We start from the raw sequence: 55853 nt of genomic DNA on the forward strand, positions 1-55853 counted from the left end.
CGCCGAACGCGGTGGCCAGGGTGTCGAAGGCGCTCTTCGCGGTGGAGATGCCGATGATGTCGGCGTCGTGCAGGGTCTTGATGTCCATCGGCTACCCGGCCCCCTGCCCGCGCCGTTCGGCTGTCCGCGGTATCGCCTCGGGATCCGCCATGTCCGTCCCCCCGTTGTTCGGCCCCGGGGCACTACCCGGTTCCGTGATCGTTTGACGTCACATCGTAATGGATCACGAATGAGCAGAACGGGGCCGAGGGCGGAAGCAGGACCCGGAGCCGAAAGGCCTTCGGGCGCCGACCGGGTGGCCGGCGCCCGGAGGTGCGCTCAGTGGGCAGGGGACGGCACGGGCGCCGTCAGGTCCGGAGCGGTGTCACCGGCGGGGTGCCGGTCAGAGGAGCTGGAAGGTCCACTGCTGCTTCCAGTCGTCCTTGCAGGTCCAGACGCCGAGCTGCTTGAAGTCGGAGTCGTGGGCGAGGCAGTTGTCGTCGTCGATCTGCACCCGGTACTTGCCGCCGCCGAGGCTGACGAACTGCCACTTCTGGTTGGGGGTGCCGCCCCACGCCTGCTGCTCGGCGACGTAGGTGTCGGGGTTCTCGGTGAGGTTGTACCCGAGGTCATTGACGATCCGGTAGCGGTCCCCGCCCAGCGGCTTGATCGTCCAGGTGGAGCCCTTGTAGCCCAGGATCCCCCCGACGATCGGCGAACCCCAACTGGCGGTCTCGTTGGGCGCGGTCGCCCCCAGTCCGTTGGCGAGCTTCAGGAACAGCGGCCGCTCGGTCGGGACGTCGGCGCCGCCGCCGGTCGGCGGGGTGGTCGGCTTGGGCTTCGGGTCCGGCTTCGGCTTCGGGTCGGGCTTCGAGGGGTTGGTCGGGTCGCCCGGCGTGATCACGCCGCCGGAGGCGGACTCCAGCACCCACTCCTGCTGCCAGCCCGACTTGCACGTCCACACACCGAGCTGCTTGAAGTCGGAGTCGTAGGCGAGGCAGTCGTCCGCGGAGATCCGGATCTGGTACTTGCCGTTGCCGACCGGGACGAGCTGCCACTTCTGCTGGTCGGAGTTGCTCCACTGCTGGAGTTCGGCCATGTAGTTGCCGCTCTCGGTGAGGTCCAGCCCGTAGGAGCTGGTGATCCGGTAGCGGCCGCCGCCCAGCGGGTTGAGCTTCCACTTGGACTCGTTGCCGCCGCGGACCCCGGCGACCACCGAGGCGCCGGCGGAGCCGTTGACCGGGACGGCGCCCAGTCCGTCGTCGAGCTTGAGGGTGACGTCGGCACCGTTCCCGCCGCCACCGGGCGTGGGCGGGTTGGTGGTCGGCGGGGTGCCGCCCCAGGCCCAGTTCTGGTTCGGCGCGTCGCGCTTGTCCTCGGAGCCGCAGGACCAGCCCACCACCGGGCTGCCGTTGCCGGTCTGGCCGCTGAAGTCGTCGATGCAGACGTCCTTGGACCGGTCGTCCTGGTCCACCAGGTGCCGGAAGCCGCCGCTCGCCGACATGTTCCAGCGCTGCCCGGGGTTGTCCAGGCAGTCCCAGACCTGGAGCTTGGTCCCGTTCGCGGTGTTGTTGCCCGGCAGGTCGAGGCACTTGCCGTTGGCCGCCTGGAGCCGGTACCCGTTGTACGTCCACTTCTGCGCGTCGCCGCCGTTGCACTCCCACATCTGCACGGGGGTGCCGTTCGCGGTGCCGTTGCCGCTGACGTCCAGACAGGCGTGGTAGCCGGGGCGGCTGGAGTCGGGGGTCAGGCTGCCGGTCCTGGTGCCGTAGCCGGACCGGCCGGGGAAGTGGATGGTGCGCACGTCACCGTCGCACTTGTAGGGCCGCGCGGTACCGGACCGGCAGGTCCACGACTCCTTCTTGACGCTGTCGCCGTCGTTGCCGACGAACGCCCAGTTCATGTATCCGCCGTCGGTCCGGTTGCGGAACGTCGAATCGCCCTGGAAGACCCAGATCCGGAACACGTCGTACCCGGACGGATCCTTCTTGTCCTTGTCCAGGAAATGCTTGAGCTTGTAGGTGGTGTCGAGCAGCATCCCCTTCATGTCGGCCTTGTACTCGCCCTTGAACCACTCGGTGTCGTACAGGTCGGTGCCCACCGTCTTGTACACCATGACGTTGAACCCGGGGAACTTCTGGCTCAACCTCGTCGCGGTGTCCTGGGTGAACTGCGCATTGTCCAGCTTGTTGTTGTTCGCGGCGTCGCGGAAGCCCCTGATCATGTCGAAGGCCGAATTGATCAACGAGGTCATGCAGTTGCCACCGCCCACGGAGGCCGGGGTACCGCAGGTGGTGTCCACGGGCGGGGCCGCCGACGCCGTCGGGGCCTGCACGGTCAGGCCGGAGACCATGGCGGCTGCGGCAACTCCGCATGCCAGGGCGCTTTTCAGGCGGAACCAGGGTTTCATGTCAGATCCATCTCTCTACTCGGCAAAGATGGATCGTAGGGTCCAGAATCCTCCGTCCCGCCTCCCCTGACGGAATCCATATGACCGGGCCGGGATTTCTGTCGGCCTTTTACGTCCTCCCGGCCCGGACCCATTTCGATTGAACCGGAAAGCCGGGATATCCGTTTCCCCGTCCGAACGACCCGCCCCGACGGCCCACCTCAACCCCGACGGCCCCCCTCAACCCCGACGACCCGCCCCCTCGGCACCGCCTCACACGTCGGTGCCGCCTCCCGCCCGGCGGGCGCGCTCACGCCGGCGGGCGGCGGCCCGGGCGAGGTAGTCGTGGTGCTCCTGGGCGTGGTCGGGCGGCAGGTGCGGGGCGTCGGGGCTCGTGGTGGCGAAGAACTGCGCGAGTGCCTCGTTCGAGCCGGTGGCCGGCCCGGCGGAGCGGGCGAACATCTCCGCCTCGTGGGCGGCGACCGCCTCGTCAAGTGCACTGCTCTGCCCGGGTGTTGAACTCCCACCACGGGCCAGTGCCACACCCACCGCGAGGGCGAGCTCCGCCCCGTCGAGCATCGCGAGGTTGGCGCCGTGCCCACCGAACGGCGCCATCAGGTGGGCCGCGTCGCCGATCAGCGTCACCCCCGGGACGTGCCCCCAGGCGAGCGGCGCGGGCAGGGCCCAGAACGAACGCGGCACGTAGTCGGCGTCGCTGTCGGCGATCACCGCGCGCAGGGACGGGGACCAGTGGGCGAACGTCCCGGCCAGGTGCGCGCGGACGCTCTCCCGGTCGGTGAGGTCGACGCCCGCCGCGACGTGCCAGTCCCGCACGGCGCGGAACGCGAGGTAGCCGCGGACCACCCGGTCGGCGTTGCGCTGGAGGATCACCGCCCGGCCGTCGTTGTCGTTGGCGAACAGGTGGCCGTCGCCGATGGTCCCGGCCAGTTCGGGGTGGCGGGTGTCGACGTCGTCGAACCGGACGTCGAGGAAGCTCACCCCCAGGTACTCCGGGGCCGCGTCGGTGACCAGGGGGCGGATCGTCGACCACGCCCCGTCGGCACCGATGAGCAGGTCCGCCCGTACGACGGCGCCGTTCGCGAACTCCAGGCGGTGCGCGCCGCGCTCCAGCGGGGTCGCCCGGACGAGCCGGTGCCCCCAGCGGACGGTGCCGGGGCGCACGTGGTCGTGGAGCAGGCGACGCAGTCGGCCGCGGTCGATCTCGGGGGCGGCCGTGTCGCCGGGTGCGGGAGCGAACCGGGCGAGGACGGTGCCCTGGTGGTCGGTGCGGGTCATGGCCCGGCCTTCGGGCCGGGCCTGCGCCAGGAAGGCCTCCGTCAACCCGGCGTCGGCCAGGGCGATCTGGCCCGTGTCGGCGTGCAGGTCGAGCGTTCCGCCCGGGTCGCGGGAGTCCACGGCGGTGTCGCCGTCGTACACGGCGACCTCGATGCCCTGGAGCTGCAGGACACGGGCGCAGGTCAGTCCGGCGGGCCCGCCGCCGACTATGCAGATCCGGGGTGTGCTGGTGGTCATCAGGACCCTCTCCTCCGGTGTTCGGACACGACGAGGCGGGTACGGCACCCGCACTCTCGAAAGGTGTAACTGCTCAAAAAGCGTAACAGATCAACTTTCTAATTCGCTTCATCAAAGCGGTACAGTGTCCGGGTGACCGAAACCGGGCGCCGCGAGCGCAAGAAGGCAGCCACCCGCCAGGCCCTGGCGGACGCCGCGCTGCGCCTGTTCCTGGAGCGCGGCTACGACGACGTCGGGGTGCGCGAGATCGCCGATACGGCCGACGTCTCGGTGACCACGCTGTTCAAGCACTTCCCCGACGGCAAGGAGGAGCTGGTCTTCGACCAGGACCTCGACCGCGAGGCGTCGCTGGTCGCCGCGGTCCGCGAGCGCCCCGCCGGACTCTCCGTCCCGCAGGCCCTGCACCGGCTGTTCCTGGAGGACGGCTCCCGCCGGGTTCGCACCGACCCCCGGTTCCCCGACTTCCTCCGCCTGGTGGACAGCACCCCGGCGCTACGCGAGTACGCCCGCCGCATGTGGCTGCGCCACGAGGAGGCCCTCACCCGGGTGATCGCCGAGGACGCCGGCCTGCCCTCCGGCGACCCCGGCTGCCGCGCGCTGGCCCACTTCGCCCTCGAAGCCACCACCCTGGCCCTCGGGGCCCCGGACCCGGAGGCCGCCCTCGCCCGGATCTTCGCCCTGCTCGACAGCGGCTGGACCGGTACGGCCGCGCCCACGGACTGACCCGCCCCTACCCCACCCGGCCCGGCCCCGGCCTGGCGCCCGCCCCAAGCCCGCGGACGACGCGCCCACCCGTACCGGGCTACCCGTCCGTGCGCAGGCCCAGCCGACCGGCCAGCGCCCGCTCCCCCACCGGGGTCAACCGCAGCGCACGGCCACGCGGCGCGCGAGTGACCCACCCGGCAGCGGTGAAGGCGTCGAACAGCTCCGCCCCGAGCCGCCCCGCCAGATGGTGCCGCTGCTCGGTCCAGTCCAGGCAGAAGCGCAGCAGCGGGCGCCGCTGGTCGTCCACCAGGCGATCCTCGGGCACTCCGAGTGCGGTCAGCACCGGTACGGCTGCCGGGCCGAGCCGGTACGGATGCTCGGCACCGGCCACCGACCGGGTCGTCCCGCCGGACTCCGGAGCAGCCACGAGCGCCGTCCCATCCGCCGGGGCCAGCGCACCGCTGCTCAGCAGGGCCTCCGTGAGCGCCACCCCGAGCCGACCGGCGGTGTGGTCGAAACAGAGCCGCCCCCGGCGCAGCGCCTCGTTGCGGTGTCCGGCCCGGAGCGTCCGCGGCGCCGCCAGCGGCGGGGCGAACGCGGCCAGGCCCTCCATCAGTTCGGCGATCCGACGGTCGGCGAGCTCGTAGTAGCGGTTGCGCCCCTCCGGTCGGACGGTGATCAGCCCGGCCCGGGCGAGCCGGCTCAGCTGGGCGCTGGCGGCCTGGGGCGTGACGCCCGCGTGCTCGGCCAACTCGCCCGCGCGCAGGCCGCGTCCGCCGGCGAGCGCCATCAGGATGCGCGCACGGGTGCCGTTGGCGAACAGGGCGGCCACGCGGGCGATGTCCGGCTCACCGGCGCGCTCGGGCGGAGTGGTCATCCGGCCATTGTGGACCGGGAACGCTTCCACCTGCGTGGAAGCGGATCGCCACCACCATCGGGGCATGAACGAGACGGGTCGGAACACCCAGCCCCGGAGCACGCAGGCCCGGGACGCCCAACCCCGGACCGCGCAGGCCCGGGGCACCCAGCCCCGCAACAGGGCCGCCCGCGCCGGGGAGGTCCGGGACGGTGGGGTGCCCGCGGCGCCCGCGCCGTCCCGTGCCCGGCTGCACCGGAGGGTGCTGGCGGCGACCGGGGTCAGCTACGTGATCGTCCTGCTGGACGCGTCGATCGTGAACGTCGCCCTGAACGGCATCTCCGGCAGCCTCGGTACCGGAGTCGACGGGCTGCAGTGGGTGGTGAACGCCTACACGCTCGCGTTCGCCGCGCTGCTGCTGAGCGGCGGCACCCTCGCTGACCGCTGGGGCGCCCAACGGGCCTACCTGGCGGGACTGTCGTTGTTCACCGCGGCCTCGGCCGGCTGCGGGCTGGCGACCGGGCTCCCGCTGCTGGCGGCAGGGCGGGTGGTGCAGGGCGCCGGCGCGGCCGTCCTCGTCCCGGCCGCCCTCAAGCTGATCGACCGAGCGCATCCGGAGCCGGCGGCGCGGGCCCGGGCGATCGGGATCTGGATGTCGTCGGGTGGGGTGGCGATGGCCGCGGGGCCGGTGATCGGCGGCACGCTGATCTCCTGGCTCGGCTGGCGCGCCGTCTTCTTCGTCAACCTGCCCGTCGGGCTCGCCGGGGTGTGGCTGGCCCGGCGGCTCACCGCCCAACCGCCCCGACCCGGCCGAGCCTCCCGACCGGACCGACCCACCCGATCAACCCGACCACCCCGATCAACCCGACCCGACCGACCGGACCGATCGCCCCACCCGCTGCCGCAACGCCTGGACCTGGTCGGCCAGTTGACGGCCGTCGTGGCGCTGGGCCTGCCGATCGCGGTCCTCATCCAGGGCCGTGACTGGAGCGCGCCACTCGTGGGCGCGGCCGTCGCGGTGTCCGCCGCGGCCGTGGCGGCCTTCCTCCGCACCGAGGCGCGCGGCCCGGACCCGATGCTGCCGCTGTCGCTGTTCCGCAGCCGGGTCTTCGCGGCCTCCACCGTGGTCTCCGCGACCTCGGCCCTGGTCTTCTACGGCCTGCTGTTCGTCTGCGGCCTCTACTTCCAACAGGTGCGGGGCTATTCACCGGTCCGGGCCGGGCTGGCGATGCTGCCGCTGACCGCGACCGTCGCCGTCGGGGGCTTCGGCTCCGCCCGGGTGGCACGGCTGCTCGGCCCGCGCTGGTCGATGGGTACGGCCTTCGGCGCCTACGCAGTCGGGGCCCTGGGGCTGTTGGGCGCCTCCCGTACCTCGCCGTACTGGACGGCGCTCGCACCCATGGTGCTGATCGGGCTGGCGGGCGGATTCATCTCCCCGGCGGCCACCGCACCGGCCCTGGGCACCGTCGACACGTCCCGGGCGGGCGTCGCCGCAGCCGTTCTCAACACCGCCCGGCAGTCCGGATCGGCGGTCGGCGTCGCCGCCTTCGGCACACTGGTGACGATCGCCCAGCCCTTCACCCGGGGGCTGCACGCGGTGCTGTGCCTGATCGCTCTCGCGGCCACGGCCGCCGCGGCCCTGTGGACGTACACCTTCCGGACGGCCACGCCGTCCCCACCGGCCATGCCCACCCCACCGACCGCCACGCCCCGACCGACCGCGGCGACCCCACCCGCCCGGCGTTCGCCCGCCTGACCGCAGGCCGCGACCACCCTCGCCACACCCCCGCAGCCGCCGAAAAGAGCACGTCAAAGGCCCGGCCGGCGCCGCCGGACCGGGCTTGACGCCCATTCGCCCTTCCACCACCCTTCCACTAATCGAATAGTGAAAGGGTACTTTGCTCATGCCCGCAGCCCTCTCCCCGCGCACCCCGCCCCACCAGCCCCACCCGGCACCGGCGCGCCTCCACCGACCAGCGTTCCCGGCCCGGCTCCCCCTCGCGGTCCGCGCAGTCCGCGCAGTCCGCCCGCTGCGCGCCGCCCGCCTCCCGCACCACCCCGCCGTGCTGGCCTGGGGCCTGGCCGCCGGCTTCGCCGCGCTCTACACCTGCGTCGCCGTCAACCGGCACCGACGCGGCCTCAGCAAGGCCTACGACCTGGGCATCTTCGAGCAGGCCGTCCGGGCGTACGCCCACGGCCGGGCCCCGATCGTGCCGCTCAAGGGCCCCGGCTACGACCTGCTGGGCGACCACTTCCACCCGCTGATCGCCGTGCTCGCCCCCGCCTACCGGGCCTTCCCCAGTCCACTCACCCTGGTCGTCGCCCAGGCACTGCTGATGGCCCTGGCCGTCGCCCCGCTCACCCGCTGGGCCCACCAGGTCGCCGGCCCGCGGGTCGCGCTGCTCATCGGCTGTGCCACCGGGGCCTCCTGGGGCATCGTCCGGGCCGCGGCCGACGACTTCCACGAGATCGCGTTCGCCGTCCCGCTGCTCGCCTTCGCCGCCACCGCGCTCGGCCGACGCCGGCCGCTCGCCGCCGCCCTGTGGTCGCTGCCGCTGCTGCTGGTCAAGGAGGACCTGGGGCTGACGGTGGCAGCCGTCGGCCTGCTGATCGCCTGGCAGGCCCGCCAGGACCGGCGCGCCCCGTGGCCCGGACTCGCCCTCGCCGTCCTCGGCGTCGCCGCGACCGCGCTCACCCTGCTGGTCGTCCTGCCGGCCTTCAACCCGCACGGCGGGTTCGACTACTGGCAGCAGTTGGGCGGCGGCGGACACTCCGCGTCCTGGGCCTCGGCCTGGACCGTGCCGCTGCGGCTCGGGTGGCCGCCGGTCAAGTGGCTGCTGCTGTTCCTGCTCGCCGCCACCGCGGGCTTCCTCGGCCTGCGCTCACCGCTCGCCCTGCTCTGCGCGCCCACCCTGGCCTGGCGGCTGCTCTCGACCAACCCGCACTACTGGGGCGTCAGTTACCACTACAGCGCGGTCCTGATGCCGATCCTGGTCGCCGCCCTGATCGACGCCGTACGCCGCGCCGGTGCGGGGCGGCCCACCGCAGACACTCCGCAGCGGCCCACCGCCGAAACCCCGCGCCGGCCCGCCGCCGACACCCCGCACCGACCCACCCCCCGAGCGGCCCGACGGGCGCTCGCCGCGACGGCCCTGGTGACGGTCGTGACGCTGCCGCTCTACCCGCTGCACGAGGTGGTGATGCCCGAGGCGTGGAGCACCTCCCCTCGACTCACCGAGACCCGGACGATGCTCCGCCTGATACCCGACGACGCGACCGTGGCCGCCTCCAACCGCCTGGCCGCCCAGCTCACCAGCCGGACGGAGGTCACCCTGGTCTGCCAGGAGCCGGTCGGCCCCGGCCCGGAGTGGGTGGCGGTCGACCTCCGCGATCCCAGTGTCCAGTCCCCGTGCGCCACCGCCGCCACGGCCCGGATTCTCGCGGAGTACCGGAGTCACGGCTACCACCAGTTGGTCGACCGGGACGGCCTGCTCCTGCTCAAACGCCCCTGACCCGTCCACCAGCCCCCGGTCAGCGCCCGGTCAGCCCCGGGTCGCGCTTGACCAGCGCGCCGCCGTGGGCCACCATTCCACTATTGAACTAGTGAAAGGCCGCAAGTGGCGTGATCGAGTACCGCATCGATCGGCGCAGCGGCGTCTCCACGTACCAGCAGATCGTGCAGCAGACCAAGCAGGCACTGCGGCTCGGCCTGCTGCAACCCGGGGACAAGCTGCCGACCGCCCGTGAGGTGGTCGAACTGACCGCGATCAACCCCAACACCGTGCTCAAGGCCTATCGCGAGCTCGAACGTGAGGGGCTGGTCGAGCCGCGCCCCGGGCTGGGCACCTTCGTCCGGCGTTCGCTCGCCCGGCCTGAGGCGGCGGCCGACGGGCCGCTGCGCGCGGACCTGGTCGGCTGGGTGGACCAGGCCCGGGAGGCCGGACTGGAGCGTGAGGACATCGCCGCACTGATGGCCTCCGTACTGGAACAGCGCTTCGAGACCGGGGTCCTCCCGGGCACAGCGGACTGACCGGCGCACAGGGGCCACCCCGACTCCGGAGGCCCGGGAAACCCCGACTCCGGAGGCCCGGGAAACCCCGACTCCGGGGCCCGGGAAACCAGGCCCGGGAAACCGGGACCGGGACCGGGGAGCCCCGGAAGACCAGGACCGTCGACGCCGCATCCGGCACCACCGAAGTCAGCACCACCGAAGTCAGCAACACCGAAGTCAGCGACACCGAACCGAGCGCCACCCCGGGGTCCACCCCGGCCGCGCAAGAACAGTGGGGGGACCGGGTGAACGACCCGACAACCGTGGCTCCGGCGCTGGAGGCCGTCGGACTCGGCAGGCAGTACCGGGGCGGCTGGGCCCTGCGGGGCTGCGACTTCACCGTACCGACCGGACGGATCTGCGGAGTGGTCGGCCCCAACGGCGCCGGCAAGAGCACCCTGCTCGCCCTCGCCGCCCGGCAACTCGACGCCACCGAGGGCGAGTTGCGGGTGTTCGGCAAGGCGACCGGGACGCCGGACGAGCACTCCCGAGTCTCCTACGTGGCCCAGGAGAAGCCGCTCTACCCCGGCCTCACCGTCGCCGAGACCCTGCGGATGGGCCGCGAGCTCAATCCGGTCTGGGACCAGGAGGCGGCGCAACAAATCGTCGATCAGGGCGAGTTGCGACCCCGGCAGCGGATCGGATCGCTGTCCGGTGGCCAGCGCACCCGGGTCTCGCTGGCCCTCGCCCTCGGCAAGGTCCCCGAACTGCTGCTGCTGGACGAGCCGATGGCCGACCTCGACCCGCTCGCCCGGCACCAGCTCATGGGCACCCTGATGTCGGCCGCCGCCGAGCGGGGCACGACGATCGTGGTGTCCTCGCACATCCTCCCCGAGCTGGACGGCGTCATCGACCACCTGCTGCTCGTCCAGGGCGGGCGGATCCGGCTGTCCGGCGACCTGGAGGAGATCCTGGAGGGCCACCGACTGCTCAGCGGGCCCGCCGGCGGCGCCGACCTCCCGCCCGAGCTGGTGGTCGAGCAGCGGATCGGCGGCCGCCGGGCGACCGCCCTGGTCCGCACCGGGGAACCGCTGGACGGCCCCTGGGAGAGCGAACGCCCCAGCCTGGACGAGCTGTTGCTCGGCTACCTCCGCTCACCCGCCGACCTCCCCCGGACCGCCATCCCGGCGAACGACGAGAAGGCAGCATGAGCACGAACCTCCTGACCGAGCCCGCGAAGCCCGCCGCCGCCCCGACGCCGCAGAAGCGCTCCGCGACCCCCCGGCTGCGCGGCCTGATCTGGCTGTCGCTCCGTCAGAACCGTTTCCTGCTGTGGGTGTTGTCGGCGCTGACGGTCCTGGTCGCGGCCAACATCGCCTGGGTCCACGTCGCCTCCCAGCACATCGTGGGCGTGCTGCGCAGGACGGGCTGCTACGGCCCCGGGGCCATCGGCGGCAGCCGGTGCTGGACGTTCCTGGCGCCGATCAACGAGCCGACCTTCTGGTTCGCCTCCGTGCTGCAGCCCGTGGTCACCGCCGTGCCACTGCTGGTCGGCGTGTTCATCGGCGCACCGCTGCTGGCCCAGGAGTACGAGCGCGGCACGATCCGACTGATCCGCGCCCAGTCCGTCAGCCCGGCCCGCTGGCTGACCGCCCGCCTCGTGGTGCCCGGCCTGGCCGTCCTGGCCGTGTCCGGCGTGCTCGCCGCTCTGATGACCTGGGTGTGGTGGACGGACCTCGTGCACGGGCCGAGCTCCTTCGACCCGCCGTTCCAGTTCTTCACCTACCCGGCGCTCGGACTGGCGCCGGTCGCCTGGTCCCTGTTCGCCCTCGTCCTGGGCGTCCTGGTCGGCCGGCTGGTGCGCCGCACCCTGCCCGCGATGTTCCTCACCGGCGCGCTGGTCGCGACCACCCACGGGCTGATCCGCTGGGCCCGCCCCTTCTTCCACTCCACCGTCGACGTGGTGGTCCCCCTCAACGCCCTCCAGCCCATGAACGCCTGGCTGGTCGACACCAAGACGGTGCTCGCCGACGGCAGCCGGGTCGGCACCGATGCGTGCTTCTACGGCCCCCGGTGCGACGGCGCCACCGGCACCTGGCTCAGCTACCACCCCGCCGGGGACCTCGTGCCGATCCAACTCGTCGAGACCGGGATCCTGTTGGCCCTCACCGCGGTCACCCTCGCGGCCGTCTTCCGCCTGGTCCGCCGGTAGGACGGCGGACGGCCGCCACCTGCGCCGCACTTGACGAAAGGTTGACCTGTTCACGGCAGATAGTTGACTCCGGACGCCCCTATGGTCGGCCCATGCCCTCACAGCCCATCAGGCCCACCGCGCTACCGGTCCTGCCCTACCGCAAGCCCACCCGCGGCCGGGACTACTGGGTCCTGGACAACGTCCTGCCGGACCCGGACGCCGTCCGCGAGCGCGTCCTGGCCCGCGGCGACTGGACGGAGGGCTACCCGCACCGCCCCGAGACCTGGCCCGGCCTGCGCACCATGCCGGGCCTGGAACCCGACGAGCTGGCGAGGGTCGAGAGCCAGGTCCGCAAGGCCACCGGCGCCTCCCGGCTCTGGGTGCAGAGCACCCCGGGCGGCGGCACGCTCAACCACAACTGCGTCCAGGTCGTCGGCGCCGGGGAGTCGGAGTCCCGCCCCCACACCGACTCCCGTGCGCTCTGCCGCTACGCCGCCGTGCTCTACCTCAGCCCGGGCGCCCCCAAGGACGCCGGCACCAGCTTCTACCGCCAGCAGTTCCCCGGCGGCCGGCTCGGCGGCAACCTGGTCAACGCCCCGCACAACAACCTGGTCGAGGCGCTCGGCACCCGCCACGTCCCCGTCGACCACTTCACCGAGGACGTCCGCGTCCCCAACCGCTACAACCAGCTGCTGCTCTACCACGCCAACCTGATCCACAGCGCCACCGACTACTACGGCGCCGAGCTGGCGGACCGGCGGATGACCGCCGTGTTCTTCTGGATGGCCTGACCGGGCACCCGCCCGACGGGCACCCATCCGCCGGGCACCCATCCGCCGGGCTGACGACCCGTCCGCCGGACCGACGACCCGTCGCCCGCCCGCTCCCACCACCGGCCGGGATTCGGACCGATCACCGGTGGGGACGCTCGCCGCATGACCCCCGACGCCGTACCCCCCACCGAGACGGTCCGCCCCGACTGGGCCGGGATCGACCGCCTGCCGACCCTCGACCTGCTCCGGCTGATGAACGCCGAGGACCGCACCGTCCCCGCCGCCGTCGCCGGGGAGCTGCCCCGGATCGCCGCCGTGGTCGACGCCGTGGCCACCCGGATGGCACGCGGCGGCCGACTGGTCTACGCCGGGGCGGGCACCGCCGGACGGCTCGGAGTGCTGGACGCCGCCGAGTGCCCGCCCACCTTCGGCACCGATCCCGCACTGGTCGTCGGCCTGATCGCGGGCGGCCGGACGGCCGTGACGGAGGCCGCCGAGGGCGCCGAGGACCGCACCGACCTGGCCGAGGCCGACGTCGCGGCGCTCGGGCTCACCCCGGCCGACACCCTGGTCGGCGTCTCCGCCTCGGGCCGCACCCCGTACCCGCTGGCCGCGGTCCGCGCCGCCCGGGCGGGCGGGGCGCTGACCGTCGGGCTGGCGTGCAACCGGGGCTCGGCCCTGGTGGCGGCGGCGGACCTGGGGATCGAGGTGGAGGTCGGCCCGGAGGTCCTGGCCGGGTCCACCCGGCTCAAGGCGGGCACCGCGCAGAAGCTGGTGCTCAACATGCTCTCCACGGCCGTGATGGTCCACCTCGGCCGGACGTACGGAAATCTGATGGTCGATCTGCGGGTCACCAACGCCAAGCTCCGCGAACGGGCCCGCCGGATCGTCGCCGAGGCCACCGGCGCCGACCGGGAGGCGGTCGGCCGCGCCCTCGGCGCCACCGACGGCCGGACCAAGGACGCGATCCTGGTCCTGCTGGCCGACGTGGACGCCCCCACCGCCGCCCGCCTCCTCACCGCCTCGGCCGGACGGCTGCGCGAGGCGCTCGAACTCGCCCGGCGCTGACCGGACCCGACGTCGCACCCCGGCCGCGCCACGGCAGGCCCCGGCCCGGCCGCGCCACAGCAGACCCCGGCCGGATCCGCCCCGCCCCGCTAGCCGAGCCGCAGGTCCGCCGACGCCACGACCTCCCCCAGCCGCGGGAAGTCCAGTTCCACCGACGCCCGGTGCTCCGCCTCCGTCAGCCCGGTCATCGCGTCCTCGACGAACACCAGCCGGTAGCCGTGGTCGCCGGCCGCGCGGGCGCTGGACTCCACGCCGAGGTTGGTGGCGATCCCGGTGAACACCAGCGTCTCCACGCCGCGGGCCCGGAGCAGTCCGTCCAGCCCGGTGCCCTGGAAGGCGCCGATGGTGCGCTTCACCACGACCTCGTCGGCCGCCGCCGCGACCTCGGCCACCAGCTCGCTGCCGGGCGGCTGTTCGGCGACACCGGGTCGCTCGACCCGGACCGCGACGACCGGGGCGCCCGCGGCACGGAAGTCCCCGGCGAGGCGCAGCGAGGCCGCCACCACGTCCGGGCCGGTGTGCGGGGCAAGGTCGTAGCCGACGATCCGGTCCATCAGGTCGATCAGGACCAGGGCCGTGGTGCGGGGATCAAGGGTGGTCATGGCGCTCACGCTAGCCCATCCCCCGCCACGCCCGGCCGCTCCCCTGCCACCGCCGCCGTAGCCCTCGGCCACGCCCGACCGCTCCCCCGCCGCGCCCATCGGATCGACGACACCCTCCGCAGGGCCACACCGGAACCGGTCCGTTCCGGACGAACTCCGTGGCCGCACCGCCGGGCCGGAGCTGCCGACCGGATCCGCCGGACCGGCCCTCGGCGACCTGCGGGCCGGCGGTCTCGCCGCCGGGCGGAGCACCGGGGCGGCACCGGGCGCCGGCGGGCTGCTCTGCGGCGGCGGCAGCGCCGGCCTGGCCGCCACCCTCCCCGCCCTCCGGCACCACGACCAGCACGTACCAGCGCGTACCGGCGCCACGACCTGCGCACTCCGGCACCACGACCAGCGCGCCCCGGCGCCACGACCAGCGCGCCCCGCCCCCGGAGGCGCCCCGGCCACCACCTCCGGAGGCGCCCCGCCGCGATCTCCCCTGACGTGAATCCGCCGTTCCGCGTCCCGGGCCATTGACCGCCCACCCCACCCGACGGTTGGCTCACCCCGAGCCGGCCGCCGGGGAGTTCGACACCGCAGCAGCCCTCGACGCCACCGGGCGTCACCGTCGAGGCGGTCCGGCCGTTCCCAGGGGAGGGACCACCAGATGACCAGCCCGCACACCGCCGCGCGCCTGCTGCGCGCCGCCTGCGCCGTCGGCGCGGCCGCCGCCCTCGCGCTCACCAGCACCCAGGCGGCCCAGGCCGACAGCCGCCACCGGCCCGGCACCGAACGGGTGTCCGTCGGACTGGGCGGCGCCCAGCCCGACGGCGCCTCGCAGGCCGAAGGCCTGAGTGCCGACGGCCGCTACGCCGTGTTCACCTCGAGTGCCACCAACCTGGTGCCCGGCGACACCAACGGCAAGAGCGACGTCTTCGTCCGCGACCTGCGCACCGGCAGCACCGAGCGGGTCGACACCGGCCCGAACGGCGTGCAGGCCGACGGCGACGCCCTCTCGGCCGCCATCAGCGGCAACGGCCGCTACGTGACCTTCAGCTCCTACGCCACCAACCTGGTGCCGGGCGCCAACCTGGGCTTCGAGGACGTCTACGTGCACGACCGCTGGACCGGCCGGACCACCCTGGTCTCCGTCGGCGAGGAGCCGGGGCAGCCGCAGCAGGGCAAGTTCTCCGACCACCCCTCGATCAGCCGGGACGGCCGCTACATCGCCTTCCAGTCCAACCGCGCCGACCTCGCCCCCGGCACCGTCACCTGGCAGGGCGCCAACATCTACGTCCACGACCTGCGGACCGGCGAGAACCGCCTGGTCAGCATCGGCGCCGACGGCAAGGAGGCGAACGGCTCCTCCGCCTCCCCGGTGATCAGTGCCGACGGCGGTTCCGTCGCCTTCATCTCCAAGGCGAGCAACATCATCGGTGCCGACAAGCCCGGCGCGCTCTCTCCGGAGGCGGTCCGGCAGCTGACCGCCGGATCCGGCCGGGAGCCCGACGACCGGTTCGGCCTCGGCTCCGCCGCGGAGTCCCCGACCGCCGGCGACCAGCCCCAGTTGCTCAAGCCGCGCCTCTACCCGCTGTACGTCCGCGACCTGCGCGCCGAGGAGACCACCCTGGGCACCCCGGACGGCCAGGGCGGCTGGCGCGGCGGGGACTCCGCCTCGCTCAGCCCGGACGGCCGCTACCTGGTCTTCTCGACCTGGGTGCAGCACGGCGACGGCTGGGCCGACCGGCACTTCGAGGTGTACGTCCGGGACTTGGAGGAGGGCACCGAGACCCTGGTCAGCGTCGGCCTGCCGGGGACGAAGACCACCGGCGACTCCTTCAACGGCCGGATGACCGCCGACCACCGCTGGGTGTACTTCGACTCCACGGCCGCCAACCTGGTGCCCGGTGACACCAAGACCGCCTCCGACGTCTTCCGGCGCGACCTGTGGACCGGCCGCACCGAGCGGATCAGCCTGGCGCCGGACGGCTCGGAGTCGGCCGGCGCCGCCTACGCCCCGTACGTGGACGCCCGGGGCACCACCGTGGTGTTCACCTCGGAGGACGGCACCCTCGTCCCGGGCGACACCAACAAGGCCTCCGACGTCTTCCTCCGCCACCTGCCCGAGCACTGACCCACCGAACAGGCACCGCACCGCACCGCCCCGGGCTAGGGCAGGGCGGGCAGCGCGTACCCCAACTGGGAGACCACCGACCACAGTTGGTCCGCCAGCGTGGCCGCGGCGGCGACCGCCCCGACGAACAGCTCGGGCGTGGCCGCCGCCGCGGCCAGTCCGCCCTTGGCGACCGCGCCCAGCCCCGCCACCACCCCCGCGCCCGCCGCCGCCCAGACCCCCAGGGCCAGCAGCCCCACCACGCCCAGCCCGGCCAGGAACAGTTCCCCCTCGGGGGTGAACAGCCGCCGGTCACGCTCGATGGACACCGCCAACTCGGGTACCAGCGTGGGCCCGAGCGGCCCCGGCCGCCGGCGGGCCCGGATCAGGTTCAGCATCGCCTCCCGGATCCGGTCCGGCAGCTGCACCGCCCGCAGCGGCACCCGGTGGATGTGGTAGAGCACCAGCCCGTCGTAGCCCGGACGCCCCGGCTCCGGTCTCGGGTGGTCGCGGAACTCGGCCCGGTCGGTGGGCCAGTAGCAGATCCAGTCGACGTACGTCTCCCCGTTGAGCTCGGTCACGTTGACCGGCATCGGCAGGATCTTCAGCCCGGCCCCGAGCCGCCAGTCGGTGCCGGCCGCGACGACCGTGTACGGCAGCTGCTTGACGGCGGTGCGCTGCATGACGACCAGCCGGTTCTCGATCAGCCGGGCGCACGGGTCCCGCAACACCGCGATCTTTCCCTGGAGTTCACGGTAGGTGTCGAGGGCGCCGTCCTCGGTGCCGACCTCCAGCGCCTCCATCCGCAGTTCGGGGACGTGGTTCTGGAGGCCGAGCAGGTCGGGCTTGAGCGCGCCGCCGGGGGTGAGCTCGCGGACCGCCCTGACCAGTTTCACCGCCGGGGTGCTCCGGTCCTTGAGCATTCGCTTGATCGCGTCGACCTTGGCCGTCGGATAGGTGTTGCGCAGGTCCTCCGAGAGCACCTGGAGCACCATCCGCAGCACCGGGTCCTGCGGTTGGGCGGTGAGCCGCCCGTACGGCAGCGCCTCCTCGGGGTGGAGCCGGTCCCGGCGCGGGGTGCCCCACCACTCGGCGATCCGGTCCAGCTGGAAGGTCACCCAGGTCGCACCGGGCCGGGCGTCGAAGTCCGCCCCGAAGTGGTGGCGCACCCACAGCTCGGCGGCCAGGTACTCGAAGACCGTCGGCGGTTCCGCGCGCGCCTTGCCCAGCAGCAGGCAGGTGTCGGAGTCCCTGAGGAAACTCACGCGATGTCCTTCAACGGGCTGCTCACCGCGATGTCCGTGCCCGAGGTGGGCGTGTACTCGTTCCATTCGGCGATCAGCGTGCCCCGGTGGCCCGGGCGGCGGACCGGGAACGGGGTCAGGGTGCCGTCGTGCCGCTGGGTCAGTCCGGCCAGCAGCAGGTGGGTGTCGTCCGGCACCCGTACCACCCGGGCGGTCTCCTGGATCCGCCGGTCGTCGTACTCGTCCACCACGACCACGCTGCCCGGGTCGAAGCCCGCGCTGGAGGCGACCGGCACCAGGACGGGCCCTCCCCCGGCGGCCGGTGCGACCACGGCCGCGCAGGTGGTCACCACCTCGCCCTCCAGCAGCAGTGAGCTGCTGCCGGGGTTGGCCGGCGGGATGCCCGGGTAGTTCCGGTCGTCGTAGGCGGCGATCTCCCGGGCGATGGTCAGGTACGGGTGGTCGGTCGGCAGTTGGGCGCCCCGGTAGCCGCCCTCGGCGAACCGCACCCAGGCCTCCTCCCAGCCCTTGCGCACGGTGAGCACCACCCGGGCGCTGCCCGCCCGCAGGAAGGCCTGCCGGTTGGCGTCGGGGTGCTGGATCCGGCTGACGAAGGGCCAGGCGGCGGGTGCGTCCCAGAAGTAGGAGTAGAGGAAGGTGACCACGTTCTCCCACTCGATGGCCTGGTTGACGAAGGCCACCTCCGCCTCGTGCCCGAGCAGCGTCGACCAGGCCGCGGCGCTCACCCCGAGCGCCCCGGTGTCGTCGCCGGGGAAGCCCGCGCCGTGCCGCAGCCGGTCGGCGTCGCCGCCGACCGAGGCCTTGACGGCGTCCACCACCTCCGCCGGCATCAGGTGGTAGTCCACGCCGAGCAGGAAGCGCAGCACGCCCTTCATGATCTCGTCGCTCTCCTCCCGCCGCAGCGTGAGGGTGTCCACGCCGTTGAGGCGCTCGCGCAGTGCGGCGGCGCGGGCGGCGAGGTCCTGCTGTTCGGCGTAGTACTTGGTCTGGGCGGCGTTGAACAGGGCGGCCCAGACGTCGTTCTGCCACTGCCGGCGTGCCTCGTCGGTGGGTTCGACGACGGCGGTCAGGCTGAGCCAGGTCTGCCGGTTGTTGACCAGGTGGAAGCTGACCGTGCAGGGCCCGCCGGCGTGCGCCAGCAGGGCGCCGTTGGCCGGGTCGGCGAGGTCGACCGGGCCGTGGGTGCCGAACGGCTCGTTCCACTCGGGGATGCTGCTGCCGAGCACCTTGAGGTTGTAGTGGTAGTCGCCGGTGCGGCTCTCCGAGGTGAACTGGAAGACCAGGTTCTTGATCCAGTAGCGGTCCGGGACGTTGAGCGGCGGTGCGTCGAAGATGCCGGCGCCGTCGTTGTTCGGCGCGGTGACGTTGACGTGGATGTCCGGGTGCGCGCCGGGGGCGAGCGGCACCGCGGCGCCGTACCGCTCGGCGAGCACCAGGTAGTGCGGCTGGTTCTCCCCGGCGCGGACCTCCTCGGTGATGTCGGAGTGCGGGACCTCGAACTGGAACGGGCCCAACTTCGATTCCAGCGCCGCGAGTTCGGCGTAGGACTGGCGCAGTGCGCCGGCCGGCTCGGGGATCGCCAGGTCGTAGGTCAGCCGCAGCCCGGAGCGGTAGAGCCGCACCCGCCACTTGCGCATCATGCTGAAGTAGTCGATCCGGACCGGGTCGGTGGGACTGGCGTTCTTCAGGGTCCGGGTGGTGGTCTCGGCGGAGCCGGTCACCGTGGTGGTGGTGATGGTGGTCTTGTGCTCCTGCTTGGTGCGCGCCGAGGCCTTCTGGGTGATCGTGGTCGCGTGCTTGCGGCTGTCGGTGGCGGACTGCGAGTCCGCGCTCTGGCTGGTCATCCCGGAGGTGGCCGAGCCGGAGATCAGCGGGATGCCGCCGGAGACGGTGCCGGTGACGTTGAACTGGTTGCTGTGCTGGAGCTGGCTGCTGGTGGACTGGGCGAGCTCGGTGTTGTCGGTGACGCCGGTCTCGCTGACGTTCTCCAGCGAGTCGGTGACGATCGAGCTGAACTCCTTGGAGGTGACGGACCACTCCTTCTGGGTGACGGCCGTCTCCTCCAGCGGCGCGAGCGGGACGGTGGCGACGAGTTCGCCGCGCTCGATCCCGGCCGGGGCCATCTCCAGGCGCTCCAGGTTCATCATGCCGATCGGTTCGACGGCCGCGTTGTGGTCGTAGGCGGCGTTCGCCGCGGCGGCCCGCGCGGCCCGGGCCGGACCCTCGACGCCGGTGTCCGCCCGGCGCAACTGCTCCAGCGCACCGCCCAGTTCGCGCAGCGCGGGCCCGTCCGCGGCGGCCAGCACGGCGGCCCGCAGCAGTCGGTCGCCGGGGGCGGCGGCGGAGGCGGCGAGCAGCTCCCAGGGCAGTCCGGCCGTCAACCGGTCGCGCAGCGCGGCCACTTCGCCCGGCCGCGGGTCGAGCCCGCGCAGATAGGCGTGCCGGACGAAGCCCGCCCCGTGCGGCGGCCCGTCGACCTTCAGCGGGACGAGGGTGGCCTTGGCGATGCTGCGGGCCGCGTGCCCGAGCACGGGCGACTGCGGCGCGCCGCCCGGCCACCCCGCTGCGGCCGGCGCCCCGGACGCTCCCGGGACGTGGCCGGCCGTGTGATCGCTGCCGTGGCCCACGACGTGATCGGTCATGACGCTCCCCCCTTGATCCTTCTGCTGCCCGCCCCCTACCCGGCGCCGCACCGGGGACGCACCGCGCACGAACGGCGCGCGGAGCGCCGGAAGGGGTGCGGTGGTGCGGATCAGCGGACGATCCCGCCGCACGCCCCACCCCCGGAACACGCGCCCCCGCCCCCGATCCGCACGCCCCACCCGCCCCACAGACCCGCGTCAAGCGAACTCTTGCCCCGGGCAAGCTTCCTGACGTGTCGTCAACTATTCACCACGCCCCGTCTGCCCGGACGGATCCCACCGATGGTGGCATGGACATCACCACCCGGCCTCCCGCGCCGGGCCCGTGACAGGGAGCCCCCATGCCTCGCGCCCACCGCCTCGCCCCCGTCCTCGCCACCGCGGTGCTCGCCGCGGCCGCCCTCGCGACCACCGGCACCGCGCACGCCGCCCCCGCCCACGCCCCGGCCGCGCACCCCCGCGCCGCCCTCGACCTCAGCTGCTCGCAGTCCTACCTGCCGCTGCCCGACCCGTCCTGCACCCCCGGCGCCACCAACCCGGACGTCAGCCAGGACACCATCGACGACACCATCTGCGAGGCGGGCTACAGCAGCTCGATCCGCCCGCCCACCTCCTACACCAACCGCCTCAAAGTGCAGCAGATCGCCCAGTACGGCTACGCCGACACCGACACCGCCGACTACGAGGAGGACCACTTCATCCCGCTCTCGCTCGGCGGCCACCCGACCGACCCGAAGAACCTCTGGCCCGAGCCGCGCTACGCGGCCGACCCCAGCGGCCTGACCGCAGCCGACAAGGACAAGGTGGAGTACAAGCTCTACCGCGCCGTCTGCAACCGCCAGGTGAACCTGGTGCCCGCCCAGCAGGCCATCGCCACCAACTGGACCACCGCGCTCTCGGTCCTCGGCCTCGGCTGACAGACGGACGGGCGGACGAACGGGCGGACGAACGGGCGGACGAACGGACGTCGACGCGGGCCCTCACAGCCCGAGGGTCACAGCCCGAGGGCCTGCGCCGACGCCCGGACCGGCGCCGGGAGTTCGGTCCGCCCGCGCAGGTGGCGGTCCACCGCCGCGGCCGCCGCCCGGCCCTCGGCGATCGCCCAGACGATCAGCGACTGGCCGCGCCCGGCGTCCCCGGCCACGAACACCCCGTCGACGGCGGTGCCGAAGCCGTCGTCCCGCTCCAGGACGCCCGTCGGCCCGAGGCCCAGCCCGAGTTGGTCGAACAGCGGCTGGCCCGGCTCCGGCCCGGTGAAGCCCAGCGCGAGCAGCGCCAGCTGCGCCGGGAGCACCCGCTCGGTGCCCGCCCGGGGGCCGCGCCCGACCGGTTCGGCCGCGGCGAAGCGGACGGCCGCCAGCCGTCCGTCCGGCCCCGGCTCGAACCCGACCGTCACCGCCTCGAACACCCGCCCGCAGCCGTCCGCCACCGCCGCTCCGCCCGCCCCCATCCCGACGGACTCCCCGGCCGGGGACGCCCCCGACTCCTCGTGCGAGGTCGTCTCCCGGTACACCTTGGGGTGGACCGGCCAGGGCTGCCCGGCGCCCCGGCGCTCCGGCGGGCACGGGTTGATGTCCAGCTGGGTGACCGAGGCCGCGCCCTGCCGCAGCGCCGTCCCCAGGCAGTCGGCCGCGGTGTCGCCACCGCCGACGATCACCACCCGCAGTCCCGCGGCGGACAGCGGCGAGCTCGCACGGTCCCCCTCGTCCACCCGGTTCGCCCAGGTCAGGTACTCCATCGCCGGGTGCACCCCGGCCAGCCCGCGCCCGGGCACCCCGGGCTCCCGATGGGCCGCGGCCCCGACCGCGACCACCACCGCGTCGTACCCGGCCCGCAGCTGCTCCCCCGTGACGTCCCGCCCGACCCACACCCCGGTGCGGAACTCGGTGCCCTCGGCCCGCAGTTGGTCCAGCCGCCGGTCCAGCCGGTGCTTCTCCAGGCGGAACGGCGGGATACCGTAGCGCAGCAGCCCGCCCGGGCGGTCGGCCCGTTCGAAGACGGTGGTCGCGTGCCCGGCCCGGGTCAGCTGCTGGGCGGCGGCCAGCCCGGCCGGGCCCGAGCCGATCACCGCCACCCGCCCGCCCGGCTCCGGCCGCTCGGGCCGCTGCGGCCGGTCCCAGCCCTCCGCCCAGGCCCGGTCGGCGATCGCCAGCTCCACGTTCTTGATCGCCACCGCGGCCCCGTCGATCGCCAGCACGCAGGCGCTCTCGCACGGCGCCGGGCAGAGCCGGCCGGTGAACTCGGGGAAGTTGTTCGTCGCCAGCAGCCTGGCGGCCGCCGCCCGCCAGTCCCCGTCCGCCGTCAACCGGTTCCACTCCGGGACGAGGTTCCCCAGCGGGCAGGCCGCGTGGCAGAACGGCAGCCCGCAGTCCATGCAGCGCTCCGCCTGCCCGCTCACCAGCGGCAACGGCGGCCCCGGCCGGTACACCTCGCGCCAGTCCCCGAGCCGCTCGTGCGCGTCCCGCCGCGCCCGCTCCGCCCGCGGGGTGGTGAGGAAGGCCATCCGCCCTGCCATCGCGTCTGCCATCGCGGCCTCCGGCGGTGCGCACCGACTCGGACCGGCGACCACCGCCCCGGGCCCGCCCACCGGGCCCACCAGTCCGGGCCCACCCACCGGCAACGCCACCGTGTGGCCACCGTACGCCTGCGAAGCAGCGGGCGAAACCGGTGGGCGCCGGGACCCCGCGCCCCGCCCTCCCCTGCCGTGAGCACGCCAGGGACAATCGCCCGCATGACCCACACCGTGCTGATCGCCGAGGACGACCGCGCCATCCGCGACTCGCTCACCCGCGCCCTGACGCTGGAGGGCTACCGGGTGCGGATCGCCGCCGACGGCACCCAGACCCTCGCCGTCCTCGCCGAGCAGCGCCCGGACGTCCTGGTCCTCGACGTGATGATGCCCTCGCCGGACGGCCTGGAGGTCTGCCGACGGCTGCGCGCCGACGGCGACCGCACCCCGGTGCTGATGCTCACCGCCCGGGTCGAGGTCCCGGACCGGATCGCCGGCCTGGACGCCGGGGCGGACGACTACCTGGTCAAGCCCTTCGACGTGGACGAGCTGTTCGCCCGCCTGCGCGCGCTGCTGCGCCGCAACCCGCCGTCGGAGACCACCGGGGACGTGCTCACCGTCGCCGACCTGCGGGTCGAACCGCCGGCCCGCCGGGCCTGGCGCGGCGGGCACGAACTGGAGCTCTCCCGCACCGAGTTCGACCTGCTGGAGCTGCTCGCCCGGAACGCCGGCGCGGTCCTCGACCAGACCACCCTGTACGAGCGGATCTGGGGCTACGACTTCGGCCCCGGCTCGAAGAACCTCGCGGTGTTCATCGGCTACCTGCGCCGCAAGCTCGACCTCCCCGGCCTCACCCCGCTGATCCACACCGTCCGCGGCGTGGGCTACACGCTGCGCGAGCCGTGACCGGCCCGGCGCGCCGCCGCCTGCCGCGCCCGGGCCTGCGCACCACCCTCTCGCTCGCCTTCGCCGCGATGGCCGCCCTGGTCGCGGTGGTGATCGGCACGCTCGGCTACCACGCCGCCGCCCGACTGATCCGCGACGACGAGACGGACGACTTCAACTCGGCCGTCGGCGCGGTCAGCGGCCAGGTCCAGCGCGAGAAGCTGTTCCCGGGGGACTTCAACAGCCCGGGCGGGCTCGGCGAGCAGTTGCTGCACCCGATCCGGGTCACCGCCCAGGCGCTGGACGCCACCGGGTCCGTCCTGCCGGGCACCGCCCACCTCGACCTCCCGACCACCGCGGCGGACCGCGAACTCGCCGGCTCGGAGGCCCCCGCCCGGACGGCGACCGATCTGCGCCGGGTCGGCGGCAGCACCTGCCGGGTCGGCGTGGTCTCGCTCGGCGGCGGGCGCGGCGCCGTCCAGGTGGTGCTCCAGCTCGACGACATCGAGGAGCTGTTGGAGCGGCTGCGGCGGCAGATGGTGGCCGTGGTGGCCGGCGTCGTGCTGGTCGCGGGCGGGGCCGGCCGGCTGGTCGCCGGGCGGATCACCGGCCGGCTGGTCCGGCTCACCGACGCCGCCGAACTGGTCGCCGCCAGCGGCCGCCTGGACGTCCCGGTGCCCGCCGCGGGCACCGACGAGGTGGGCCGGCTCGGCCGCGCCTTCGACCGGATGCTGGTCCGGCTGGCCACCGCCAAGGAGAACCAGCGCCGGCTCGTCCAGGACGCCGGGCACGAACTGCGCACCCCGCTGACCAGCCTGCGCACCAACCTCGCGGTGCTGCCCGGCATCGACCGGCTGCCGCCCGCCGAGCGGGCCGCGCTGCTCGCCGACCTGAGCGAGGAGGCCCGGGGGCTGAGCCGGCTGGTGGAGGAGCTGGTGGCGCTCGCGGCGGACCGCAAGGCGGACGAGGAGCCGGTCCCGGTGGCGCTCACGGAGGTGGTCGAGGAGGCCGCCGCGCAGGCCCGCCGGCGCAGCGGTCGGGAGGTCACCGTGGACGCGGACGGCACGGTGGTGGTCGCCCGTCCGGACGCGCTGGCCCGCGCGGTGGCCAACCTGCTGGACAACGCGGCCAAGTTCGACCCGGCCGGCACCGCCCCGATCGAGGTGGTGGTCCGCGGTCCCCGGGTCGAGGTCCGCGACCGCGGGCCGGGCATCGACCCGGCCGACCTCCACCGGGTCTTCGACCGCTTCTACCGGGCCACCGCCGCCCGCAGCCTGCCCGGTTCGGGCCTGGGGCTGGCCATCGTCGCCGAGGTGGCCCGCTCGCACGGCGGCACCGCCTTCGCCGCCGACCGGGAGGGCGGCGGCGCGGTGATCGGCTTCACCCTCGGGCGCTGACAGCACCCGGAACCGCCCCGGCCCTCCCCGGACGACGCACGACGAACGACGAACGACGCACGACGAACGGGCCCGGTGCGCCGAAGCACCGGGCCCGCAGCGGGATCGGGATCAGACCGCGGCCAGCAGCCCCCGCCCGAACCAGTCGGCGTCGTCCTTCACGCCCGGCAGGACGAAGAAGTACCCGCCGCCGGTCGGCGAGATGTAGTCCACCAGCGGCTCGTCGATCAGCCGGGTCTGGGTGGCCTCGAACTGCCGCGCCACGTCCTGCTGGTAGCAGCAGAAGACCAGGCCCATGTCCAGGTTGCCCGCCTTGTCGACGCCCCGGTCGTAGTTGTAGCCGCGGCGCAGGATGCGCGAGGTGTCGGTGTCGGCGGTGCGCGGGTTGGCCAGCCGGATGTGCGCGGTGAGCGGGATCGCCTCGCCCTTCGGGTCCTTGCCGTAGTCCGGGGCGTCGTTCTCCTGGCGGCCGTCCAGCGGCGCACCGGTGTCCCGGCGGCGGCCGAACATCTTCTCCTGCTCGGCCAGCGAGACGCGGTCCCAGAACTCGATCAGCATCCGGATGATCCGGATCACCTGGTAGCTGCCGCCGGTGGCCCAGGCGGGCTCGCCCATGCCGTCGGTGACCCAGATCAGCCGGTCCATCTCCCGGGAGGAGGTGGTGTCCGGGTTGACGATGCCGTCCTTGAAGCCGAGCAGGTTGCGCTGGGCGCCGTCCGGGCGGGACGGGTTCTGGAAGCCGTCGATCCGCCAGAGGATCTGCATCGCGCCGCGGGTGTGCCGGGTGATGTCGCGCAGCGCGTGCAGCACGGTGTCCTGCTGCTCGGCGCAGATCTGCAGCGAGAGGTCGCCGTGCAGTTCGGCGGCCTGGAGGTTGTCGTTGGGGAAGGTCTTCATCGGCGTCAGCTTGACCGGCTTGGCCTTGGCCAGGCCGAAGCGGTCGTCGAACAGCGAGGCGCCGACGCCGACGGTGACGGTCAGGTCGTCGGTGGCCACCGTCGGGCCGAGCATCCCGCTGTCCGAGGGCGGCGCGCCGACGCCGAGGTCGGCCGGGGCCCCGCCGGCGGTGAGGAAGCGGACCCGCTCGGTGAGGGTCCTGAACAGGTCCTCCAGGCCCTTGCGGTCCTGGGCGATCACCTGGCAGGAGACGAAGGCCGCGTAGCCCTGCTGGGGGGTGGCGATGCCGGCCTGGTGGCTGCCGTGGAACGGGACGGCCCCGGTCTTCGACCGGGTGTCCCCGGCCTCGGCCCGGCCGGCCCCGAGGGTGAAGCCCCCGCCGGCGAGCACGGCGGCCCCGGCACCGGCGCCGAGCGCGGCCCGCACGAAGCTGCGCCGGGCCGGTCCGGCCGGGCAGCCGCCCTCCGCCGGGGCCGGAACGGCCGCCGCGGCGTGCGGGAACGGGCAGGTGCCTCCGGTGGCTGCGGTGTCGTCGGTCATCAGGAGGCCTTCCGGATCTCGAGCAGGGTGGGGATGAGCGAGAGGTTCTCGAGCAGTTGGCCGGTGGAGCCGTTCAGCCGGCGACGGGCGTCGGCGGACAGCTTGTCCACCGGGGTCCAGCCCCCGGACTGGTGGGCGGCCGCGACCAGGTCGCCGACCTGCTTCATCCCGGCGTCGACCCGGACCAGCACCTGCGGGTCGCGCTCGTCGAGCAGCGGCTGCAGGACGGTCAGCAGCTCCTGGGTGCCCGCCAGGTTGGCCTGGGCGGTGGCCAGGTTGGTGCCGCTGCCCATGTCGGTGTCGCCGGTCAGCTCGAACTGGAGGGTGTTCTCGAGGATCTCGTGGGCGCGCAGCGGGAGGTCGCCCGGGTCGAAGTCCTGGGTGGGGAAGTCGTGCGCGAGCTTGGCCGCGTTCTGGGCGAGCTCGTCGGCGACCGGCGTCAGGTCGGCGGCGGACTGGCCGTGCCAGAGGCCGTACTCCAGGCGCAGGAAGCCGGTGAAGCCCGGGTCCGCGGTCCCGTCGGGAAGACCGTCGGCGCGGCCGTCGATCTTCTTGTCGAGGTCGGCGAAGGTGCCGTAGGCGGCGCCGAGCGAGGCGTACTGCAGGTGCGCGGTGAGCCAGTCGGCCTTGGCGGTCTCCAGGTCACCGGAGTGGACGTCGGTCTGGATCTTCTGGGTCTGGGTCATCAGGGTCGCCAGGCCCTTGTTGACGTAGTCCTTGTAGCTGTCCAGCGGGGCCTTGAGGTCGTCCTCGTTGACCGGCTTGACGGCCTTGACCGCGGTGCCGCCGGTGATGTGCACGGTGGCGGAGGTGACGGTGGTGCCGCCGGTGGGCACGCAGCGCCAGGCGTAGTCGCCGGAGCCGATGGTGGCGGTCAGCGCGCGGGTGGTGCCGGGGGCCAGGCCCTCGATCTCGCCGTAGACCGAGCCGGTGCCCGGGTTGACCAGGTAGACCTCGGAGACCTTGTCGCCGGTGTTGTGCATCTGGAACACCTGCTGGCCCGGCTGCGGGTCGCCGAAGCCCTTGCCGCACTCCTTCTCGGAGACCGCGACGGTGGCGGAGCTGTCCTGCTTGCCGTCGCTGACCGCGATCACGGCCCCGGCCACCACGACCGGGACGGCGATCGCCGCGGTCGGCAGCACCCAGCGCGGGCGGCCGGTGCGCACCGGCTCGGCCTTCTCCGCGGCCTGCTCCTGCGCGCCGGTCCCCTCCGCGGCCGGCTTCGCGGCGGCCGGGGCCGCCGTGCCGCCGCGCACGCCCTCGATGAAGAGGGTCATCACGATGCCCAGGTACGCGACGTAGCCGACGACCTGGAGGACCGTCATGGTGACGGTCAGGTTGAGGGTGCCCTGGAGCAGCGTGGCGTACCAGGAGGAGGCGTCCAGGTGCCCGCTCAGGTCGAAGGCGTAGCTGGTGCCGCCGCCGACCAGCCCGGACTCCTGGAGGTCGCGCAGGCCGTAGCCGAGCACGCCCGCGGCGACCACGATCAGGCCGGCGCCGGTGATGGTGAAGAACTTGGTGAGGTTCATCTTCAGGGCCCGGCGGTACAGGCCCCAGCACAGGAGGACGGAGAGCAGCAGGCCGACGGCGGCGCCGATGATCGGCCCGGTGGACTCCCCGGCGGTGCGGGCGTTGGTCCACAGGAAGAGCGAGGTCTCCAGGCCCTCCCGGCCGACGGCGAGGAAGCTGGTGAGCACCAGCGCGCCCGCGCCCATCGCCAGCGAGGCCTGGACCTTCTGCTTGATGTCGGCGGAGAGGGTGCGCGCGGAGCGGCGCATCCAGAACACCATCACGGTGACGAAGCCGACCGCGATCAGGCTCAGCACCCCGCCGAACGCCTCCTGGGCGTGGCCGGAGAGGTTGGCGGCGGTGAAGGTGAGCACCGCGCCGAAGCTGAGGCTCAGGGCGACGGCCGCCGCGACACCGGTCCAGACCTGGGGCAGTCGGCCCTTCTGGTCCGCCCGGACCAGGGTGGCGACCAGGATCGACACGATCAGGCCGGCTTCCAACCCTTCACGCAGCCCGATCAGAAAACTGGGAAACGCCTCATCCCACATGCAGCGGGCTCCTCCCCCGGGCCGCCCCGGGTTGTACCTGTCCTCGACGCCCCGCCGGGGTGACGGCGGGACGGCACGGCGAACGCCCCGGACCCGAGGGTCCAGGGCGCTCCGCTTAGCTTAGGCAAACCTTAGAGCCGCGCTGGTCAACCGCACCCCCGGTTCGGGTAAGAGTTCGGTATGGGAACACCCATGCGATGACCAACTCGGTGCCCGCCGCCCCCGGGAAGAGACCTGCGTCACCCCCACCACTGCTCGGGCGCGGCCCCGGACCCCGGGTCCGGCGGGACGGTCACCGGTTCGGCGCAGCGCACCAGCAGCGCCCCCTCCTCCGTCTCGGTGACCAGGAAGCCCCGCTCCCGCAACACGAGCGCGGCCGCCCCGCTCAGCGCCGCCCGGGCCGGGCCGGACGGCGGTCCGTCCGCCTCCGCACCCGGGGGCCAGCCGACCGCCACGCCCTCGGGGTGACGGTCGATCGACAGCGGTGAGGCGCCCGGCGCGGTGTCGAACCCGGCCCGGGCCAGGGCCTCGGTGACGTCCTCGAAGAGTTCACGGTGATCCACCATTGGCGCAGCGTAGGCCCGGGTCCGCACGGGCCCCGGACGCGGCGCGCGCCGGAGTGCTCCAGCTGCACCCGAGCGCAGCATCGCCCCCGGCCACCCCGACCGGCGGCCAGCCGATCGGGCGTCAGCGACCCCCGTCCGGCCCGACACGCACGGCCGGACGGCCCGATGGACGTGCACAGTCGGTCCCCTGCCGACAGCATGACAGAGTAAGCGCTCCATCACCCTGAGCAACGGGTCCAGTGAACCGCCCAGGTCCGCGCGCCGGTCCGCCCGGCGGACCCGTATCGAGAGGTCCCATGATCACAACACTTCGCCGGCCGGCGTTCCCGCCGGCGGGCCTCCGCCCCGGCACGCCTGGAAAGCCGGGGAGCCCGTCGTGAGAACCGACCAGCAGTCGCAGCCGGGACCGGTGACCAGCACCCGCGCCAAGCCGGCCAACCAGGCCGAAGCCCTCGCCGACTGGACCGACGGCCGGCTCGGCATCTACTCCCTCGCCAAGGCCAACCTGCGCAAGATCTTCCCGGACCACTGGTCCTTCATGCTGGGCGAGATCGCGCTCTACACCTTCGTCATCATCATCCTGACCGGCGTCTGGCTGACCCTCTTCTTCAAGCCGAGCATGGGCGAGGTCGTCTACGACGGCTCCTACGTCCCGCTCAAGGGCATCCGGATGTCCGAGGCCTACGCCTCGACCATCGACATCAGCTTCGAGGTCCGCGGCGGCCTGCTGATGCGCCAGATCCACCACTGGGCCGCGATCGTCTTCGTCGCCTCGATGCTGACCCACATGCTGCGGGTGTTCTTCACCGGCGCGTTCCGCAAGCCCCGCGAGATCAACTGGGTCTTCGGCGCGCTGCTGCTGTTCCTCGGCATGTTCGACGGCTTCATGGGCTACTCGCTGCCGGACGACCTGCTCTCCGGCACGGGCATCCGCTTCATGCAGGGCGCGATCCTGTCCGTCCCGATCGTCGGCACGTACCTGCAGTTCTTCATCTTCGGCGGCGAGTTCCCCGGCACCGACATCGTGCCGCGGCTGTTCACCGTCCACATCCTGCTGATCCCGGGCGTCATGGTGGGCCTGCTCGCCGCGCACCTGATCCTGGTCTTCTACCACAAGCACACCCAGTTCGCGGGCCCCGGGCGCACCAACGACAACGTGGTCGGGATGCCGCTGATGCCGGTCTACATGGGCAAGGCGGGCGGCTTCTTCTTCCTGGTCTTCGGCATCGTCTCGGTGATGTCGGCGATCGCCACCGTCAACCCGATCTGGGCGTACGGCCCGTACCGGCCCGACCAGGTGTCCACGGACGCCCAGCCGGACTGGTACATGGGCTTCTCCGAGGGCCTGGTCCGGGTGATGCCCGGCTGGGAGATCAGCGTCTGGGGCGGCCACACCCTCAACCTCGGGGTGTTCATCCCGCTGGTGGTCTTCCCCAGCGTGCTGCTGGCCATCTGGTGCTGGCCGTTCCTGGAGGCCTGGGTCACCGGGGACCACGGCGAGCACCACATCGCGGACCGCCCCCGCAACCACCCGGTCCGCACCGCCTTCGGCGCGGCCTGGATGGGCCTCTACCTGATCCTGCTCGCCGGCGGCGGCAACGACCTGCTGGCGACCCACTTCCACCTGTCGATCAACGCGATCACCTACGCGGTCCGGGCCGGGTTCTTCGCCGTGCCGGTGGTGGTGTTCGTGATCACCAAGCGCTGGTGCCTGGGCCTCCAGCGCCGGGACAAGGAGAAGGTGCTGCACGGCCGGGAGACCGGGGTCATCAACCGGCTGCAGCACGGCGAGTTCGTCGAGGTGCACGCGCCGCTGCCGCAGGGCCGGGTGTTCACCCTCACCTCGCACGAGCAGCCCGAGCCGGTCGAGCTGGAGCCCGAGGTGGACGAGAACGGCGTGGCCCGCAAGGCCGGGCTGTGGACCCGCACCCGGGCCAAGCTGTCCCGCGGCTTCTACGGCGAGGGCAGCCAGATCCCCAAGCCCACCGTCGAGGAGCACGAGGAGATCACCAGCGGCCACGGCCACCACTGACACCGCCCCGACACCAGGAGGGCCCGCTGCGCCGGAACCGGCACGGCGGGCCCTCCTGGAACGTGTTCAGCCGCGCAGGGCCGCCGGGACGACGGCGAACAGCACCGCCACCAGGGTGACGGAGAGGCAGAGCGCGGCCCAGCGGGCGCAGATCCGGCGGCACTCGGCGCGGTAGCGGGCGGCCAGCCGGCGGCAGCGCTCGACGGCGCGGTCCACGACCCCCTCCGCGTAGCGCAACCGGTCGGCGGCGTAGGCCTGTTCGAGGCTCTCCCGCTCCGCCTCCGGCAGCCACGGGAACTGCGCCGCGAAGGCCCGGGCGTCCCGGCCGGCCGCCTCGACCTCCGCCTCCCAGGCCAGGAAGCCCTCGATCCGGGCGATCTCCACCCGGGAGTCGACCCGGCCGCCGCCGGCCGACCTGCCCTGGCGCGGGGTCCGCGCCCGCGGCGGACGCTGTCTGCCACCCATGACCGCTCCTCACGTCCTGTCGGGTCGTCCCGCCGGAAATCCTGCGCGGACCGGCCCCGGCGCGGACTCGCTCCGCGACCACGCAACTACTACCAGCGACGAACCGCAGGTGGCAGGCGGCTCGCCACGCCCCGGAGGGCCCCGAAAAAGTTGCGTGCCACGCACTATTGCGCGCCGCGCAGGTTTTCGGGAGAGTGGGGGTCATGACGAACGGGCAGCCCGGGCTGCGGGAACGGAAGAAGGCCGCGACCCGGGAGGCGATCAGCTGGGCCGCGCTCCGGCTGGCCGTGGAACGGGGCCTGGAGAACGTCCGGGTCGAGGACATCGCGGCCGCGGCCGGGGTCTCCCCGCGCACCTACAACAACTACTTCTCCAGCAAGGCCGAGGCGATCGTCTCCCGGCACCGCGACCGGCTCCTGCGGGGTGCGGCGGCACTGCGGGCCCGGCCGCCGGAGGAGCCGCTGTGGGAGGCGCTCCACCAGGCCCTGGTGGAACCCTTCGAGGGCCCCGAGGAGGCACCCGCCCCGCACTGGGTCGCGGCCGTCCGGCTGCTGCTGCGGGAGCCCTCGCTCCAGGCCGAACTGGTGCGCGGCGGCGCGGAGAGCCGGGCCGAACTCACCGCGGCGGTGGCCGCCCGGACCGGCACCGACCCCGACCGGGACCTCTACCCGAAGCTGGTCGCCTCGGCCGCGCTCTCCGCGCTCCAGGCCTCCAACGAGCACTACCTGAGCGCCGATCCCGCGCTGCCCTTCAAGGCCGTGTTCGCCGAGGCCCTGCGGCAGCTGGCGGCCGGGCTGCCCGATCCGTCGCACTGAACGACCGACTCAGAGGGGGAATCGAGATGACCGACGACGTCGTCGTCGCGGGCGCCGGCCCGGTGGGGCTGTTCCTGGCCTGCGAACTGGCGCTGGCCGGGGTGCAGCCGGTGGTGCTGGACCGGCTGCCCGCGCGCTCGGGCGAGCAGAAGGCCAACGGGCTGGTCGGCCAGGTGCTGCGCCTGCTCGACCACCGCGGCCTGCACGAGCCGCTCAGCGGCACCCCGGAGCCGCCGCGGCCGATGCCCCGCTACGTGTTCGCCGCCATGCCGCTGGAACTGCACCGGCTCGACGCCAACCCGCTGCACGCCCTGCCCGTCCCCCAGCACCGGATCGAGGAGGTGCTGGAGGAGCGCGCCCGCGACCTGGGCGTCACCGTGCGCCGCCGCCACGAGGTCACCGGCTTCACCCAGGACCCGGCCGGCGTCACCGTCGACGTGACCGGCCCCGACGGCCCCGAGCGGCTGCGCACCCGCTACCTGGTCGCCGCCGACGGCGGGCGCAGCACCGTCCGCAAGCTCGCCGGGATCGGCTTCCCCGGCGTCACCTCGCCCGACCCGGTCTCCCGGGTCGCCCACGTGCGGCCGCCCACCGGGATCGTCGCCGGCGCCGACGGCACCTACCTGCTGCCCGGCTGCCCCCTCCCGTTCCGCCCCTACACCCACACCCGCACCGACCACGGGGTGTTCGTCCTCGCCCCCTTCGACCGGGACGCCGTGATGATCGCCACCATGGAGTGGGGCGGCCCGCCGGTGGACGGAACGGCCCCGCTCACCCTGGACGAACTGCGCGCCAGCATCCGCCGGGTCACCGGCGCCGACCTGGAACTCGTCCCGGCCCACACCCCCGGCGGGCACACCCCGCGACGCACCGTCGGCCACAACACCCGGCTCGCCGAGCGCTACCGCGACGGCCGCGTCCTGCTGGTCGGCGACGCCGCCCACGTCCACTCCGCGACCGGCGGCCCCGGCCTCAACCTCGGCCTCCAGGACGCCGCCAACCTCGGCTGGAAGCTGGCCGCCGAGCTGCGCGGCTGGGCCCCGCCCGGCCTGCTGGACAGCTACCAGCAGGAGCGTCGCCCGGTCGGCGAGCGGGTGTTCATGCACTCCCAGGCGCAGACCGCGCTGATGTCCCCCGGCCCGGCCGTCACCGCGCTGCGCGCCCTGGTCGGCGAACTGATCGACCACGACGACAACCTCGCCCGGATCGCCGCCCTGATGGCGGGCAGCGACGTCCGGTACGACACCGGCTGCCCGCACCCGCTGGCCGGGAGCTTCGCCCCGGAACTCGCCCTCGGCAACTCCCGCCTGGCCGAACTCGCCCGCACCGGAAGGCCGTTGCTGCTCGACCTGACCGGCGGCACGCTCGGCCTCGCGGACCTGGCGGCGGCCTGGAAGGACCGGGTCGACCTGGTCACCACGGGCCCGGCCGACCCGGCCGGGGCCCTGCTGCTGCGCCCGGACGGGTACGTGGCCTGGGCCTGCGCGCCCGAGCGGGCCGACCGCGACGGGCTGGAGCGGGCCCTGCGCACCTGGTTCGGCGAGCCGCTCGGCTGAGCGTCCGCGGCCGCTCACGGCGCCGCCGGGGCCCGCCCGCTCCCACCCGGGGGACGGGCCCCGGCGGGCGCCCGGGGGCCGTGGGGGAGAATGGACGGCATGTCCCGACGTCGTTCCGAGCCCCGCCCCGCCGCGCCCCGGCTGCTGCCCTCCTCCCCGTGCCCGTGCGGCCTGCCCGCCGCCTACGGCGACTGCTGCGGCCGGCTGCACCGCGGCCAGGCGAAGGCCACCACCGCCGAATCGCTGATGCGCTCCCGGTTCAGCGCCTTCGCCGCCCAGGACGAGGCCTACCTGCTGCGCACCTGGCACCCGGACACCCGCCCCGCCGAGGTCGACTTCGACCCGGCGCTGCGCTGGACCGCCCTGGAGGTGGTCTCCACCACCGAGGGCGGCGCCTTCCACGCGGAGGGGACCGTCGCCTTCCGGGCGCACTGGACCGAGGGCGGCGAGCAGGGTGTGCTCAGCGAGCACAGCCGGTTCGTCCGGCACGAGGGCGCCTGGGTGTACCTCGACGCCCTCTCGCTCGGCTGAGGCGGCCGGCTACAGGTAGTCGTCCAGCCGGCCGAGCGAGAAGCCGGCCGCGGTGACGTCGTTGACGACCTTGCGCAGCAGGTCCGGCATGGTGGCCTTCCAGTCGGAGACGCCCCGGAAGTGGGTGAGGATGATGTCGCCCGAGTGCAGCTTCCGGTCGTCGTAGCGCCACTCCATGTGGTCCGGGAAGGCCTCCTCGTTCCACAGCGGCACCGCCTGCACCCCGCAGGAGGCGGCCGCCCGCAGGGTGTCGTCGTTGTACTCGCCGTACGGGGGCCGGAACAGCCGGGGGCGGACGCCGATCTGCTGTTCCAGCTGGTCCTGCTGGTTGCAGATCTCCTGGCGCTGGGTCTCGTAGTCGAGGACCTTGAGGTTGCGGTGGTTGATCGTGTGGTTGTTGATCTCCACGCCCTGCTGGTGGAGGTCCCGGTAGTAGCCGTAGTTGTCGCGGACGAGGTAGTCGGAGAGGAAGGCGCTGAGCGGGATCCCCAGCTCCTTGGCCATCCGGGAGAACTCCGGGTCCTTCTCGTAGCCGTCGTCGACGGTCAGGAAGACCACCTTGTCCTCGGTCGGCACCCGGAAGACCACGGGCGGGCGGCCGTCCTTCAGCTTGACGCCCTGCACGGGGGTGAGCGCGGCCCTGGTGGCCGGGCGGGGCGGCGCCTTCAGCGGCGGGTGGTCCAGGCCCCAGCGCTGCGCGGCCTCCAGTGCGGCGCCGGCCGTCTCGGCCTGGCGGGCCGCCGCGGCGCTGCCCGCCTCCTCCTCCTGCCGGGCCGCCCCGGGGAGCAGCAGCGGAGCGGCCTCGGGTGCCGCGCCGACCTTGCCGGGGGCTCCGGCGTCGGGGGCGGGCTTCGACGGGGCGGCGGGGCCGGCACAGCCGGCGAGCACGGCGGTGAGGCAGACGGCGGCCAGCAGGCCGGTGCGTGTGCCGCGCCGGTGCCGGCGTCCGCTCAAACCCGTGCCAATGCGACAATCTGATGGTCCGTTCATAGCTGCTACTGCTCCCCCGCCGGGGACCCCCGCCAATCCCCCCGTCACCCGCCCGGGGCAACGGCACGCCGTCCGCCTTGCCGTTCCTTTGCCGAAGCCGCCGCGAGGGGGACGGGCGGCGGGTGGGACGGGCGACCCGGGCGGCGGGCGGCGCGAAAACCCTTTGCGGGGACGGCCGCCGGAACAGGACCATGCGCGGATGACCGACCTCTGGACCATCACCACGGCCGACGTGACCTCCCCCGAGGCCACCGACCTGCTCCGCGAGTACTACTACGACGTGGCCAACCGCTACTACCGCCTCCACCTGGGGCGGGAGGGCACCCCGGAGGAGCTGGAGTCCGGCCTCGCCGACTCCCCCAGCGACGACCTCGCCGCCCCCACCGGCCTCTTCCTGCTCGGCCGCCACGCGGGCACCGCCCAGTCCTGCGCCGGTCTGCGCCGCTACGACGCCACCACCGTCGAGCTCACCCGGGTCTTCGTCCGCCCCGGTCTGCGCGGCACCGGCGGCGGGGCCCGGCTGCTCGCCGCCGTCGACGCGGCCGCCCGCGGCCTGGGCGCCGAGCGGATCGTCCTCGACACCCGGCTCGACCTGGTCGAGGCCCGCGCCCTCTACACGCGCCACGGCTACCGGGAGATCCCGGCCTACGGCGAGACCGGGCCCTACTCCGAGGTCTGGTACGGCAAGGACCTCACCGAGGCTGCGCAGCAGGTGGGTTGAGGCGGCCGCGGGCCGCGCGACTCCCGAGGGCCTCGGCCAGTTCCGCGGCCGACGGCGGGTTGGCGCCCGCCCGGGAGACGGTCAGGGCGGCGGCGGTCACGGCCCGGGCGAGGCCGTCGGCGAGGTCGGCGCCGGAGCCGCGGGCGTGCAGGAGGGCGGCCATGAAGGCGTCCCCGGCACCGACGGTGTCCGCGACCGGCACCGGGACGGCCGCCGCCCGCTCGCGCCGGCCGTCCGCCGTGAGCGCGAAGGCGCCCTCCGCGCCGAGGGTGACCGCGACCATGGCGGGGCCGAGGGCGAGCCAGCGCTCGGCGACCGCCTCGGCGGGCTCGCCCGGGTAGAGCCAGTCGAGGTCCTCGTCGCTCGCCTTGACCAGGTCGCTCAGCGCCACGCAGCGCTCGACCCGGCGGACCGCGGCCGACCGCTCGCCCATCAGCGCGGGGCGCACGTTCGGGTCGTAGCTGACCGGCACCTGCCCGCGCCAGCGCTCGACCAGGGTGCGCACCGCGCCGGCGCCGGGCTCGGTGACCGCGCCGATCGAGCCGAGGTGGATCGCGGCGGGGGCGGCGCGGAGCTCGGTCGGCGGCAGGGTCCAGCCGATGTCGAAGGTGTACTCGGCCCGCCCCCGGGCGTCGAGGCGCACCAGCGCCGAGGGCGTGCGGGCCGTCCCGGCGGCCCGGACCAGCACCCCGGCCGACTCCAGGTGGGCCCGGATCAGCCGCCCGTCGGCGTCCGCCCCCAGTTCGGTGAGCAGTTCCACCGGGAGACCCAGCCGGGCCAGGCCGTACGCGACGTTGGCCGGACTGCCGCCGGGGTGGACCCGGTCGGGGGCGCCGTCGGTGCGGACGATGTCGGCGACGCACTCGCCGATCACCAGGAGGGGTGCGGCGGGGCTGGTCACGGCGGGCTCCTGGCATCCGGTTCGCGGGCGTCGTCCGTGGACCAGCCTACGGGGAGCACCCGCGAACCGTCAGAGCGCATGAGTACGGCCGCCGGACCTGGCCAGGTTCTCCGACGGCCGTGGCCCCGTCCGTCAGGGGACGAAGCACTACGAACGCTAGACCCGCCCCGGGGGCGCCGCCAGCACCGTGGGCCGTCCGGGGGACCTCCGCGTGTCGGCGCGGCCCGGGCCGTTTCCCGGCGGCCGGAGCTGACGGTCCACTAGGGCGTGTCTGACAATTCGCGTCGGATCAGCGCGCGGGGTCGGGCGCCCGGCTGGGCGTGCCGGCAGGTCGTCCTCGTACTGGGCGTACTTGGGCGATCTGCCGGTGCGTCCAGGCGGGATGCCCGGCGTCGCGCGCCCGGCGGGAATTGTCAGACACGCACTAGCATCCGTGCCCGGTGCGTCGCGCACGCACCGCCCGTCCTCCTCCCCGGCTCCCGGGCCCGGCCCCCGAAGTGGTGATCACCCTGTTCAGGCCCCGCACCGCCCTCGTCCCGGCGCTCGTGCTCAGCGCGGCGCTGCTGTCCGCGAGCGCCCCTCCGGCCACCGCCGCGGGCGGGGTGGGCGACCCGGTCTTCCCCTCGCTCGGGAACACCGGCTACCGCGCCCTCGCCTACGACCTGTCCTTCGACTACCGCGCCGACACCCGGACCGTGGACGCCACCGCGGAGATCACCACCCGGCTCACCCGGACGCTCGCCGAGCTGTCCCTGGACGCGCTCGGGCTGGACGTGCACGCCGTCCGGGTCGACGGGCGCCCGGCCCGGTTCGCCGCCCACGACGAGAAGCTGACCGTCACCCCGGTGCGACCGCTGCACCGCGGCGCCACCGCGCGGGTGACCGTCGAGTACTCCGCCGACCCGCGCGCCGCGCTGCCGCACACCGGGTGGGTGCCGACCCGGGACGGCTTCGCGGTGGCCGGTCAACCCGCCTCCGCGCACACCGTCTTCCCGTGCGACGACCACCCGGGCGACAAGGCCCGCTTCACCGTCGCGGTGACCGCTCCCGACGCCCTGCGGGGTGTCGCCAACGGCGAGTTGACGGCGACCGAACCGCTCGGCGACGGCCGGACCACCCGGCGGTACGCCTCCCGCGAGCCGATGGCGACCGAGCTCGTCCAGGTGTCGGTCGGCGACTACACCGTGCGCGAGCGCCCCGGCCCGCACGGGCTGCCGCTACGGGACGTCGTGCCGACCGCCCGGGTCGCCGAGCTGGCCCCGGCACTCGACCTCACGGCCGGCCAACTCGAGTGGGCGGAGCAGCACTTGGGCCCTTTCCCGTTCGAGTCCTACGGCATCCTGCCGGCCGACACCGACGACCCGGCGGCGTTCGGGTTCACCGGGCTGGAGACCCAGACCCTCACCCTCTACAAGCCGAACTTCCTGCGCCGGCCCGAGTCGCAGATCGGCTCGCACATGATGCACGAGCTGGTGCACTCCTGGTTCGGCGACAGCGTCACCCCCGCCACCTGGGCCGACCTCTGGCTCAACGAGGGCCACGCCGACTTCTACGGCCTCGGCTACCGCTACGAGCGCGGCTGGCCGGACGCCTGGGGCGACACCACCCTGGCCGCCCGGATGCGCCGGGTCTACGGCCTCGGCGACCAGTGGCGGCACGACTCCGGCCCGGTCGCCTCCCCCACCGCCGACACCCTCTTCGACGACCAGCGGTACACCGGCGGCGCCCTGGTGCTGTACGCACTGCGGGAGAAGGTCGGGCCGGCCGCCTTCGACCGGATCGAGCGCACCTTCCTGCGCGAGCACCGGTACGGCAACGCGAGCACCCGGGACTACGTCCGCACCGCCTCCGAGGTGTCCGGGCAGGATCTGAGCGGCTTCCTGGACGACTGGCTGTACGGGCGGAGCACCCCGCCGATGCCGGGGCATCCGGACTGGACGGTGACGCCGGCGACCGATGCCCCGGCCGCCGGGGCGCGGGCCGCCGGACGCGGGGCGACGGAGGGCACCGGGACGATCTGAGCGGGTTCGGCGGCTCCGGTCGGCTTTCGGGCGGTCTGCCGCCCTTCGCCCGCCGGATCGCGCCGCCCCGCACGTCCGGGCGCCCCCGTGCGCCCCTGGTCGTCCCGGGGCGCACGGGCCATGGTGGTCCCCACGGCCCGCCTGCCGCCCGGCCTGGCCCCGGCCGGCACGCGGGCCGTCCAAGCTCCCGCCGTCCGAGCACCCGCCGGACGGGCTGCCGCCGGACGGCCGGCCCGGCCCGCGCCGGGGATCCGCGCCGACCCGTGACCCTTGTGGCGTACGGTCGTTGGACCGGCCATGAAGAAGCGCAGCTTTCTCGCCGTCGCCTCCCTCGCCGTCGGTGTGGTCGCCTCCCTGACCGCGCCGAGCGCGCACGCCAGCGCCGTCGGCGGCCAGGACGGGGCCCCCGGTTCGCTGACCACCGCGCCGGGCGCGGTGCCCGGGCAGGTCGGGGACGCGGGCGGCGTGGTCGGGCAGGCCACCGGGTACGTCACCGGCCCGGCGGACGGGCTGGTCCCGCTCACCCCCGCGTAGCGCGGCACCCCGGGGCCCGGGGAGGGCGTGCGCGCCCTCCCCGGGCCCCGGCCGGACTCAGGTGCGGACCAGGTAGTAGCCGCCCAGTCCGCTGCACCCGGAGGCGTTGTAGTTGCCGAGGCGGTAGCCCGGCGGGACGGCGTAGCCGGGACAGACCAGGAGGCCGGGCCTGGCCACGACCTGGAACCAGGCGCCGACGCCCTGACAGCCGTTGATGTTGCGACCGGTGTTGACGTAGCCGGGCGGGATCGGCGAGCCGCCGCAGGTCCACAGGCCGTCCCTGGCCAGTTGCATGAACCAGACGTCGATGTTCTCGCAGCCCATGCCGTTGTTCAGGTGGTTGGTGATGACGTAGCCGGGCGGGATCGGCGAGGTGCCGCAGGTCCACAGGCCGTCCACGGGCAGCCGCATGAACCAGGAGTCGAAGCCGTCGCAGCCGGTGGACCGGTGTCCGGAGAGCACGTACCCGGCCGGGATCGGCGAGGTCGCGCAGGTCCAGATGCCGTTCTGCACCGGCTGCTGGAACCACATGCCGGCGCCGTTGCAGCCGTTGTTCGTGTGGTTGGTGAGGACGTAGCCCGGGGTCACCGGAGCGCCCCGGCAGATCCAGCCGGTCCCGGCCGCCGCGGGTGCGGCGGAGGCCGTCCCGGCGGCGGCTGTTCCGGTGAGGACGGCCGCGATCAGCGCGACCACCCCCAGTGCGGCGGCGAGCCGGCCCCGGAGGGCCGCCCACGGCGAACGGTCCGGCAGTCGATGACGTGGTTCGTTCACTTCACACCATTCCAATCGGCAGGTCCTGTGGGCCCGCACGGTCGCCGTGCGGGCGCCGGGGTGGTGGAACAGGTGCGACCTTAGCAATAATTGGAACGATCCAAAGTGCCTAGCATGGGCATGACAGAAGATGGCCGGAAACGAACGCCGGGCCCGGTCGCGACAGCGGACCGGGCCCGGTTGTCGGACCGTCGGACGTGGTGGACGGCAGGGGTGGACGGACCGGGCCGTCAGGGCATCGGGGCGCCGAGGTCCTGGGTCCACAGGGTGCCGGACGCGCCGGTGGCCACGCCGACGCCGATGTCCTTGAAGCCGCAGTCGAGCATGTTGGACTGGTGGATGCCCCCGTCCATCCAGCGGGCGAAGACGCTCGCGGCCGTGGTCGGGCCCCGGTCGAGGTTCTCGCCCCACTGGGACCAGCGGTAGCCGGCCGCGGTGATCCGGGCGTCGGGGCGCAGCCCGTCGGGGTTGACGTGGTCGAAGAAGCCGCGGGCCGCCATGTCGTCGGCGTGCTTCTGGGCCGAGCCGTGCAGCCGGGGGTCGATCCGCAGCGGTGCGCAACCCGCCTTGGCGCGTTCGGCGTTGACCAGGTCCACCAGCTGCCGCTCCGCGTTGGCCGTCGGCGTGGCGGTGGCCGACCGGGCCGCGGTCGGCGAGGGGGTCGGCGTGGTGGTCGCGGTGGGGGTCGGCGTCGGGTCGGGTGCGGTGCTGACGGGCGCGGCCGCCGGGGTGACGGGGGCGGCCGTCGCGGTGTCCAGGGCGGCGGTCGGGGTGGTGGGCCCGGGCACGGCCGGGCTCGGCGGCTCGCTCGGCCGGGGCCAGACCAGGGCCAGCGTGGTGACGGCCACCGCCGCGGCCGCGCCGCCCGCCAGTACCGCCTTGCGGGCCGCGAGGCCCGCCCAACCCCCGTGCGCGCCGGAGCCGGTGGCCGCGGCCCCGGCACCGGCGCCCGCCCCCGCGCCGCTCCCGGCGGCGGCGTGCGCGGCGGCGGCGGCCGTGTGCTGGAGGTGCAGCAGCGCGGGCGAGGCCGCCGGGAGCGGGACCATCGCGAGCCCGGCGAGCAGGCCCTCGGCGGGGAAGAGGTCGCGGCCGAGGCCGTCGCAGCCGGCGCAGCCGCGGATGTGCCGGGCGATCCGCTTGCGCCAGACGGAGTTCGGGGTGCCGTCGAACCCGGCCGTGACCTCGGCGAGTTGGGGGCAGCGCGGGTAGGCGCCGAGGGCCCGGACGACGACCCGGCCGGCCTCCAACTGCTTCTTCATCCGCTGGACCCGCACGGCGGCGTGCTGCGGGGTCAGGTCGAGGGCCTCGGCGAGTTCGGCGCGGCCGAGCTCCCCGCTCGCCTCCAGCCACCACAGGGCGAGCAGTTCGCGGTCGTCCGGATCCAGCCAGCGGGTCGCCTCGGCCACCTCGCGCCGCTGGCCGGACAGGCCCAGCCGCAGGATGGTCAGATCGGTGAAATCGGCGCGGGGGTCGGGGACTTCCCAGGTCTCGTCCAGCCCGCCGACGGTGGGCTGCTGCTGACCGGCGGCATGACGGCGACGGACCTGGTTCATGGTGATCGCCACCAGCCAGGACCGGAAGGACTCCGGGTCGCGGAGCCCGTCCAAGCCGTCCAGCGCCCGGATCATGGTCTCCTGGGCGACGTCGTCCACGTCGGCGTGGCCGCCGAGGGCACGGCCCGCCACGTTGTAGACGAGCGGCAGCCAGGCGGCGACCAGGGCCTCCTGGGCCTGCCGGTCACCTGCCTGTGCCGCGCGCACCAGGGTCGTCCCGGTCCTGTTCTGCACATCAGCGTTCATGGTCCGCACTCCGTCTTGCCGTGTTTCCGTCCGCCGCTGCCTCCTCGGAGACCTGTGGGGAGTGATCAGATAACAACAATGTGCGCGGAATCGGAAAATCGGACCGCCGGAGGGCGGTGTCGAGGGGCGCCGCGGGCGGAGCGGCGGGCGGCAGGGAGGCCGACGGAGGGGCCGGTGCCCGGACCGGTCAGGCCGGGGCGGCGAACACCTGGGTCCACCATGGACCGTCGGTGCCCGTCCGCACGCCCACCCCGAGCTGCTTGAACGCGCAGTTCAGGATGTTGGCGCGGTGGCCGGGGCTGTTCATCCAGGAGTCCATCACGGCCGCCGGGTCCTTCTGGCCGCGGGCGATGTTCTCGCCCCAGGTGCTCCAGCGGTAGCCGGTGGCCTCGATCCGGTGGTCCGCGTGGTAGCCCTCCGGGCTGGCGTGGTCGAAGTAGTTGCGGTCGGCCATGTCGTCGCTGTGCGACTGGGCCGCGCTCGCCAGCCGGGGCTCGGAGCTGACCGGTCCGCACCCGGCCTTGGCCCGCTCGGCGTTGACCAGGTCGACGACCTGCTGCGCGTACCCCGGGGCCGCGCCGCCACCGGCCGGGGCGGCCGCCGGTGCGGCGGGGGCCCGCTGGGCGGCGACCGCCGCGCCGTTCGTGCTCGGGCGGGCGGCCGTCGGGCTCGCCTTGGCGGTGGCGGTGGGCGGGACCGGCGCGGTCCGCGTCGCGCTGGGCGGGGCCGTCGGGGAGGCCGTGGCACTCGGGGTCGCCGTGGCACTCGGGGTCGCCGGATCCGTCGCCGTCGGGCTGTCCGAGGGCAGCGCGGCCCCCGCCGGGCCCGCCCCGCCGGCGCCCGGCACCTGGATGCCGTCGTGCGTCCCGACCTCGGCGGCGATCAGCGAGTCGGCCGCGGCCGCCTGCCCGGCGAGGTCGCGGTCGGCCGACTTGCCGCCGTACGCCGCGTACCCCGCCCCGGCCAGCGCGGCCAGCAGCCCCGTCCCGGCCACGGCGGCGACGACCGCGGTCACCGGCACGAACCCGCGGCGCCGGCGCCGGCCGCGAGCGGTGTGCCGCTGGGCGGCGGCCCGTCGCGCGGCCCGGCCGGCCGGGCGGCCGGGACCGCCGCTCCCGCTGCCGCTCACCGGGATGACGGTCGTCCTGTCGTCGCTGTTCACGTGGCCACTGCTTTCTGTCCGGGTCGGCTGGTCGGGTGCCGACACCTGGGAGACCCCCCGGCGCGACGCCGATAACAGAAAGTCCGTGCGAATGTCCGAACGGGATTCCGGCGCCCGGTCTCGGGCTCAGCGGGCGCCGTCCTCCGGGGCCATGTCGTAGGTGACGAACATCGTCCGGGTGGCGACCTGGTCGTACTTGCTGCGCGCCCGGTGGTTGTCGTCCGCCGTGATCCACCGCACCGTGCTCCAGCCGCGCTCGGCGGCGATCCCCCGCAGCCGGGCCAGCAGTTCGTCCACCGCCCCGCCGCCGCGCGCCCCGGGCGCGACGAACAGGTCGTCCAGGTAGCCGCCGACCGTACCGTGCAGCGGCCGGGCGAACGGCCGGAAGTGCGCGAGCCCGACCGGCGTGCCGTCGCCGTCCCGGACCAGCAGCCCCTCCAGCTCGTGCGCCGGGTCGGTCAGCCAGGACCAGACCCGCTCGGCCTTCTCCTCCGGCATCGGCACCCGGTAGAACGCGCAGTACCCGCGGAAGAGTTCGCGCCAGTGCGGGTAGTCGCCCGGCTCCGGCGCGCCGACGGTCCACGGGTGCACGGCTTCGGTGCTGCTCAACTCGGTCTCCTCGTACGGTCCGACGGGCGGGCCGACCCAGCATGACGGACCGCCGGTGCCCGGCCGAGCTCCGCCGCGGCCAACGCCGCCCGCCCCGCGCTCCATTCCGTCGGTACCCCGGACGGCCCCGACCCGGCCGCCGGGTCAGAGGCGCTCGGGAACCGGGTTGCCGACGGCCTCGATCGCCCGGCGGACCGGGACCTTGAGCAGCACCGCGAAGCCGATCACGAAGAACACCAGCAGCGAGATGATCGCCGACCGGTAGCTGCCGGTGATCTCGTACGCGAGGCCGAAGACCAGCGGGCCCATCCAACTGGTGCCGCGGTCGCTGACCTTGTAGAGGCTGAAGTACTCGGCCTCCCGGCCCGCCGGGATGAGGTGCGAGAACAGCGAACGGGAGAGCGCCTGGCTGCCGCCCAGCACCAGGCCGATCATGCAGGCCAGGGCGTAGAACCAGGCGGGCTGGTGGGCGGGCATGAAGTAGCCGAGCGCCAGCGTGACCACCCAGCCGACCAGCGAGCCCAGGATGGTCCTCTTGGCGCCGTAGCGCTGCGCGATCCGGCCCAGCAGCAGCGCGCCGCCGATCGCCACGATCTGCACGATCAGCACGGCGGCGACCAGGGTGCCCTGCTCCATGCCGAGTTCCTCGCTGCCGTACAGCGAGGCCTGCGAGACGACGGTCTGGATGCCGTCGTTGTAGCAGAGGAAGGCGGCCAGGTAGAGCAGCGTCAGCGGGTGCTTGCGCATGCCCTTGAGCGTGCGGCCCAGCTCGCGCAGGCTGCCGGCGGCGGGCTGGTCGGGCGCGGCCTCGGCCCGCGCCCGGACCGCGCCGGCCCGGGAGGGCAGCCGCAGCATCGGGACGATCGTGAACAGCGCCCACCACAGGCCCGCCGAGGCCAGGCAGATCCGCACGGCGGTACCGGAGGACAGGCCGAGCGCCTCGTGGCCCTGGAACAGCGCCAGGTTGGCGATCAGCAGCAGCCCGCCGCCGGCGTAGCCGTACGCCCAGCCCTTGGAGGAGACGGCGTCCCGCTCGTCGGGGGCGGCCAGGCCCGGCAGGTAGGCGTAGGACAGTGCGACGGACGTGGCGTAGGCGATGTTGGCGACCACCAGCAGCGCGCCGCCGAGGAGGTAGCGGTCGCCCTGGAGGAAGAACATCCCCATCGTGGCGAGCGCGCCGACGTAGGCGAAGCCGCACATCAGCTCCTTGTGCCGGCCGGTGCGGTCGGCGACCGTGCCGGTCAGCAGCATCACCGCGACCGAGATCAGCACGGAGAAGGAGACGGTGTACGGGAAGAACGATCCGGCGCGGATCGACAGGCCGAGCGGGTGGACGTCACCGGAGGCGTCCGCGGCGTTCTTGGCCACCTCGGTGAGGTACGGACCGAGGAAGACCGTCAGGACGGTGGCCGAGAAGGCGGCGTTCGCCCAGTCGTTGATGTACCAGCCGAACTGCATCCGACGCAGTGCGCGACCGTCGCCGGCGGCTGCCGGGGGCGACGAGACGTCGTCCGGCAAGTGGTCCGTGGTGCTCATGGGGCCTCTATTCCACCGTGCTGGAGCCGCCGCTGCCGTCCGTCCAGCAGCCGCGCTCGCCGAGGACGTCCCGCAGGACGTCGATGCGATCGGCCATGATGCCATCCACACCCAGGTCGAGGAGAGTCCTGATCCGTGTGGGATCGTCCACAGTCCACACGTGGACCTGCAGGCCCAGCCGGTGGGCGGCCCGGACGAAGGCCCGGTCGACCACCCGGATCCCCCGGTGCCGCTCCGGCACCTGGGCGCAGATCCCGGCGAACGGCTTCGCCGGACGCCCCGGCAGCAGCGGGCCCGTCAGGGAGCGCAGCCGCAGCCGCGCCACCTCGCGCGGGCCCAGCGAGGTGGCCAGCCGGGGGCCGGCCGCAGCCCGCACGGCGGCGATCCGGCTGTCGGAGAAGCCGCCGACGCAGACCCGGTCCCAGGCGTTCGTCCGGCGGATCGCCTCGACCAGCGGGCCGACGGCGGGCGCGGCCTTCACGTCCACGTTGAACCGGGCCGCGGGGAACGCCCCGAGCAGGTCCTCCAGCAGCGGCACCGGTTCGGTGCCGCCGATCCGGGCCCGCCGGACGGCCTCCCAGGGCAGTTCGGCCACCGCCCCGGCGCGGTCGGTCACCCGGTCGAGCCGGGAGTCGTGGAAGGCCACCAGCACGCCGTCCGCGGTGGCGTGCACATCCGTCTCCAGGTAGCGGTACCCGAGCGCCACGGCGGCCTCGAACGCGGCGAGCGAGTTCTCCGGGTGCCCGAGCTCACCGCCCCGGTGGGCGAAGGCGAGCGGCCCCGGGTGGTCGAGGAAGGGGTGCATGGGGTGCTCCGAGCTGGCTGGGGAGGGAACGCGGGCGCCGCCCGCTCCGACAGCGCCTCGGACCGCGCGCGTTACAGTATTACGCACCCTGTCAAGCAGTAACGGCGACTGCCGGACGGGCCGCCCCGGCCGCCGAGAACAAGATCCACTTCCCCGCCGTTGCGGTTGGCGCCAGTTGGCCGACCACACGCTGCGCTCCCTGGGCCCGGGCGAGCTCACCGAGCTGTGAGACCCCCGGTTCCCGCCGCCGGCCCGTCGGTGCGGCACAGGTCGTAGAGGTAGGACCTCCCCGCCTTCCAACTGCGCCACGGCCCAGGCCCTCTCTTTCGGATCATGCCGGGCGCGCGACGCCGGGCATCCCGCCTGGACGCACCGGCGAATCATCCAAGTACGGCCCAGTACGAGGACGATCCGCCGGCACGCCCAGCCGGGCGCCCAACGCCGCGCGCTGATCCGGCATGATCCGAAAGAGAGGCCCGAGCGGCGGGAACGCCCCCTGGCCGGAACGGCCGGACAGCGGCCAGCCGTTGGCCGTCCCGTCCGCCCCGACGGTGCACCACCCGCGGCCGGGCAGCCAGCGGCACCACACGTCGAGGTCCAGGCGCTTGAAGGCGGGCCTGCCGTTGAACTCGCCCTCCCGGCGGTAGCGGTAGACCAGGCCGTCCGCCCGGCGCACGAACGCGATCGACATCGCCGCTCCCCTTCCCGATCAACCCCGGTGCCGTCCAGGCCGCTTCGGCGACCACCCAAGGCGGCGAGCACCTCCGCACGGGCCTGTCCGCCGGCCCTCCGGCGACGTACCGTGAAAGGAAACGCATTGCGCCGCAACGGCGTTCACCCGTAGGTGCCGATTCGGCCATTCTCGATCCGGCCGCCGCACCCCTCCGTGGACGGACCAGCGGCGACTAGGTTGGCGATGACAACGAGAGGCGGCCGCCGGGCGGCCGGCGCCGCCCTGGCGAGAGGTGCCCCACATGCAGGTGAGCGTCGACCGGGACCGTTGCTGCAGCTCCGGCATGTGCGTGATGAACGCACCCGCGGTCTTCGACCAGGACGAGCGGGACAGCCTGGTGACGATCCGTCAGGCCGTTTTGCTGCCCGAGCAGTTCGACGACGTCAGAATCGCCGCCGACCTCTGCCCGGGCCGGGCGATCACCGTCACCGAGGACGGTCCCGCGCAGACCGGGGCCTGACCGGCCCCCCGGCCCGGCAGGCCGTCGGGCACCTTCCTGGGCTCCCTGAACCCCACGAGGACACCCGCGACGTGAGGAGACCCCCACCTTGACCACCACACCCACCGCCCCCGCCGTCCCCCTGCTGCCGGCCCCGCACGCGGGCACCTGCCCGTTCGGCCCGCCGCCCGTGTACACCGAGGCCGCCACCACCGCGCCGGTGACCAGGGCCGAGCTGCCCGACGGCGACCCCTGCTGGCTGGTCACCGGCTACGCCGAGGTCCGCACCGTGCTCTCCGACCGCCGGTTCAGCGCCGACATCCGCCACCCGGCCTTCCCGCTGCTGGTCGCCGGTGCCCGCAAGGAGCTGATCACCGACAACCCGACCTTCCTGCGGCTCGACGACCCCGAGCACGCCCGCCAGCGCCGCATGGTCACCGGGGAGTTCCTGGTCAAGCGGGTGGAGGCGCTGCGTCCGGAGATCCAGCGGATCGTGGACGAGGAACTGGACCGGATGACCGCGGGCCGGAGCACGGCCGACCTGGTCGCCGACTTCGCGCTGCCGGTGCCCTCGCTGGTGATCTGCCTGCTGCTCGGCGTGCCGTACGAGGACCACGACCGCTTCCAGAGCCTGAGCCGCACGATGCTCAGCCGGGAGAGCACCGTGGAGCAGCTCCGGGCGGCCCAGGACGAGGTCCTGGAGTACCTGCGCGACCTGACCACCCGCAAGCGCGCGAATCCGGAGGACGACGTCCTGAGCCGGCTGGCGGCGCGGGACGACCTGACCGCGGAGGACGTGGCCGGCACGGGCGTGCTGCTGCTGATAGCCGGGCACGAGACCACCGCCAACATGATCGCGTTGTCGACCGCCCTGCTGCTGGAGCGGCCGGACCAGATCGCCAGGCTGGCCGACCCGGCCGCACTGCCCGGCGCGGTCGAGGAGCTGCTGCGCCTGCTGACCATCGTGCACACCGGCCTGCCCCGGGTCGCGCTGGAGGACGTGGAGCTGGGCGGGGTGACGGTGCGGGCCGGGGAGGGCGTGATCGCGATGCTGTCCACGGCCAACCGGGACGAGGCGGTGTTCGGCGGCGCAGACCACCGGGCCACGGACGAGCTGGACCTGGACCGGGACGCCCGGCGGCACCTGTCCTTCGGCTTCGGCGTGCACCAGTGCCTGGGCCAGCCGCTGGCCCGCGCCGAGCTGCAGATCGCGCTGGAGACGCTGTTCCGGCGGCTGCCGGGGCTGCAGTTGGCCGGCGAGCGCGCGTTCCGCACCGAGTCGTTCATCTACGGGATGCGGTCGCTGCCCGTGAGCTGGTGAGCCCGCGACCCGCGCGCCGGAACGGCCCGGGCCGGCGGCGCGCGGGTCACCCGGCTGGCCCCGGCGCCGGGGCGGAGGCAGGCTGGAGGGGTGAGGGACAGACCCGGCCCGGCCGCGCCTGCGGTCGTGGCGTGCCCGAGCCGGCCGAGGAGACGGAGCCCGCGATGACCGACATGAGCGCACGGTCCGAGGTGAGCACCGACCGCGAGGAGGACGTCCGCGCCGCGGACCCCGAGGATGGCATCACCTCGATGCAGAACCTGCACGCCCAGGACACCTCCCAGGCGGAGGGCGACCCCATGCTGGACGAGCCCGGCGCGGACGGCTGACCGCCCGCCGCACCACCCCGACCCACCCATCGGACCGCCCGGCGGAACCGGGCGGTCCCTGTGACCGCAGGTGTCGCTGCCGCGGCGGCGGCTCACCGGCGGGGGAGGATAGGCGCATGACCGAACACGATCAAAGCGACCGGCAGGCCCGGCCGCCCACGGACCCGCGCACCTCGTGGGCGACCTGGACCACCCAGTCCGTCATCAGCGGCCCCGGCGGGGTCACCACCACGGAGGTCGGCCCGATCTCCGGCGACCTCACCGTGCACACCACGTGGGCGGACGGCGAGGCGCGGCTGACCGTCCAGTACACCGGCGCCCTGGACTGGTACACGGTCTCGGGCAGCCCGGTCACCGCGGCGGACGAGGGTACCGCGCGGGCCATCCACCAGGCCATGGTCAACGGCGTCAAGACCGGACGCGGAGCGGTCGCCCCGCCCCCGGCCCCCGGCGGCTGACCCCGGCCGCACACTCCCGTGCGCCCGGCCGGCCGTGACCGGCCGGGTGGGCGGGGCGGCCGTGACCGGCCGGGTGGGCGGGGCGGCCCGCAAGGCGGGTCAGTCGGTGATCTCCACGCCGCGCCAGAACGCCACCCGGCCCCGGACGTGCTCGGCCTCGGGCTTCGGTTCGGCGTAGTACCAGGCCGCGTCCGGGTTGCTCTGCCCGGCCACCTGCAGGGTGTAGTAGTTCGCGGTGCCCTTCCAGCCGCACACCGTGGTGGTGTCGGACGGCCGCAGGTACTCGGCCCGGACCGAATCGACCGGAAAGTAGTGGTTGCCCTCGACGACGACGGTGTCCTCGCTCTCGGCGACGACCGTGCCCTGCCAGCTCGCTGTGGTCATGCGGCGATTGTGCCCGAGCGGGCGGGCCCCCGTCCGGCGCTTCGGGACTCCGGCCCGCGGACCCGGGACGACGGACCGGGACAGCGGGGCCCGGGGCTTCGGCGGCCCGGGGTTTCGGCGGTCAGGGCAGCGGGTGGGCGTGCACCGGCAGGTGCGGGGTCTGGTGGCCGCCGCTGGCGAGCATCCGGACCTCGCCCGCGTCGCTGATCTCGGCCCGGACGATCCCGCTGGCGTCCTCGTACACCGGGTGCCCGCCGGGGCCCTTGGCGCTGGTCCGGGTGACCACGACCACGTCCTGCGGGGCCTGGGTGCCGGGCGTGCCCGGGAAGGTCAGCGCGTAACGGTCGACGGATTCCATCAGCGGCTCCTCCGATCGGCGGCCTGCACCCGGTGGGCCCGCACCGGACCGGCCCTCACCGGGCCGCGGCCCGGGCCGGCGCGCCGCGGACCTCCAGCTCGTCCAGCAGCCGGGCGGTGGCCTCCGCGACCGCGTCCACGGCCCGGTCGAACGCCTCCCGGTTGTGCGCCGCCGGGGCACGGAACCCGGACACCTTGCGGACGTACTGCAGTGCGGCCGCGCGGAAGTCCGCCTCGTCGGCGTCGGGCGTCACGGGAGGTCGCAGCGTCTTGATGTTGCGGCACATGCCCCCAGTCTCGCGCGCCGGGGCCGCCGGGGCGAGCCGCTTCCGCCCCGCGCCGCCGTTTCGTCACACGGGCCTCACGGGCCCGTCATCCGGCCCGATTAGGATTCCCGGTGAACGAACCACCCCGCCGCGCACCCCGCCGGGCGCGGGCATCACCCCGGAGTCACCCCCTTGCCTCTCGCGCTGTTCGCGCTGGCCGTCACCGCTTTCGCCATCGGCACCACCGAATTCGCCGCCATGGGGCTGCTCCCCCAGGTCGCCGACAGTCTGCACGTCTCCATCCCGCAGGCGGGCTGGCTGATCTCCGCGTACGCGCTGGGGGTGGTGGTCGGCGCGCCGCTGCTCACCGCCCTGGCCGCCGGGAAGCCCCGGAAGGCGGTGCTGGTGGCGCTGGCCGCGCTGTTCGCCACCGGCAACCTGCTCTGCGCGCTCGCCCCCGACTTCTGGACGCTGGCCGCCGCCCGGCTGATCACCGGGCTGCCGCACGGCGCCTTCTTCGGCGCCGGGGCGGTGGCCGCCGCCGAGCTGGTGGCGCCGGACCGGCGGGCCCGGGCGGTCGCGGTGATGTTCTCCGGGCTGACCGTCGCCAACATCGTCGGCGTCCCGGCCGCCACCCTGCTCGGCCAGCACCTGGGCTGGCGGGCGACCATGCTGGTGGTGGTGCTGATCGCCGCCGCCGGGACGCTCGCCATCGCCCGGCTCGTCCCGGCCCTGCCCTCCCCCGGCCAGTCCGGGCTCCGGCACGAGCTGCGGGCCTTCCGCAGCGGACAGCTGTGGCTGGCGCTGGCCACCGTGGTGGTCGGCTGCGGCGGCATGTTCGCCTGCTACAGCTACATCGCACCGCTGCTCACCGAGGTCTCCGGCTACGCGACCGGCTCGGTGACCGGTGTGCTGGCGCTGTTCGGGGTCGGGATGACGATCGGCAACGTGCTGGGCGGCTTCGCCGCGGACCGGGCGCTGCGCCCGACCGTCTGCGTGTCCTTCCTGCTGCTCGCCGCGACGCTGGCGCTGTTCGCGGTGACCGCGCACGCCCGCTGGTCGGCGGCGGTCACCGTGGTGCTGATCGGGCTGTTCGGCTTCGCGATCGTCCCGGCGGTGCAGACCCTGGTGCTGCAGAAGGCCCGCAGCGCGCCCACCCTGGCCTCCGCGACCGTGCAGGGCGCGTTCAACCTGGCCAACGCCCAGGGCGCGTACTTCGGCGGGCTGGCGCTGGCCGCCGGGCTCGGCTGGACCTCGCCGACCCTGGTGGGTGCGGGCCTGGCCGTCGCCGGCGCGGTCGTCGCCCTGCTGGCCTGGGCGGCGGACCGGCGGCGGCCGGCGGCCGTACCGGTCGAACCGGCGGCCGCCGCCGCGCCGGGCCCCGTCCCGCTGCCCGAGGCCCGCTAGCTCCCCTGGCTCCCCGGGACCTCCTCGAGCTCCTGGTGCGCCCCGGCCAGCAGCCGGTACCCCTCGCCGTTGGCCTTGATCCCGGCCCGCTCCTCCTCGGTCAGCTCCCGGCGGACCTTGGCCGGGACGCCCGCGACCAGCGAGCCGGGCGGGACGTCCGTGCCCTGGGTCACCACCGCGCCCGCCGCGACCAGCGAGCCGGCCCCGATCCGGGCGCCGTTGAGGATCGTGGCGCTCATCCCGACCAGCACGTCGTCCTCGACGGTGCAGCCGTGCAGCACCGCGTTGTGGCCCACCGAGATCCGCTCGCCGACGACCAGCGGGAAGCCGGGGTCGGCGTGCAGGGTGCAGTTGTCCTGGATGTTGCTGCCCGCGCCGACGCTGATCGACTCGGCGTCGCCGCGCAGCACCGCGCCGTACCAGATGCTCGCCCCGGCGCCGACGGTGACGTCCCCGATCACGACGGCGCCCGGCGCGAGGAAGGCGCTCGGGTCGACGACGGGCGCCTTGCCCCCGACTGCGGCGATCAGCGGTCCTGCCATGGCTCGTCCTCCTGGTGGTGCTCGGCTGCACTGTCGCCGGTCAGCGTAGGGGGCCGGTCAGCGGCCCGTGCGGGCGAGGTCGGGCCCGGCTCCGGGGGCGGCGGTCGGGGCCGGGGCGCCGCACAGGGCGGTGGTGGTCAGCCGGTTCACGGCGGCTTCGGCGGCGGTGGCGTCGGAGACGTCGTAGACGGTGACGGCCGAGGCGAACTGCCGCCTCCCGTCCGCCGAGCCGAGCATCTCGGTGCTGTAGCCCGGGATGCCGCCGGCGTGGCCCCAGAAGGTGCCGCAGGGGGTGTCCACCCGCTGGAGGCCGAGGCCGTAGGCCTGGCCGCCGCCGGTCGCGGTGGTGCGCTGCATCTCGGCGAGTTCGGCCGGGGGCAGCAGCCGGCCACCGAGCAGGGCGGCGATGAAGGTGGTGAGGTCGGCCGTGGTGGAGATGCCGGCGCCGGCCGAGCCGGCCATCGAGGGGTCGAGCAGGGTGACGTCGACCGGGCCGGTGGCGGTCTTGAGGTAGCCGTGGGCGTGCGGGCCCGGAATGAAGGGCGAGTGGCCGGGCATCGAGGTGCCGGTGAGGTGGAGCGGGCGGATGATCCGCCGGGTGACCTCCTCCTGCCAGGGGTGGCCGGTGAGCTTCTCGACGATCATCCCGACCAGTTCGTAGTTGGTGTTGGAGTAGCCCCAGTCCCGGCCCGGCGGGAAGGCGGGCGGGTACGTGTTCGCGAGGTCGACCAGGTCCTGGAGGGTGTACCGGTGGAAGCGGCGGTCGGTGAGCCAGCTCGGGTCAGTGGTGTCGAAGGCCGGGTCCTGGGTGTAGTCGGCGATTCCGCTGGTGTGGTCGAGCACCTCGCGGACGGTGATCGCGGTGCTGTTCGGGACCACCCCGGGCAGCAGGCACTCCAGCCGGTCGTCCAGGCCCAGCCGCCGTTCGCCGACCAGTTGGAGCAGGGTGGTGGCCAGGAAGGTCTTGGTGATGCTGCCGATCCGGAACCGGCCCTCGGGGTCGGCGGGCCCGCCGGTGGAGAGGTCGGCGACGCCGGTGGCGTTGCGCCACAGCAGCCGGCCGTCCTGCCGGACGGCGCCGAGGGCGGAGGTGCCGTAGCCGGGGCCGGTGAGGCCGGCCAGGGCGGCGTCGGCGGCGGCCCAGTCGGCCCGGCCGGTGGCGGACTCCGCCCGGCCGGCGGGGTCGGCGGCGGTGAGGTGCAGCGGGCCGTGGCAGCCGGCCGCCGGGCCGCGGTCGGCGGGTGCGGCGACGGCGGCCGGGGCGAGGGCGGCGAGCAGGCCCGCGCCCACGGCGAGCGTGACGGCGGCGCGCAGCGCCGGACGGCGGAGCGTCCGGCGCGGAGCGGTCGGATCGGCGGTCATTCCGGTCTCCCTGACTCGGGCGGCCGGGTCGTCAACTCGGTCCGCTTCCCTGGGTGTTGCCACCATGCCAGGTGGTCCGGCGGCGGTCCTCCACCGCAGGGGGGCCGATGCCCCTGAGCGGGCTCCGGGGCCGTACCCCGAGAATCCTCGGGGTACGGCCGGGCGCCGGTCAGGCCACCGGCGCCTTGGTGCGCAGGACCTCGATGAAGGCGCGCAGCCACGCCGGGTGGTCGGGCCAGGCGCGGGCCGAGACGACCACGCCGTCCACCACCGCCTCGGCCTCGACGAACTCGGCGCCGGCCGCCGCGATGTCGGGGGCGAGCGCGGGGTAGGCGGAGGTGCGGCGGCCGTCCAGCACCCCGGCGGCGGCGGTGATCAGCGGGCCGTGGCAGATCTGGGCGACCGGCTTGTCGCCGGCGAAGAAGTGCCGGGTGATCCGCTGCACGTCCGGGTCGTTGCGCAGGTACTCGGGGGCGCGGCCGCCCGGGATCACCAGGGCCACGTAGTCGGCCGGGTCGACGTCGGCGAAGGCGAGGTCGGCGGGCCAGGTGTAGCCGGGCTTCTCCGTGTACGTGTCGTAGCCGTCCACGAAGTCGTGCACCACGAACTGGAGGCGCTTCTTGGTCGGGGCCGCGATGTCGACCTGGTAACCCTCCTCGCGCAGCCGCTGGTACGGGTAGAACACCTCCAGCGACTCGGCGGCGTCCCCGGTGACGAGCAGGATCTTCGATGTCATCGCCGACATCCCTCCACAGGATCGAGCGTCAGTTCTGGTACGGGCCGGAGGCGGTGGCGACCGCCCGGGCCCGCCCCAAACTCCCGTACCCGGCGTGCTGTTGGCAACAGGGCGCACCAGGCGCATCACGGCGCGTGGCACGGCGCACGCGCCGGTCGCGTGCTGCGCGCGCCGGGCCGGGCGGAGCGCCCCGGCGGACCCGCGGAGGACGGCGCCGGGCCCGTGGAGGGGTGCGGCGCCCGGCTGCGGCCCCGCCGCGGACGGGTCCTAGACTCCTGTGCTGCCCGGCACCGAACGCCCTCCGGAGGAGCCCATGACCGACCGCACCACCTACCTCGTCCTCCCCGGGTACCAGAACTCGGGCCCCGAGCACTGGCAGACCCGCTGGGAGGCCGCCGAGCCGGCCGCCTTCCGCAGGGTCCGGCAGGCGGACTGGGACCACCCGGAGCAGGACGACTGGGTGGCCCGGGTGGACGCGGCGGTGGCCGCGGCCGCCGCCGAGGGGCCGGTGGTGCTGGTGGCGCACAGCCTGGGCTGTGTCACGGCGGCCCGCTGGGTGGCCGGGGCGCCCGCCGGTCGGACCGCCGCCGTCCGGGGCGCGCTGCTGGTCGCCCCCGCCGACGTGGACACCGCCGAGGTGCCGGAGCTGACCGGCTTCCGGCCGGTGGCGCTGGAGCCGTTCCCGTTCCCGACCGTGGTGGTCTCCTCCACCGACGACCCGTGGGTGACCCCGGAGCGGGCCCGCGCGTTCGCCCGGGCATGGGGCGCCCGGTACGTCGAGCCGGGCGCGTACGGACACCTCAACTCGGACTCCGGGCTGGGCGACTGGCCGGAGGGCCGGAAACTCCTCGCGGAGCTGTGAACGGAGCCGTGGACGAATGACCGGGGGGACGATGGACGAGCGACGCCGCCGCACGCCGCGGGGCAGGCGCACCGTGGTCCGGCTGCTGGGGGCGGCCGGGGCGGCGGCCGTGCTGCTGTACACCGAGGGCCAGTGGGAGAGCCGCTCGGGCGGGCGGATGCTGGTCGCCGACCTGCTGAACCGGCCCGAGCTGCTGCTCGGCGCGGCGCTGGCCGCGCTGATCGCCGCCGCCTGGCTGGGCGACCGCCGCACCGCGCTGCGGACCGCCACCCGGGCGGTCACGGTGACCGCCGGGGTGGTGTTCCTGCTCGGCGTGCTGGCCGCGCACAAGGTGTCGGCCGCCGAGACCCGCAGCCGGGAGATCGCCCCGGCGGGTGCGCCGCGGGCCCTGGTGGTGGTGCACCGCTCGTACGACTCGGGACCGCAGGCCGGTGAGCACTGGCAGGTGCTGCTGGAGAGCGGCCAG

At 74.4% G+C, this 55853-nt stretch carries 53 protein-coding genes (1 of these 53 running past the window's edge); 27 read left to right on the top strand and 26 right to left on the bottom strand.

The features are described from left to right. On the top strand, positions 1-206 hold a 206-nt coding region (locus tag AB0O91_RS31915), incomplete at its 5' end, for a hypothetical protein (RefSeq protein ID WP_363440589.1). A gap of 176 nt (positions 207-382) precedes the next feature. Here AB0O91_RS31915 and AB0O91_RS31920 read toward each other — a convergent pair. Both AB0O91_RS31920 and AB0O91_RS31925 read right to left on the bottom strand, forming a co-directional pair. Continuing rightward, positions 383-2233 carry an RICIN domain-containing protein gene (locus AB0O91_RS31920; RefSeq protein ID WP_363440592.1) on the bottom strand — a complete coding sequence of 617 codons (1851 nt, stop codon included), beginning with the start codon at positions 2231-2233 and terminating at the stop codon, positions 383-385. A gap of 408 nt (positions 2234-2641) precedes the next feature. Continuing rightward, positions 2642-3901 carry an NAD(P)/FAD-dependent oxidoreductase gene (locus AB0O91_RS31925; protein ID WP_363440595.1) on the bottom strand — a complete coding sequence of 420 codons (1260 nt, stop codon included), beginning with the start codon at positions 3899-3901 and terminating at the stop codon, positions 2642-2644. 132 nt (positions 3902-4033) lie between these two features. Between AB0O91_RS31925 and AB0O91_RS31930 the strand changes: the two genes are divergently transcribed. Beyond that, a complete protein-coding gene (locus tag AB0O91_RS31930; protein WP_363440598.1) occupies positions 4034-4624 on the top strand; it encodes a helix-turn-helix domain-containing protein in 591 nt (196 codons plus the stop codon). 79 nt (positions 4625-4703) lie between these two features. Here AB0O91_RS31930 and AB0O91_RS31935 read toward each other — a convergent pair whose 3' ends face one another. Continuing rightward, positions 4704-5483 carry a metalloregulator ArsR/SmtB family transcription factor gene (locus AB0O91_RS31935; RefSeq protein ID WP_363440601.1) on the bottom strand — a complete coding sequence of 260 codons (780 nt, stop codon included), beginning with the start codon at positions 5481-5483 and terminating at the stop codon, positions 4704-4706. A gap of 64 nt (positions 5484-5547) precedes the next feature. Between AB0O91_RS31935 and AB0O91_RS31940 the strand changes: the two genes are divergently transcribed. The 7 genes from AB0O91_RS31940 to murQ all read left to right on the top strand — a co-directional run bounded on the left by AB0O91_RS31940 (position 5548) and on the right by murQ (position 13488). Further along, positions 5548-7218, top strand: coding sequence for an MFS transporter (locus AB0O91_RS31940; RefSeq protein WP_363440609.1), 1671 nt, complete (start codon positions 5548-5550; stop codon positions 7216-7218). A 148-nt stretch (positions 7219-7366) separates the two neighbouring features. Then, positions 7367-8974 carry a DUF2079 domain-containing protein gene (locus AB0O91_RS31945; RefSeq protein WP_363440612.1) on the top strand — a complete coding sequence of 536 codons (1608 nt, stop codon included), beginning with the start codon at positions 7367-7369 and terminating at the stop codon, positions 8972-8974. A gap of 110 nt (positions 8975-9084) precedes the next feature. Then, positions 9085-9492 carry a GntR family transcriptional regulator gene (locus tag AB0O91_RS31950; RefSeq protein WP_363440615.1) on the top strand — a complete coding sequence of 136 codons (408 nt, stop codon included), beginning with the start codon at positions 9085-9087 and terminating at the stop codon, positions 9490-9492. A 266-nt stretch (positions 9493-9758) separates the two neighbouring features. Then, positions 9759-10664, top strand: a complete 906-nt coding sequence (locus tag AB0O91_RS31955) for an ABC transporter ATP-binding protein (RefSeq protein ID WP_363440618.1) — start codon at positions 9759-9761, stop codon at positions 10662-10664. Then, on the top strand, positions 10661-11665 hold the full coding sequence (locus AB0O91_RS31960) for a hypothetical protein (protein ID WP_363440621.1): 1005 nt from the start codon (positions 10661-10663) through the stop codon (positions 11663-11665). Before AB0O91_RS31955 ends, AB0O91_RS31960 begins: the two co-directional genes overlap by 4 nt. A 92-nt stretch (positions 11666-11757) precedes the next feature. Beyond that, positions 11758-12438 carry a DUF6445 family protein gene (locus tag AB0O91_RS31965; protein WP_363440624.1) on the top strand — a complete coding sequence of 227 codons (681 nt, stop codon included), beginning with the start codon at positions 11758-11760 and terminating at the stop codon, positions 12436-12438. 144 nt (positions 12439-12582) lie between these two features. Beyond that, positions 12583-13488 (top strand): N-acetylmuramic acid 6-phosphate etherase, encoded by a 906-nt coding sequence (murQ, locus tag AB0O91_RS31970; RefSeq protein WP_363440627.1) that lies wholly within the window; start codon positions 12583-12585, stop codon positions 13486-13488. Between the two features lie 89 nt (positions 13489-13577). On the opposite strand, the gene AB0O91_RS31975 is transcribed toward murQ, so the two are convergent. Further along, on the bottom strand, positions 13578-14090 hold the full coding sequence (locus AB0O91_RS31975) for an isochorismatase family protein (RefSeq protein ID WP_363440630.1): 513 nt from the start codon (positions 14088-14090) through the stop codon (positions 13578-13580). A gap of 649 nt (positions 14091-14739) precedes the next feature. Here AB0O91_RS31975 and AB0O91_RS31980 point away from each other — a divergent pair. Continuing rightward, on the top strand, positions 14740-16206 hold the full coding sequence (locus AB0O91_RS31980; protein ID WP_363440633.1) for a hypothetical protein: 1467 nt from the start codon (positions 14740-14742) through the stop codon (positions 16204-16206). Positions 16207-16241: 35 nt separating this feature from the next. Here AB0O91_RS31980 and AB0O91_RS31985 read toward each other — a convergent pair whose 3' ends face one another. Continuing rightward, on the bottom strand, positions 16242-17450 hold the full coding sequence (locus tag AB0O91_RS31985) for a hypothetical protein (protein WP_363440636.1): 1209 nt from the start codon (positions 17448-17450) through the stop codon (positions 16242-16244). Continuing rightward, positions 17447-20092: a hypothetical protein gene (locus tag AB0O91_RS31990; protein ID WP_363440639.1), complete on the bottom strand. Its 2646-nt coding sequence runs from the start codon at positions 20090-20092 to the stop codon at positions 17447-17449. Before AB0O91_RS31990 ends, AB0O91_RS31985 begins: the two co-directional genes overlap by 4 nt. Positions 20093-20433: 341 nt before the next feature. Here AB0O91_RS31990 and AB0O91_RS31995 point away from each other — a divergent pair, with 341 nt between their 5' ends. Continuing rightward, complete coding sequence (locus AB0O91_RS31995; RefSeq protein ID WP_363440642.1) at positions 20434-21009, top strand: hypothetical protein; 576 nt, start codon at positions 20434-20436, stop codon at positions 21007-21009. 77 nt (positions 21010-21086) lie between these two features. Here the strand turns inward: AB0O91_RS31995 and AB0O91_RS32000 are convergent, their stop codons facing one another. Beyond that, positions 21087-22619 (bottom strand): glutamate synthase subunit beta, encoded by a 1533-nt coding sequence (locus tag AB0O91_RS32000; protein WP_363440645.1) that lies wholly within the window; start codon positions 22617-22619, stop codon positions 21087-21089. A gap of 204 nt (positions 22620-22823) precedes the next feature. Between AB0O91_RS32000 and AB0O91_RS32005 the strand changes: the two genes are divergently transcribed. Then, entirely contained in the window at positions 22824-23507 is a 684-nt protein-coding gene (locus AB0O91_RS32005) for a response regulator transcription factor (RefSeq protein ID WP_363440648.1), read from the top strand. Continuing rightward, positions 23504-24883, top strand: a complete 1380-nt coding sequence (locus tag AB0O91_RS32010; RefSeq protein WP_363440651.1) for an ATP-binding protein — start codon at positions 23504-23506, stop codon at positions 24881-24883. Before AB0O91_RS32005 ends, AB0O91_RS32010 begins: the two co-directional genes overlap by 4 nt. A 111-nt stretch (positions 24884-24994) precedes the next feature. On the opposite strand, the gene efeB is transcribed toward AB0O91_RS32010, so the two are convergent. From efeB to AB0O91_RS32025, 3 genes are all read right to left on the bottom strand, one after another. Beyond that, on the bottom strand, positions 24995-26320 hold the full coding sequence (gene efeB / locus AB0O91_RS32015; protein WP_363440654.1) for an iron uptake transporter deferrochelatase/peroxidase subunit: 1326 nt from the start codon (positions 26318-26320) through the stop codon (positions 24995-24997). Further along, a complete protein-coding gene (efeU, locus tag AB0O91_RS32020) occupies positions 26320-28377 on the bottom strand; it encodes an iron uptake transporter permease EfeU (RefSeq protein ID WP_363440657.1) in 2058 nt (685 codons plus the stop codon). Before efeU ends, efeB begins: the two co-directional genes overlap by 1 nt. A gap of 239 nt (positions 28378-28616) precedes the next feature. Then, a complete protein-coding gene (locus tag AB0O91_RS32025) occupies positions 28617-28943 on the bottom strand; it encodes a hypothetical protein (RefSeq protein ID WP_363440659.1) in 327 nt (108 codons plus the stop codon). A 409-nt stretch (positions 28944-29352) separates the two neighbouring features. Between AB0O91_RS32025 and AB0O91_RS32030 the strand changes: the two genes are divergently transcribed. Then, entirely contained in the window at positions 29353-30975 is a 1623-nt protein-coding gene (locus tag AB0O91_RS32030; RefSeq protein ID WP_363440791.1) for a ubiquinol-cytochrome c reductase cytochrome b subunit, read from the top strand. 66 nt (positions 30976-31041) lie between these two features. Here the strand turns inward: AB0O91_RS32030 and AB0O91_RS32035 are convergent, their stop codons facing one another. After that, positions 31042-31440: a hypothetical protein gene (locus AB0O91_RS32035; protein ID WP_363440661.1), complete on the bottom strand. Its 399-nt coding sequence runs from the start codon at positions 31438-31440 to the stop codon at positions 31042-31044. A gap of 203 nt (positions 31441-31643) precedes the next feature. On the opposite strand from AB0O91_RS32035, the gene AB0O91_RS32040 reads away from it, so the two are divergent. The 3 genes from AB0O91_RS32040 to AB0O91_RS32050 all read left to right on the top strand — a co-directional run bounded on the left by AB0O91_RS32040 (position 31644) and on the right by AB0O91_RS32050 (position 34342). Beyond that, positions 31644-32255 carry a TetR family transcriptional regulator gene (locus AB0O91_RS32040; RefSeq protein WP_363440664.1) on the top strand — a complete coding sequence of 204 codons (612 nt, stop codon included), beginning with the start codon at positions 31644-31646 and terminating at the stop codon, positions 32253-32255. 26 nt (positions 32256-32281) lie between these two features. Then, the gene (locus tag AB0O91_RS32045) at positions 32282-33811 is read left to right on the top strand and encodes an FAD-dependent monooxygenase (protein ID WP_363440667.1); all 1530 of its coding nucleotides are present in this window, start codon (positions 32282-32284) and stop codon (positions 33809-33811) included. Positions 33812-33910: 99 nt separating this feature from the next. After that, positions 33911-34342, top strand: a complete 432-nt coding sequence (locus tag AB0O91_RS32050) for a YchJ family metal-binding protein (protein WP_363440670.1) — start codon at positions 33911-33913, stop codon at positions 34340-34342. Between the two features lie 9 nt (positions 34343-34351). Here the strand turns inward: AB0O91_RS32050 and AB0O91_RS32055 are convergent, their stop codons facing one another. After that, positions 34352-35296, bottom strand: a complete 945-nt coding sequence (locus AB0O91_RS32055) for a polysaccharide deacetylase family protein (RefSeq protein WP_363440673.1) — start codon at positions 35294-35296, stop codon at positions 34352-34354. A gap of 235 nt (positions 35297-35531) precedes the next feature. Here AB0O91_RS32055 and AB0O91_RS32060 point away from each other — a divergent pair, with 235 nt between their 5' ends. Continuing rightward, positions 35532-36053: a GNAT family N-acetyltransferase gene (locus AB0O91_RS32060; RefSeq protein ID WP_363440676.1), complete on the top strand. Its 522-nt coding sequence runs from the start codon at positions 35532-35534 to the stop codon at positions 36051-36053. Here the strand turns inward: AB0O91_RS32060 and AB0O91_RS32065 are convergent. After that, entirely contained in the window at positions 36025-36954 is a 930-nt protein-coding gene (locus AB0O91_RS32065) for a carbohydrate kinase (protein WP_363440679.1), read from the bottom strand. The genes AB0O91_RS32060 and AB0O91_RS32065 overlap by 29 nt on opposite strands. A 545-nt stretch (positions 36955-37499) precedes the next feature. Here AB0O91_RS32065 and AB0O91_RS32070 point away from each other — a divergent pair. Next, positions 37500-38975 carry a M1 family metallopeptidase gene (locus AB0O91_RS32070; protein ID WP_363440794.1) on the top strand — a complete coding sequence of 492 codons (1476 nt, stop codon included), beginning with the start codon at positions 37500-37502 and terminating at the stop codon, positions 38973-38975. A gap of 297 nt (positions 38976-39272) precedes the next feature. After that, a complete protein-coding gene (locus AB0O91_RS32075) occupies positions 39273-39509 on the top strand; it encodes a hypothetical protein (RefSeq protein WP_363440682.1) in 237 nt (78 codons plus the stop codon). Positions 39510-39566: 57 nt separating this feature from the next. On the opposite strand, the gene AB0O91_RS32080 is transcribed toward AB0O91_RS32075, so the two are convergent. From AB0O91_RS32080 to AB0O91_RS32110, 7 genes are all read right to left on the bottom strand, one after another. Then, positions 39567-40280, bottom strand: a complete 714-nt coding sequence (locus tag AB0O91_RS32080; RefSeq protein WP_363440685.1) for a hypothetical protein — start codon at positions 40278-40280, stop codon at positions 39567-39569. Positions 40281-40510: 230 nt separating this feature from the next. Beyond that, positions 40511-42079, bottom strand: a complete 1569-nt coding sequence (locus AB0O91_RS32085) for a sigma-70 family RNA polymerase sigma factor (protein ID WP_363440688.1) — start codon at positions 42077-42079, stop codon at positions 40511-40513. 187 nt (positions 42080-42266) lie between these two features. Beyond that, positions 42267-43241 (bottom strand): CAP domain-containing protein, encoded by a 975-nt coding sequence (locus tag AB0O91_RS32090; protein WP_363440691.1) that lies wholly within the window; start codon positions 43239-43241, stop codon positions 42267-42269. Positions 43242-43367: 126 nt separating this feature from the next. After that, positions 43368-43850, bottom strand: coding sequence for a GNAT family N-acetyltransferase (locus AB0O91_RS32095; protein WP_363440694.1), 483 nt, complete (start codon positions 43848-43850; stop codon positions 43368-43370). 144 nt (positions 43851-43994) lie between these two features. Further along, entirely contained in the window at positions 43995-45308 is a 1314-nt protein-coding gene (locus tag AB0O91_RS32100) for an MFS transporter (protein ID WP_363440797.1), read from the bottom strand. An 85-nt stretch (positions 45309-45393) separates the two neighbouring features. Further along, on the bottom strand, positions 45394-46191 hold the full coding sequence (locus AB0O91_RS32105) for a glycerophosphodiester phosphodiesterase (protein ID WP_363440696.1): 798 nt from the start codon (positions 46189-46191) through the stop codon (positions 45394-45396). Between the two features lie 331 nt (positions 46192-46522). Continuing rightward, entirely contained in the window at positions 46523-46882 is a 360-nt protein-coding gene (locus AB0O91_RS32110; RefSeq protein WP_363440700.1) for a hypothetical protein, read from the bottom strand. A gap of 283 nt (positions 46883-47165) precedes the next feature. Here AB0O91_RS32110 and AB0O91_RS32115 point away from each other — a divergent pair, with 283 nt between their 5' ends. From AB0O91_RS32115 to AB0O91_RS32130, 4 genes are all read left to right on the top strand, one after another. Then, positions 47166-47384, top strand: coding sequence for a ferredoxin (locus tag AB0O91_RS32115; protein WP_363440703.1), 219 nt, complete (start codon positions 47166-47168; stop codon positions 47382-47384). An 88-nt stretch (positions 47385-47472) separates the two neighbouring features. After that, positions 47473-48684 carry a cytochrome P450 gene (locus tag AB0O91_RS32120; protein ID WP_363440706.1) on the top strand — a complete coding sequence of 404 codons (1212 nt, stop codon included), beginning with the start codon at positions 47473-47475 and terminating at the stop codon, positions 48682-48684. Positions 48685-48848: 164 nt separating this feature from the next. After that, entirely contained in the window at positions 48849-49013 is a 165-nt protein-coding gene (locus AB0O91_RS32125) for a hypothetical protein (protein ID WP_363440709.1), read from the top strand. 116 nt (positions 49014-49129) lie between these two features. Further along, positions 49130-49471, top strand: a complete 342-nt coding sequence (locus AB0O91_RS32130) for a hypothetical protein (RefSeq protein ID WP_363440712.1) — start codon at positions 49130-49132, stop codon at positions 49469-49471. 99 nt (positions 49472-49570) lie between these two features. On the opposite strand, the gene AB0O91_RS32135 is transcribed toward AB0O91_RS32130, so the two are convergent. The 3 genes from AB0O91_RS32135 to AB0O91_RS32145 form a co-directional block, all read right to left on the bottom strand. Further along, a complete protein-coding gene (locus AB0O91_RS32135; RefSeq protein ID WP_363440715.1) occupies positions 49571-49855 on the bottom strand; it encodes a DUF427 domain-containing protein in 285 nt (94 codons plus the stop codon). Between the two features lie 121 nt (positions 49856-49976). Beyond that, a complete protein-coding gene (locus tag AB0O91_RS32140) occupies positions 49977-50213 on the bottom strand; it encodes a DUF6296 family protein (RefSeq protein ID WP_363440718.1) in 237 nt (78 codons plus the stop codon). A gap of 55 nt (positions 50214-50268) precedes the next feature. Beyond that, entirely contained in the window at positions 50269-50499 is a 231-nt protein-coding gene (locus AB0O91_RS32145; protein ID WP_363440721.1) for a DUF2277 domain-containing protein, read from the bottom strand. A gap of 171 nt (positions 50500-50670) precedes the next feature. Here AB0O91_RS32145 and AB0O91_RS32150 point away from each other — a divergent pair, with 171 nt between their 5' ends. Next, complete coding sequence (locus tag AB0O91_RS32150; protein ID WP_363440724.1) at positions 50671-51885, top strand: MFS transporter; 1215 nt, start codon at positions 50671-50673, stop codon at positions 51883-51885. Here AB0O91_RS32150 and AB0O91_RS32155 read toward each other — a convergent pair. From AB0O91_RS32155 to AB0O91_RS32165, 3 genes are all read right to left on the bottom strand, one after another. Continuing rightward, positions 51882-52427: a gamma carbonic anhydrase family protein gene (locus AB0O91_RS32155; RefSeq protein ID WP_363440727.1), complete on the bottom strand. Its 546-nt coding sequence runs from the start codon at positions 52425-52427 to the stop codon at positions 51882-51884. The genes AB0O91_RS32150 and AB0O91_RS32155 overlap by 4 nt on opposite strands. Before the next feature lie 57 nt (positions 52428-52484). Beyond that, complete coding sequence (locus AB0O91_RS32160) at positions 52485-53789, bottom strand: serine hydrolase domain-containing protein (protein WP_363440729.1); 1305 nt, start codon at positions 53787-53789, stop codon at positions 52485-52487. A gap of 169 nt (positions 53790-53958) precedes the next feature. Next, positions 53959-54525: a DJ-1/PfpI family protein gene (locus AB0O91_RS32165; protein WP_363440732.1), complete on the bottom strand. Its 567-nt coding sequence runs from the start codon at positions 54523-54525 to the stop codon at positions 53959-53961. A 313-nt stretch (positions 54526-54838) separates the two neighbouring features. On the opposite strand from AB0O91_RS32165, the gene AB0O91_RS32170 reads away from it, so the two are divergent. Both AB0O91_RS32170 and AB0O91_RS32175 read left to right on the top strand, forming a co-directional pair. After that, positions 54839-55387 (top strand): alpha/beta hydrolase, encoded by a 549-nt coding sequence (locus tag AB0O91_RS32170; RefSeq protein WP_363440735.1) that lies wholly within the window; start codon positions 54839-54841, stop codon positions 55385-55387. Positions 55388-55403: 16 nt separating this feature from the next. Continuing rightward, a protein-coding gene (locus AB0O91_RS32175) for a hypothetical protein (protein WP_363440738.1) crosses the window boundary here: on the top strand, positions 55404-55853 show its 5' portion. Its footprint extends 171 nt past the window's final position; only the first 450 of its 621 coding nucleotides appear in the window; it begins with the start codon at positions 55404-55406; the stop codon falls past the right edge of the window.

The organism is Kitasatospora sp. NPDC089797, assembly GCF_040684795.1.
Classification (GTDB): domain Bacteria; phylum Actinomycetota; class Actinomycetes; order Streptomycetales; family Streptomycetaceae; genus Kitasatospora.

Bases quoted from the DNA above. Each gene is read 5' to 3' on its own strand.
- AB0O91_RS31920 (WP_363440592.1), bottom strand. From the start codon at position 2,233: ATGACCTCGTTGATCAATTCGGCCTTCGACATGATCAGGGGCTTCCGC.
- AB0O91_RS31925 (WP_363440595.1), bottom strand. From the start codon at position 3,901: ATGACCACCAGCACACCCCGGATCTGCATAGTCGGCGGCGGGCCCGCC.
- AB0O91_RS31935 (WP_363440601.1), bottom strand. From the start codon at position 5,483: ATGACCACTCCGCCCGAGCGCGCCGGTGAGCCGGACATCGCCCGCGTG.
- AB0O91_RS31940 (WP_363440609.1), top strand. From the start codon at position 5,548: ATGAACGAGACGGGTCGGAACACCCAGCCCCGGAGCACGCAGGCCCGG.
- AB0O91_RS31945 (WP_363440612.1), top strand. From the start codon at position 7,367: ATGCCCGCAGCCCTCTCCCCGCGCACCCCGCCCCACCAGCCCCACCCG.
- AB0O91_RS31960 (WP_363440621.1), top strand. From the start codon at position 10,661: ATGAGCACGAACCTCCTGACCGAGCCCGCGAAGCCCGCCGCCGCCCCG.
- AB0O91_RS31965 (WP_363440624.1), top strand. From the start codon at position 11,758: ATGCCCTCACAGCCCATCAGGCCCACCGCGCTACCGGTCCTGCCCTAC.
- murQ (WP_363440627.1), top strand. From the start codon at position 12,583: ATGACCCCCGACGCCGTACCCCCCACCGAGACGGTCCGCCCCGACTGG.
- AB0O91_RS31975 (WP_363440630.1), bottom strand. From the start codon at position 14,090: ATGACCACCCTTGATCCCCGCACCACGGCCCTGGTCCTGATCGACCTG.
- AB0O91_RS31980 (WP_363440633.1), top strand. From the start codon at position 14,740: ATGACCAGCCCGCACACCGCCGCGCGCCTGCTGCGCGCCGCCTGCGCC.
- AB0O91_RS31990 (WP_363440639.1), bottom strand. From the start codon at position 20,092: ATGACCGATCACGTCGTGGGCCACGGCAGCGATCACACGGCCGGCCAC.
- AB0O91_RS31995 (WP_363440642.1), top strand. From the start codon at position 20,434: ATGCCTCGCGCCCACCGCCTCGCCCCCGTCCTCGCCACCGCGGTGCTC.
- AB0O91_RS32000 (WP_363440645.1), bottom strand. From the start codon at position 22,619: ATGGCAGACGCGATGGCAGGGCGGATGGCCTTCCTCACCACCCCGCGG.
- AB0O91_RS32005 (WP_363440648.1), top strand. From the start codon at position 22,824: ATGACCCACACCGTGCTGATCGCCGAGGACGACCGCGCCATCCGCGAC.
- efeB (WP_363440654.1), bottom strand. From the start codon at position 26,320: ATGACCGACGACACCGCAGCCACCGGAGGCACCTGCCCGTTCCCGCAC.
- efeU (WP_363440657.1), bottom strand. From the start codon at position 28,377: ATGTGGGATGAGGCGTTTCCCAGTTTTCTGATCGGGCTGCGTGAAGGG.
- AB0O91_RS32025 (WP_363440659.1), bottom strand. From the start codon at position 28,943: ATGGTGGATCACCGTGAACTCTTCGAGGACGTCACCGAGGCCCTGGCC.
- AB0O91_RS32035 (WP_363440661.1), bottom strand. From the start codon at position 31,440: ATGGGTGGCAGACAGCGTCCGCCGCGGGCGCGGACCCCGCGCCAGGGC.
- AB0O91_RS32040 (WP_363440664.1), top strand. From the start codon at position 31,644: ATGACGAACGGGCAGCCCGGGCTGCGGGAACGGAAGAAGGCCGCGACC.
- AB0O91_RS32045 (WP_363440667.1), top strand. From the start codon at position 32,282: ATGACCGACGACGTCGTCGTCGCGGGCGCCGGCCCGGTGGGGCTGTTC.
- AB0O91_RS32050 (WP_363440670.1), top strand. From the start codon at position 33,911: ATGTCCCGACGTCGTTCCGAGCCCCGCCCCGCCGCGCCCCGGCTGCTG.
- AB0O91_RS32060 (WP_363440676.1), top strand. From the start codon at position 35,532: ATGACCGACCTCTGGACCATCACCACGGCCGACGTGACCTCCCCCGAG.
- AB0O91_RS32075 (WP_363440682.1), top strand. From the start codon at position 39,273: ATGAAGAAGCGCAGCTTTCTCGCCGTCGCCTCCCTCGCCGTCGGTGTG.
- AB0O91_RS32085 (WP_363440688.1), bottom strand. From the start codon at position 42,079: ATGAACGCTGATGTGCAGAACAGGACCGGGACGACCCTGGTGCGCGCG.
- AB0O91_RS32100 (WP_363440797.1), bottom strand. From the start codon at position 45,308: ATGCAGTTCGGCTGGTACATCAACGACTGGGCGAACGCCGCCTTCTCG.
- AB0O91_RS32105 (WP_363440696.1), bottom strand. From the start codon at position 46,191: ATGCACCCCTTCCTCGACCACCCGGGGCCGCTCGCCTTCGCCCACCGG.
- AB0O91_RS32110 (WP_363440700.1), bottom strand. From the start codon at position 46,882: ATGTCGATCGCGTTCGTGCGCCGGGCGGACGGCCTGGTCTACCGCTAC.
- AB0O91_RS32115 (WP_363440703.1), top strand. From the start codon at position 47,166: ATGCAGGTGAGCGTCGACCGGGACCGTTGCTGCAGCTCCGGCATGTGC.
- AB0O91_RS32125 (WP_363440709.1), top strand. From the start codon at position 48,849: ATGACCGACATGAGCGCACGGTCCGAGGTGAGCACCGACCGCGAGGAG.
- AB0O91_RS32130 (WP_363440712.1), top strand. From the start codon at position 49,130: ATGACCGAACACGATCAAAGCGACCGGCAGGCCCGGCCGCCCACGGAC.
- AB0O91_RS32135 (WP_363440715.1), bottom strand. From the start codon at position 49,855: ATGACCACAGCGAGCTGGCAGGGCACGGTCGTCGCCGAGAGCGAGGAC.
- AB0O91_RS32140 (WP_363440718.1), bottom strand. From the start codon at position 50,213: ATGGAATCCGTCGACCGTTACGCGCTGACCTTCCCGGGCACGCCCGGC.
- AB0O91_RS32145 (WP_363440721.1), bottom strand. From the start codon at position 50,499: ATGTGCCGCAACATCAAGACGCTGCGACCTCCCGTGACGCCCGACGCC.
- AB0O91_RS32155 (WP_363440727.1), bottom strand. From the start codon at position 52,427: ATGGCAGGACCGCTGATCGCCGCAGTCGGGGGCAAGGCGCCCGTCGTC.
- AB0O91_RS32160 (WP_363440729.1), bottom strand. From the start codon at position 53,789: ATGACCGCCGATCCGACCGCTCCGCGCCGGACGCTCCGCCGTCCGGCG.
- AB0O91_RS32165 (WP_363440732.1), bottom strand. From the start codon at position 54,525: ATGACATCGAAGATCCTGCTCGTCACCGGGGACGCCGCCGAGTCGCTG.
- AB0O91_RS32170 (WP_363440735.1), top strand. From the start codon at position 54,839: ATGACCGACCGCACCACCTACCTCGTCCTCCCCGGGTACCAGAACTCG.